The sequence below is a fragment of the Paradesulfitobacterium aromaticivorans genome (assembly GCF_054657415.1).
Genome location: NZ_BAAHYT010000008.1, coordinates 343,516 through 401,186 on the forward strand (window position 1 = coordinate 343,516; position 57,671 = coordinate 401,186).

61 protein-coding genes (2 of these 61 only partly in view) are annotated in these 57,671 nt (G+C 48.9%); 5 read left to right on the forward strand and 56 right to left on the reverse strand.

The window, feature by feature from the left end; genetic code table 11:
• The 30 genes from ACYQ2N_RS03850 to ACYQ2N_RS03995 all read right to left on the reverse strand — a co-directional run.
• Positions 1-403: the 5' portion of a methyltetrahydrofolate cobalamin methyltransferase gene (locus ACYQ2N_RS03850; protein ID WP_459997608.1), read on the reverse strand. Its footprint begins 395 nt before the window's first position; the window shows 403 of its 798 coding nt (coding positions 1-403); its start codon is at positions 401-403; its stop codon lies beyond the left edge, outside the window.
• Between the two features lie 41 nt (positions 404-444).
• Positions 445-1,080, reverse strand: coding sequence for a cobalamin B12-binding domain-containing protein (locus ACYQ2N_RS03855; protein WP_459997609.1), 636 nt, complete (start codon positions 1,078-1,080; stop codon positions 445-447).
• Positions 1,081-1,120: 40 nt separating this feature from the next.
• Positions 1,121-2,698: a histidine ammonia-lyase gene (gene hutH / locus ACYQ2N_RS03860; RefSeq protein WP_459997610.1), complete on the reverse strand. Its 1,578-nt coding sequence runs from the start codon at positions 2,696-2,698 to the stop codon at positions 1,121-1,123.
• 15 nt (positions 2,699-2,713) lie between these two features.
• Positions 2,714-4,171, reverse strand: coding sequence for a trimethylamine methyltransferase family protein (locus ACYQ2N_RS03865; protein ID WP_459997611.1), 1,458 nt, complete (start codon positions 4,169-4,171; stop codon positions 2,714-2,716).
• A 25-nt stretch (positions 4,172-4,196) separates the two neighbouring features.
• On the reverse strand, positions 4,197-5,648 hold the full coding sequence (locus ACYQ2N_RS03870; RefSeq protein WP_459997612.1) for a trimethylamine methyltransferase family protein: 1,452 nt from the start codon (positions 5,646-5,648) through the stop codon (positions 4,197-4,199).
• A gap of 250 nt (positions 5,649-5,898) precedes the next feature.
• Entirely contained in the window at positions 5,899-6,888 is a 990-nt protein-coding gene (locus tag ACYQ2N_RS03875) for a 4Fe-4S binding protein (RefSeq protein ID WP_459997613.1), read from the reverse strand.
• Positions 6,889-6,995: 107 nt separating this feature from the next.
• A complete protein-coding gene (locus ACYQ2N_RS03880) occupies positions 6,996-7,946 on the reverse strand; it encodes a glycine betaine ABC transporter substrate-binding protein (RefSeq protein WP_459997614.1) in 951 nt (316 codons plus the stop codon).
• Positions 7,947-8,157: 211 nt separating this feature from the next.
• Entirely contained in the window at positions 8,158-8,808 is a 651-nt protein-coding gene (locus ACYQ2N_RS03885; protein ID WP_459997615.1) for an ABC transporter permease, read from the reverse strand.
• A complete protein-coding gene (locus tag ACYQ2N_RS03890; RefSeq protein WP_459997616.1) occupies positions 8,809-9,930 on the reverse strand; it encodes an ABC transporter ATP-binding protein in 1,122 nt (373 codons plus the stop codon). It lies immediately after the preceding gene.
• 87 nt (positions 9,931-10,017) lie between these two features.
• Positions 10,018-10,671: an ABC transporter permease gene (locus ACYQ2N_RS03895; RefSeq protein WP_459997617.1), complete on the reverse strand. Its 654-nt coding sequence runs from the start codon at positions 10,669-10,671 to the stop codon at positions 10,018-10,020.
• A gap of 202 nt (positions 10,672-10,873) precedes the next feature.
• The gene (locus ACYQ2N_RS03900) at positions 10,874-12,289 is read right to left on the reverse strand and encodes a sigma-54 interaction domain-containing protein (protein ID WP_459997618.1); all 1,416 of its coding nucleotides are present in this window, start codon (positions 12,287-12,289) and stop codon (positions 10,874-10,876) included.
• A gap of 98 nt (positions 12,290-12,387) precedes the next feature.
• The gene (gene sucD, locus ACYQ2N_RS03905; RefSeq protein ID WP_459997619.1) at positions 12,388-13,254 is read right to left on the reverse strand and encodes a succinate--CoA ligase subunit alpha; all 867 of its coding nucleotides are present in this window, start codon (positions 13,252-13,254) and stop codon (positions 12,388-12,390) included.
• Positions 13,255-13,257: 3 nt separating this feature from the next.
• A complete protein-coding gene (sucC, locus tag ACYQ2N_RS03910; RefSeq protein WP_459997620.1) occupies positions 13,258-14,382 on the reverse strand; it encodes an ADP-forming succinate--CoA ligase subunit beta in 1,125 nt (374 codons plus the stop codon).
• Positions 14,383-14,403: 21 nt separating this feature from the next.
• Positions 14,404-15,135 (reverse strand): GntR family transcriptional regulator, encoded by a 732-nt coding sequence (locus ACYQ2N_RS03915; protein WP_459997621.1) that lies wholly within the window; start codon positions 15,133-15,135, stop codon positions 14,404-14,406.
• A gap of 3 nt (positions 15,136-15,138) precedes the next feature.
• A complete protein-coding gene (locus ACYQ2N_RS03920) occupies positions 15,139-15,741 on the reverse strand; it encodes a 2-oxoacid:acceptor oxidoreductase family protein (protein WP_459997622.1) in 603 nt (200 codons plus the stop codon).
• Positions 15,722-16,540, reverse strand: coding sequence for a 2-oxoacid:ferredoxin oxidoreductase subunit beta (locus ACYQ2N_RS03925; protein ID WP_459997623.1), 819 nt, complete (start codon positions 16,538-16,540; stop codon positions 15,722-15,724). The genes ACYQ2N_RS03920 and ACYQ2N_RS03925 overlap by 20 nt, the downstream gene beginning before the upstream one ends.
• On the reverse strand, positions 16,540-17,763 hold the full coding sequence (locus ACYQ2N_RS03930) for a 2-oxoacid:acceptor oxidoreductase subunit alpha (protein WP_459997624.1): 1,224 nt from the start codon (positions 17,761-17,763) through the stop codon (positions 16,540-16,542). The genes ACYQ2N_RS03925 and ACYQ2N_RS03930 overlap by 1 nt, the downstream gene beginning before the upstream one ends.
• The gene (locus tag ACYQ2N_RS03935; RefSeq protein WP_459997625.1) at positions 17,756-17,977 is read right to left on the reverse strand and encodes a 4Fe-4S binding protein; all 222 of its coding nucleotides are present in this window, start codon (positions 17,975-17,977) and stop codon (positions 17,756-17,758) included. The genes ACYQ2N_RS03930 and ACYQ2N_RS03935 overlap by 8 nt, the downstream gene beginning before the upstream one ends.
• Before the next feature lie 216 nt (positions 17,978-18,193).
• A complete protein-coding gene (locus ACYQ2N_RS03940) occupies positions 18,194-19,471 on the reverse strand; it encodes a nickel pincer cofactor-dependent isomerase, group 22 (protein ID WP_459997626.1) in 1,278 nt (425 codons plus the stop codon).
• A gap of 40 nt (positions 19,472-19,511) precedes the next feature.
• Positions 19,512-20,669, reverse strand: a complete 1,158-nt coding sequence (locus ACYQ2N_RS03945; protein ID WP_459997627.1) for a (Fe-S)-binding protein — start codon at positions 20,667-20,669, stop codon at positions 19,512-19,514.
• Between the two features lie 16 nt (positions 20,670-20,685).
• Positions 20,686-22,074: an FAD-binding oxidoreductase gene (locus ACYQ2N_RS03950; protein WP_459997628.1), complete on the reverse strand. Its 1,389-nt coding sequence runs from the start codon at positions 22,072-22,074 to the stop codon at positions 20,686-20,688.
• A gap of 262 nt (positions 22,075-22,336) precedes the next feature.
• Positions 22,337-23,068: a FadR/GntR family transcriptional regulator gene (locus tag ACYQ2N_RS03955; RefSeq protein WP_459997630.1), complete on the reverse strand. Its 732-nt coding sequence runs from the start codon at positions 23,066-23,068 to the stop codon at positions 22,337-22,339.
• 143 nt (positions 23,069-23,211) lie between these two features.
• Entirely contained in the window at positions 23,212-24,816 is a 1,605-nt protein-coding gene (locus tag ACYQ2N_RS03960; protein WP_459997631.1) for a putative ABC exporter domain-containing protein, read from the reverse strand.
• On the reverse strand, positions 24,809-25,537 hold the full coding sequence (locus ACYQ2N_RS03965; RefSeq protein ID WP_459997633.1) for an ABC transporter ATP-binding protein: 729 nt from the start codon (positions 25,535-25,537) through the stop codon (positions 24,809-24,811). Before ACYQ2N_RS03965 ends, ACYQ2N_RS03960 begins: the two co-directional genes overlap by 8 nt.
• 64 nt (positions 25,538-25,601) lie before the next feature.
• Positions 25,602-26,315: a gamma-glutamyl-gamma-aminobutyrate hydrolase family protein gene (locus ACYQ2N_RS03970; RefSeq protein ID WP_459997635.1), complete on the reverse strand. Its 714-nt coding sequence runs from the start codon at positions 26,313-26,315 to the stop codon at positions 25,602-25,604.
• 109 nt (positions 26,316-26,424) lie between these two features.
• Positions 26,425-26,814, reverse strand: a complete 390-nt coding sequence (locus ACYQ2N_RS03975) for a PaaI family thioesterase (RefSeq protein WP_459997636.1) — start codon at positions 26,812-26,814, stop codon at positions 26,425-26,427.
• An 86-nt stretch (positions 26,815-26,900) separates the two neighbouring features.
• Positions 26,901-27,251: a type II toxin-antitoxin system PemK/MazF family toxin gene (locus ACYQ2N_RS03980; RefSeq protein ID WP_459997638.1), complete on the reverse strand. Its 351-nt coding sequence runs from the start codon at positions 27,249-27,251 to the stop codon at positions 26,901-26,903.
• A complete protein-coding gene (locus ACYQ2N_RS03985; protein WP_459997639.1) occupies positions 27,251-27,526 on the reverse strand; it encodes a CopG family ribbon-helix-helix protein in 276 nt (91 codons plus the stop codon). Before ACYQ2N_RS03985 ends, ACYQ2N_RS03980 begins: the two co-directional genes overlap by 1 nt.
• A 283-nt stretch (positions 27,527-27,809) precedes the next feature.
• A complete protein-coding gene (locus ACYQ2N_RS03990; RefSeq protein WP_459997762.1) occupies positions 27,810-28,583 on the reverse strand; it encodes a type 1 glutamine amidotransferase in 774 nt (257 codons plus the stop codon).
• A gap of 11 nt (positions 28,584-28,594) precedes the next feature.
• Positions 28,595-29,989 carry a DUF1727 domain-containing protein gene (locus ACYQ2N_RS03995; protein WP_459997764.1) on the reverse strand — a complete coding sequence of 465 codons (1,395 nt, stop codon included), beginning with the start codon at positions 29,987-29,989 and terminating at the stop codon, positions 28,595-28,597.
• A 330-nt stretch (positions 29,990-30,319) separates the two neighbouring features.
• Between ACYQ2N_RS03995 and ACYQ2N_RS04000 the strand changes: the two genes are divergently transcribed.
• From ACYQ2N_RS04000 to ACYQ2N_RS04010, 3 genes are all read left to right on the forward strand, one after another.
• Entirely contained in the window at positions 30,320-30,859 is a 540-nt protein-coding gene (locus tag ACYQ2N_RS04000) for an RNA polymerase sigma factor (protein WP_459997641.1), read from the forward strand.
• 1 nt (position 30,860) lies between these two features.
• Positions 30,861-31,688, forward strand: a complete 828-nt coding sequence (locus tag ACYQ2N_RS04005; RefSeq protein WP_459997642.1) for an anti-sigma factor family protein — start codon at positions 30,861-30,863, stop codon at positions 31,686-31,688.
• Positions 31,689-31,998: 310 nt separating this feature from the next.
• Positions 31,999-32,523, forward strand: a complete 525-nt coding sequence (locus ACYQ2N_RS04010; protein WP_459997643.1) for a hypothetical protein — start codon at positions 31,999-32,001, stop codon at positions 32,521-32,523.
• 359 nt (positions 32,524-32,882) lie between these two features.
• On the opposite strand, the gene ACYQ2N_RS04015 is transcribed toward ACYQ2N_RS04010, so the two are convergent.
• From ACYQ2N_RS04015 to ACYQ2N_RS04075, 13 genes are all read right to left on the reverse strand, one after another.
• Positions 32,883-33,551 carry an ABC transporter substrate-binding protein gene (locus ACYQ2N_RS04015; protein WP_459997766.1) on the reverse strand — a complete coding sequence of 223 codons (669 nt, stop codon included), beginning with the start codon at positions 33,549-33,551 and terminating at the stop codon, positions 32,883-32,885.
• Positions 33,439-33,813 carry a TetR/AcrR family transcriptional regulator gene (locus ACYQ2N_RS04020; RefSeq protein ID WP_459997644.1) on the reverse strand — a complete coding sequence of 125 codons (375 nt, stop codon included), beginning with the start codon at positions 33,811-33,813 and terminating at the stop codon, positions 33,439-33,441. The genes ACYQ2N_RS04015 and ACYQ2N_RS04020 overlap by 113 nt, the downstream gene beginning before the upstream one ends.
• A gap of 56 nt (positions 33,814-33,869) precedes the next feature.
• The gene (locus ACYQ2N_RS04025; protein WP_459997645.1) at positions 33,870-34,133 is read right to left on the reverse strand and encodes a hypothetical protein; all 264 of its coding nucleotides are present in this window, start codon (positions 34,131-34,133) and stop codon (positions 33,870-33,872) included.
• Between the two features lie 460 nt (positions 34,134-34,593).
• Complete coding sequence (locus tag ACYQ2N_RS04030; RefSeq protein ID WP_459997768.1) at positions 34,594-34,698, reverse strand: type II toxin-antitoxin system RelE/ParE family toxin; 105 nt, start codon at positions 34,696-34,698, stop codon at positions 34,594-34,596.
• Between the two features lie 183 nt (positions 34,699-34,881).
• Complete coding sequence (locus tag ACYQ2N_RS04035) at positions 34,882-35,151, reverse strand: type II toxin-antitoxin system Phd/YefM family antitoxin (RefSeq protein WP_459997647.1); 270 nt, start codon at positions 35,149-35,151, stop codon at positions 34,882-34,884.
• A 40-nt stretch (positions 35,152-35,191) separates the two neighbouring features.
• On the reverse strand, positions 35,192-36,634 hold the full coding sequence (locus ACYQ2N_RS04040; RefSeq protein WP_459997648.1) for an AMP-binding protein: 1,443 nt from the start codon (positions 36,632-36,634) through the stop codon (positions 35,192-35,194).
• Between the two features lie 25 nt (positions 36,635-36,659).
• Entirely contained in the window at positions 36,660-36,965 is a 306-nt protein-coding gene (locus tag ACYQ2N_RS04045; protein ID WP_459997650.1) for an SDR family oxidoreductase, read from the reverse strand.
• Positions 36,943-37,401, reverse strand: a complete 459-nt coding sequence (locus ACYQ2N_RS04050; RefSeq protein WP_459997652.1) for an SDR family NAD(P)-dependent oxidoreductase — start codon at positions 37,399-37,401, stop codon at positions 36,943-36,945. The genes ACYQ2N_RS04045 and ACYQ2N_RS04050 overlap by 23 nt, the downstream gene beginning before the upstream one ends.
• Before the next feature lie 31 nt (positions 37,402-37,432).
• Positions 37,433-38,062 carry a branched-chain amino acid ABC transporter permease gene (locus ACYQ2N_RS04055; protein WP_459997653.1) on the reverse strand — a complete coding sequence of 210 codons (630 nt, stop codon included), beginning with the start codon at positions 38,060-38,062 and terminating at the stop codon, positions 37,433-37,435.
• 95 nt (positions 38,063-38,157) lie between these two features.
• Positions 38,158-39,216 carry an ATP-binding cassette domain-containing protein gene (locus ACYQ2N_RS04060; RefSeq protein WP_459997654.1) on the reverse strand — a complete coding sequence of 353 codons (1,059 nt, stop codon included), beginning with the start codon at positions 39,214-39,216 and terminating at the stop codon, positions 38,158-38,160.
• Positions 39,213-39,968, reverse strand: coding sequence for an ABC transporter ATP-binding protein (locus ACYQ2N_RS04065; protein WP_459997655.1), 756 nt, complete (start codon positions 39,966-39,968; stop codon positions 39,213-39,215). Before ACYQ2N_RS04065 ends, ACYQ2N_RS04060 begins: the two co-directional genes overlap by 4 nt.
• A 39-nt stretch (positions 39,969-40,007) precedes the next feature.
• Entirely contained in the window at positions 40,008-41,228 is a 1,221-nt protein-coding gene (locus ACYQ2N_RS04070; protein WP_459997657.1) for a substrate-binding domain-containing protein, read from the reverse strand.
• Between the two features lie 144 nt (positions 41,229-41,372).
• Complete coding sequence (locus tag ACYQ2N_RS04075) at positions 41,373-42,008, reverse strand: TetR/AcrR family transcriptional regulator (protein ID WP_459997658.1); 636 nt, start codon at positions 42,006-42,008, stop codon at positions 41,373-41,375.
• Positions 42,009-42,416: 408 nt separating this feature from the next.
• Here ACYQ2N_RS04075 and ACYQ2N_RS04080 point away from each other — a divergent pair, with 408 nt between their 5' ends.
• Complete coding sequence (locus ACYQ2N_RS04080) at positions 42,417-42,680, forward strand: type II toxin-antitoxin system prevent-host-death family antitoxin (protein WP_459997661.1); 264 nt, start codon at positions 42,417-42,419, stop codon at positions 42,678-42,680.
• The gene (locus tag ACYQ2N_RS04085; protein WP_459997662.1) at positions 42,677-42,991 is read left to right on the forward strand and encodes a type II toxin-antitoxin system RelE/ParE family toxin; all 315 of its coding nucleotides are present in this window, start codon (positions 42,677-42,679) and stop codon (positions 42,989-42,991) included. The genes ACYQ2N_RS04080 and ACYQ2N_RS04085 overlap by 4 nt, the downstream gene beginning before the upstream one ends.
• Positions 42,992-43,038: 47 nt before the next feature.
• On the opposite strand, the gene ACYQ2N_RS04090 is transcribed toward ACYQ2N_RS04085, so the two are convergent.
• The 13 genes from ACYQ2N_RS04090 to ACYQ2N_RS04150 all read right to left on the reverse strand — a co-directional run.
• Complete coding sequence (locus ACYQ2N_RS04090; protein WP_459997663.1) at positions 43,039-44,370, reverse strand: MFS transporter; 1,332 nt, start codon at positions 44,368-44,370, stop codon at positions 43,039-43,041.
• A 231-nt stretch (positions 44,371-44,601) separates the two neighbouring features.
• The gene (locus ACYQ2N_RS04095; protein ID WP_459997664.1) at positions 44,602-44,853 is read right to left on the reverse strand and encodes a hypothetical protein; all 252 of its coding nucleotides are present in this window, start codon (positions 44,851-44,853) and stop codon (positions 44,602-44,604) included.
• A gap of 59 nt (positions 44,854-44,912) precedes the next feature.
• On the reverse strand, positions 44,913-45,629 hold the full coding sequence (locus ACYQ2N_RS04100; RefSeq protein WP_459997665.1) for a DUF3784 domain-containing protein: 717 nt from the start codon (positions 45,627-45,629) through the stop codon (positions 44,913-44,915).
• A gap of 416 nt (positions 45,630-46,045) precedes the next feature.
• Positions 46,046-46,786 (reverse strand): GltB/FmdC/FwdC-like GXGXG domain-containing protein, encoded by a 741-nt coding sequence (locus ACYQ2N_RS04105; protein ID WP_459997666.1) that lies wholly within the window; start codon positions 46,784-46,786, stop codon positions 46,046-46,048.
• Positions 46,786-48,054: an NAD(P)/FAD-dependent oxidoreductase gene (locus tag ACYQ2N_RS04110; RefSeq protein ID WP_459997667.1), complete on the reverse strand. Its 1,269-nt coding sequence runs from the start codon at positions 48,052-48,054 to the stop codon at positions 46,786-46,788. The genes ACYQ2N_RS04105 and ACYQ2N_RS04110 overlap by 1 nt, the downstream gene beginning before the upstream one ends.
• Positions 48,051-48,518, reverse strand: coding sequence for a 4Fe-4S dicluster domain-containing protein (locus ACYQ2N_RS04115; RefSeq protein WP_459997669.1), 468 nt, complete (start codon positions 48,516-48,518; stop codon positions 48,051-48,053). Before ACYQ2N_RS04115 ends, ACYQ2N_RS04110 begins: the two co-directional genes overlap by 4 nt.
• Before the next feature lie 21 nt (positions 48,519-48,539).
• Complete coding sequence (locus ACYQ2N_RS04120; RefSeq protein WP_459997671.1) at positions 48,540-50,042, reverse strand: glutamate synthase-related protein; 1,503 nt, start codon at positions 50,040-50,042, stop codon at positions 48,540-48,542.
• Positions 50,027-51,133: a class II glutamine amidotransferase gene (locus ACYQ2N_RS04125; RefSeq protein ID WP_459997672.1), complete on the reverse strand. Its 1,107-nt coding sequence runs from the start codon at positions 51,131-51,133 to the stop codon at positions 50,027-50,029. Before ACYQ2N_RS04125 ends, ACYQ2N_RS04120 begins: the two co-directional genes overlap by 16 nt.
• 513 nt (positions 51,134-51,646) lie before the next feature.
• Complete coding sequence (locus tag ACYQ2N_RS04130; protein WP_459997674.1) at positions 51,647-52,474, reverse strand: methyl-accepting chemotaxis protein; 828 nt, start codon at positions 52,472-52,474, stop codon at positions 51,647-51,649.
• A gap of 129 nt (positions 52,475-52,603) precedes the next feature.
• Positions 52,604-53,968, reverse strand: a complete 1,365-nt coding sequence (locus ACYQ2N_RS04135; protein WP_459997676.1) for an MFS transporter — start codon at positions 53,966-53,968, stop codon at positions 52,604-52,606.
• A gap of 136 nt (positions 53,969-54,104) precedes the next feature.
• The gene (locus ACYQ2N_RS04140) at positions 54,105-55,454 is read right to left on the reverse strand and encodes an MFS transporter (protein ID WP_459997678.1); all 1,350 of its coding nucleotides are present in this window, start codon (positions 55,452-55,454) and stop codon (positions 54,105-54,107) included.
• 114 nt (positions 55,455-55,568) lie between these two features.
• Positions 55,569-56,588, reverse strand: a complete 1,020-nt coding sequence (locus ACYQ2N_RS04145) for a xanthine dehydrogenase family protein molybdopterin-binding subunit (protein ID WP_459997679.1) — start codon at positions 56,586-56,588, stop codon at positions 55,569-55,571.
• Positions 56,589-56,592: 4 nt separating this feature from the next.
• A protein-coding gene (locus ACYQ2N_RS04150; RefSeq protein ID WP_459997680.1) for a xanthine dehydrogenase family protein molybdopterin-binding subunit crosses the window boundary here: on the reverse strand, positions 56,593-57,671 show its 3' portion. 190 nt of this gene lie beyond the right edge of the window; 1,079 of the gene's 1,269 nt are visible here — the last part of the coding sequence; its start codon lies off the right edge, out of view; it ends in the stop codon at positions 56,593-56,595.

The following is a 57,671-nucleotide window of genomic DNA, read 5'->3' on the forward strand; positions in this document are numbered from 1 at the left end:
CCGCAGTCTCCGGCATCCCGGTATCATCCATGCAGAGGGCTACAACTTTGGCTTTATACTTTTGCACCAGCGGCAAGATTTGTCCGTAGCGCTCTTTTTCCGCCGTAATGGAGTTGATCATGGGCTGTCCGTACTTGGCTAAAGATAAGCCCTTTTCGATCGCTTTCGGATCAGGGCTGTCAATACACAAAGGAGCTTCCACAGCTTCTTGCACCAGGTTCACCAGCCATTCCATAATGTCTACTTCATCATACACCCTGGTGCCACAGTTCACATCAATGTAATTGGCTCCTGCCGCTAGCTGGGCTTTGGCAATCTGTTTAATGTACTCGCCGTCTTTGTTCTCGACCGCTTCTCTAATCGCCTTGCGGCTGGTGTTAATCAATTCACCGATAATTAACACTAAAGTTACCTCCCGTCAGTTTCAATACTCATACCTTATTACTATTTTGCGGAAAGTTGTTTGCACAGATCCGTGGCAGCAGCAGCATCAGGAGCATAGCCATCAGCCCCGATTTGCTCAGCAAAGGATTGAGTTACAGGAGCACCGCCGATGATAATTTTGACACTGTCGCGCAGTCCTTCTTCTTTAAGAGCGTCAATCGTATCTTTCATGGAAAGCATGGTAGTGGTCAGAAGAGCGGACATGCCGATAACCTGAGGCTTATGCTCTTTCACAGCTTCGACAAATTTTGCCGGAGCAATGTCAACTCCGAGGTCGACAATTTGGAAACCGGCGCTTTCGAGCATCATGTTAACTAATTTTTTGCCGATATCGTGCAAATCCCCTTTAACCGTACCAATCACCACTTTGCCGGCAGTTGGCATATTGCTCTCAGCGATCAGGGGCTTAACCAGTTCGATTCCGGCAGCCATAGCTTTAGCAGACATCATAACTTCCGGCACGAACATATCCCCGGCTTTGAAACGAGCACCCACCACGTTCATGCCTGGCATTAGACCGTCGTTAATAATGCTGATGGGATCAACATTATCATCAATCATTTTTTGGGTGAGGGTTTTGACACTTGCAAAATCCCCGGCAATAACCATTTCCGACATTTTATTGAATTCACTCATTTGTTTTATGCCTCCTATAATCAATAGTATTATTTGATACTCAAGCAATTTCTCCTACCGCATCTAGTAAAACATTTCCGCGGAGAATTTTGACAGCCAATTCAATGTCAAGATAGGCTACTCTGTCTTCCTGAAGCTTCGGAATGTGCTGCCTGAAGGCATTGTAGGCCTCCTGAGTGCCTTTGCCCGGAGTATTCCCGCGCAGGTCGATCCCCTGGGCGGCGCAGAGCAATTCAATCGCCAGCACATACTGCGCGTTTTCCAAAATGGTGCGGGCCTTGCGCGCGGCGATCGTCCCCATGCTGACATGGTCCTCCTGGTTGCCGGAGGTGGGAATGGAGTCAACACTGGCAGGATGGGCCAAAACCTTGTTCTCCGAGACCAAGGATGCGGCCGTGTACTGAGCGATCATGTACCCGGAGTTCAGCCCGCCTTTCTCTGTCAGAAAGGCCGGCAAGCCGCCACTTAATTGCGGATTAACCAAACGCTCGACCCGGCGCTCGGAAATATTAGCCAACTCAGCCAGCGCAATCCCGAGAAAATCCATAGCCAAGGCTAAGGGCTGGCCGTGGAAATTCCCGCCGGAAATGACCTCCCCTTCAGCCGGGAACAAGAGTGGGTTGTCAGTGACAGAGTTGATCTCCACTTCGACCACGCTTTGCACATAGTGGATAGCATCACGGGAAGCCCCGTGCACTTGCGGCATGCACCTTAAGGAATACCCATCCTGCACACGCCCATGTTTAGCTTCAGCCAAGATCTTGCTTTCCGCCACCAGCTTACGCAAATGAGCGGCACTTTCGCTTTGCCCGCGATGCGGCCGCACCTTTTGAATCTTCTCATCATAAGCGTCCGCTATCCCTTCCAAAGCTTCCACAGTCATGGCTCCGATGATATCAGCGCTGTCCGCCAGCTTTATGGCATCATAAGTTGCCAGGGAAGCAATCGCTGTCATGACCTGCGTGCCGTTAATGAGCGCCAGCCCTTCTTTGGCCTGGAGCTGCACGACCGGAATCCCCGCTTTTTCCAACGCAGTCTTGCCCAGCATCCTGGTGCCCTGATATTCTGCTTCTCCTAAGCCGATCATAACCAAAACCACGTGCGACAGGGGAGCCAAGTCACCGCTGGAGCCCACTGAGCCTTTTTCCGGCACAAGCGGGTGCACACCCTTGTTCAGCATCCCCAGTAAGACTTCTACAACTTCCGGACGGATACCGGAGTGTCCTTTGGTGAGCGCGTTGGCCCGGAGAAGCATAATCCCGCGCACCACTTCCGTAGGCAAGGGGTTGCCGACCCCGGTAGCATGGCTCATGATCAGATTTTTTTGCAGTTGCTCCGTCTGATCTTTATTAATGACAACATTACTGAACTTGCCAAATCCGGTCGTAATCCCGTAGACAACCTTTTTTTCTTCCAGGAGGGTTCGTACCATCTGATACGAAATCTCCATGTTAATGGCACCCTGGGAGCTTAACTCCACTTTGGCCCCCTGGCGGGCTACAGCCACCACATCCTCGATCGTCAGGCTGTTGCCATCGATGCACACGGTTTTTTTAGCCGGAGTCGGTTGTTTTATGGCTGCTTTTTGATTACCGAGGGTTTCTGTTACTTCTGCCATCTCTTTTCCCCCACTTTACTGCTTTGCACCCAGTCTAACCCGTGCCTGGGCCAAGACCTCGGCAATCTGGGTTCGGACTTCATCAGAGACAGTTTCAGGTTGATGATTGTCCATGATGGCCTTCAGCTTAGTACGCGCCCGTTCGACCATCGTCTTGCTGCCAGCGGCCGACCAGTTCTCATAACTGTTAAAATCAGAGAGGTCGGACTGCCAGTTCTCTTTGAAATGCTTGGCCGTATGAATATCCCCCAGGAAATTGCCGCCGGGGCCTACCCGTTTGATCGCTTCAACTGCCAGAGATTCGCGGTCAGTGGCGATACCGTCGAGCATTCTGCGCGCCCTGCCAATCACTTCATTATTAATAAGCAAAAGCTCAAGCGATCCAGTTAACCCAAACTCCATGTAAAACACATCATGCATAATATTGCAACCCTGCAACGCGCCCATTAAAGTAAACATGGTGGCTTCCACCACGGCCTGCTCATCCGTGACCTTGGAATTGCTGCAGCCCGCATAACCCCAGGACGGAAGTTTATAGAAATGCGCTAAATTAACGAGCCCCCCCTGGAACATGACCGCTTCCGGCGTGCCGTAAACCGCCTGCATGGTGCGCATGTCCATCGGAGAATTGCCATAGCCATAAATAAAAGGCGCTCCCGCAGCTTTAAGCTGATGAATAACCAAGCCACTCAAGGCTTCCGCATTGGCCTGAACCAAGGCTCCACCCACAGTAGTTGGTACGGAAGCCCCGGCTACCCCGCCGCAGGCGAAGTTAGTCGGCACTCCATGTTCAGCCGCAAGCAAAAGCTTGTCAATTGACTCACGCGGGTGTTGCAACGGGGAAGTAGGCTCAGTGTACAGCATAAACAAAGGCTTCTGCCTTAACTTCTCCTTGCCTCCCACCGCAGCTGCGGCCATGGCGATAATATCTTTGAGCGTGTCCCCATCTTCGGCGATCACGACCTGAGGCTTCGTGGTATTTTGAAGCATGAGCGCATATTGCTCGCGGTTGATCATTCTCTTGTCAACGTCTGACAAAAGCCCCATGGACATCACGAAATCAATGTGCGGCAAATAATCGACAACTCTGATAGCGTTCGCTACATCTTCCTGCCGCCAGTTCCGCCGTTCCTGCGTAAACGGGTCAAGATAGTTAAGCGTGTCTGACCCCGTGCCGAAGTGAACCTTAGAACCCTCTAAATACAGAGCCGGTTCACCTTTGCGATTGTACATGGACACGCGTGAAGGGGCTGAGGCCAAAGAGTTTTCAACCAAATACGTCGGGAAATAAACCCGGTTGCCGTTTTCCACATGCGCTCCGGCTGCCCGCAAAAGTTCCACTGCTGCTTCATGGTGAATCACCATACCGGTCTGCTCGAGAATTTCACAGCTAGCCTGATGAATACTCTGCACTTGTTCCTCACTAAGGGTGCGGAAAAACATGCCGTTGCCGTGTACGCTTCCTACTGCCATTATTAACCCCCCTCTCCCCGTTGCTTTAGTTCTTCTCGACCTCGACAATAATCTCGTTCATCCCTTTAAGGACATCTTCTGTGAGCGGCTCCGGAGTGTGCTTGGCCACAATCTCTTGGGCCAGTTCCTTGGCCTTGTCTTCCACGGTCTTGGAACCCTGGGCCTCCCAGTTCTGCCAGAACAGGCGGTTAAACGTCGCAGGGGACCATATTTCCGAGCGAAAATGATTAAAAGTATGGGGATGGGCCACATAATTGCCGCCAGGGCCTACTTCATCGATCACATCCACAGCCAGGGTCTCGTGATTAATCTTCGTTCCTGCTCCCATGTAACGGGCTGCATCCATAAAATCATTGCACATGGTGAGGAAAGTTAAGGAGCCGGTTTTCCCGCCTTCGAGATAACCCACATCGTGAACTAGATTCGCACCCATTAATTGAGCCATCAAAATCCCGGTTCCTGCTTCCATCCCCGCTTGGGCATCCGGCACCGGAGCATTGACACACCCGGCTTCTGTAAAGTTGGGAATCCCGTAGTACTGGGACAACTGGGTCATAATCGCGTAATTCATCATGGTCTCCGGAGATCCATACAGGGTTGCGGTACTCCTCATATCCATGGGAGTGGCACCGCCGCCAATAATGATGGGAGCACCCTTCTGTTTCAACTGGGCCATGACCACCCCGGCCAGAGCTTCAGCATTCATGAGCACAATCGTGCCTGCTTTGGTCACCGGTGTGGTGGCACCCGAGAGTATGCCCGGGGTATACACAACCGGCACGCCGTATTCAAAACAAGCAAACATTTTACCGACACCGTCATTGGTGTGGACCAAGGGCGAAATGGGCTCAGAGTACAAAATCAGGAACGGATTCTGTCTAAGTTCTTCTTTCCCACCGGCCACCACGGCTGCCATTTTCAATTGCGCCCGCATGTTGCGCTCGTCATGGGCTGTCACGATCATCGGCTTCACCGTATTGGCAACCATCGCCTGAAACTGATGCAAATCGCTCACTTTAGCGGTTTGATCAGAAGCAATGGCATAACTCATCACAAAATCATAGTTAGGCAGGTAATCCATCACGCGGGCCGCCAGTTCCACGTCTTTCTTGGTGGAGCGCCGGTATTCCCCGCTTTCAAGGTCTATGGTAAAAGGCAGGTCTGAGCCGGTACCGAAATAAGTGCGGTTTGTTTCCAGCGGCATCACGCGCTCTTTCTTGCGGTTGGCTACCACAATTTTGCGCGGAGCCATCCTGATCGCTTCCTCTACCAGCCAGCCAGGAATCCTGGCCCGGTTGCCGTTGACAATACAGCCCGCATCTTTAAGGAGCTTAAGCGCTTCCGGGTGATCAACCTGGACCCCGGTCCTTTCTAGAACTTCCAGAGTCGCCAAATGAATTTCTTCCAGCTGGTCTTCTGTCACCCAGCGCAGCAAAGGTGTAGCTTGGTGTGTTTGATTGGAGCGAAATCTAGTCATCTACTCCTGTGACCTCCTCGTGCTTTAATATATGGAACGTTTTAGTTTAAAGAGATGGAAGGAAGTTGAGCTTGTGTTGTTAAAACTTTTGCAATATTCATGCCAAACCCTCCAAACCCCTGAAATTAGCTCGCAGACAGGCCTTTCACTCTTGCCAAACCTCACTCACACGCCAAAAACTTATGCTCACCTTAGTTTGTCCCAAGGCTGGGCGCAAGATTTCTTTGGCGCATATTTTTTTGGCGTTGCATCAACTTTTTGCACTTAATTGTTGCATATTAATAGCTTTACTGGGACAGGCGTCAGCACAAAGGCCACACCCCCAGCATTTCTCAGGATCAAAGCCGACTTGCGTGCGTGCCTTACCCTTAATCTTAATTTCTTCATCGGTCCGGTGAAAAGCGGAGAATTGACATTTGAGAGTACAAATCCCACAATGAGTGCACTTATCCAGGTCGCGCTCCGCAACATATTGAATTACAGGAAATACCCCTTTGGTTCCCTGTTCTTGCGCCAAACGGGTTGGGTAGCAGCAGCAGGAACAGCAGTTGCACATCCAGGTCGGGCCGTTCGTACGCCAGTCGCTGTTGACCTGGTGCATGAGGCCGTTCTTATGCGCCATTTTCACAATTTCTTTGGCTTCTTCTTTTGTCAGCTCGCGCCCTTGGGTTCTGTCTGTGATCGTATCGTCAAAAGCGAGGCAAGTTCCGGTCGGCCGCTCGCAGTTCTCGGCCAGGCGCCGACAGTTGCAAGGAACGAGACGGATCTTGTGCACCGAGTCCATTAGCTCATCCAAATTGCTAAGAAGCTCAAAAGTCTCAGGAGCCCGCGCCACCGCTTCCCCACGCGTCAGTTGGGCAATATAGGGCTTCATCCCTTCTTTATATACGTCATAACACCACCTGTCCAAAGCATCCCTGATCTCTTTGTCCAGTTCGCGGTAGTTCTCTCCAAATTTGCACTGGTAATCGAGCTTGTCATAGAAATCAGCAGCAAAATAGCGCAGCTCTCCATCTTGTTCTTCGCGGTTGGCAAGGTTCTTCAGATAAGCTTCTTGCAGAAGTTCCACAGCCTGTTTAAGCTCAATTCCTAATTTAGCCGCTACTTCCGCGGCACTCAACTTACCTCCGTCCAAAGTTAAGACCAAGTCAATATCTTTTTCCGATACAAAGTAAGATAAATAAGGGATAACAAATTCCGGGACAGCAAATAATTCAACAAAGCGCTCTATTTTGGACATAAAAAAAGCCTTCCTTTCTGTACCAGACGAGGCGAGTGCTAAGCCTTGCGCCTTCCCGATAATAGGACGGGAAGGCGCAAGGCAATGTTGACTTATACCAAAACGAATTACTTAATGAGCCCTTTGCTCTTTAAGAACGCAGTGGAAACTTCTTCGATAGATTTCTTGTCCACATCTACTTGCTTGTTGAGATCAGTAATCGTGGCGGTGTCAATCACAGAACTTAAAGCCTTTAGATCTTTAGCGAGATCAGGATAGGCATCGAGAATTTCTTGTCTCACAACCGGAGCAGCATTGTATACCGGGAAGGCCTGTTTGTCGTCTTTAAGCGCAACCAGGTTATCAGTAAGGATACGCGGCTCAGTGGTGAAGGCCAAAGCCAGGTCGCCCTTTTTGTTTTTCAGGGTATCGTAGTTTAAGCCCATAGCTACGTCGACAATATCTCCTTTAGGCATTTTGAAATCATAGGTCTTTTCAAAAGCAGGGAGTCCGTCAGCCCTCTCGTCCCACTCCACAAAGCTTACAAACTTAAGGTGGGTGCCGCTCTTAAGCAGGTTGACATAGTCAGAAGTGGTTTTTAAGTTGTATTTGTCAGCCACTTCTTTAGGAGTGACGATAGCATAGGTGTCGTTCAAAGGAGCATAGTCAAGCCAAGCAATGCCATTCTTAGCATCCCAGTCTTTGATAGCTTTATAAGCCGCTTTTTCCTCAAAAATAGGATCGGCCTTCATGAGCGCCAAAATTCCGGTGCCGGTGTACTCCCAGTACATATCAATTTGCTTGGATACAAGCGCAGGACGGATAACTGCCAGCTCGCCCAGGCCCATTTTGTTCTCTACAGGATACCCTTTGCTTTGCAGGTACTGCAGGCTCATAGTCCCCAGAAGCTGAGCCTCGGTAAATGTTTTCGAAGAAATCTTAATGGTCGGGCCTTTCTTAGTCGCTCCTGTGTCTGCGGATTGAGTGCTGCCGCAGCCGGCCACGCCGCCAAGAGCGAGTGCGAGAACGAGCGCCGATACAACGCTGATTAGGGTTAACTTTTTCTTGAACAATTTCATTAAACAATTCTCCTTCCTAGTAGGTACATCCCTTTGACAAACTTTTCCCCTGCTCCCGAAACCCCTCCTTCCTGCTTAAGCCAGCAGGCTTTATCCGATGGCTAAGTACCACTAAGACTTCCACTTCTTAGTGGAAGATAAGTGGCACTAAGCCCCTGGATAAGTTCAACTAGACTTCAGATGGACTTAAACTCCGGCTGAAGCAAGTTTCTCAGTGAGCCCGTACGCCGGGTGGAGTGATTTTATATTCCAGGTAGCTCAGAGCCCGGTCAAAGAAGATGGACATGATCGCTCCGAGGCCCGCCCCGACGATCAGGTATTCGGGCATAAACAGTGCCAGTCCGCCAATAATCATGTTGCCTAGGCCCCCGGCTCCGATCAAGGCCGCCAGAGTACCCACACTTACAACATACACGGTCGAAGTTCTGATCCCGCTCAGGATAATCGGCATCGCCAAAGGCATCTCTACTTCCAGCATAATCTGTCTTTGGCTCATTCCCATACCTGCTGCCGCTTCCTTAACATCCGCGCTGACTTCCAGGAGGCCGGCGATGGTGTTGCGTACGATCGGCAACAAACTCTGAAAAAGCAGGGCCACGACTGCCGGTTTAAGCCCCAGCCCTAAAATCGGGAGGGCCAGAGCGATCACAGCCATACCCGGAATCGCATTCAGGATGTTTAAGATATTAAGAGCAAATACGCCGAACTTCCGGTATTTCGGCCTTGTCAAAAATACCCCTAAGGGCACAGAAATGATGATCGCTAAAGCCACCGTAATCAAAACTATCAAAAGATGAGTCAGCAAAGCTTCCGGTGCTTTCTCAAAAAGGGCGATCTGAAAGCGTTCCCATGTCAGCTTCATTTACTCACCCACTCTCCGGTAAACATGCCTGCGGATATCTTTAAATGACATCATCCCCCAGAGCTTGCCCTCATTCAGCACTCCTAGATAGTCACAGTCATATTCAAGCATCACGGACAAGGCATCAGGCAAGGGAGTCGCGGTTTGGACCAAAGCTTTGCTCCGCTGCGCTCCGAGCATCTGCAAGCCTTCAGCATCACGCGGAGCTTCTCCGTTTTCCATTTCCTCCCGGGTCAAATAACCGTAAGGCTTGTCCTCATCATCGAGGAGGAAGGCCACTTCCGCGTGTTCAGCCTGCATCTTGCTCAGGGCATTTTCCAGTTCGCTCGGACGCACCCCACAGACATCCCGGCGGGCCGCTTCCTCCACACGGTAAAGGAAAAGCTTTTTCACGATCCTATCATACCCAATGAAATTCTCCACAAATTCATTGGCCGGATTAGTCAGCACTTCTTCCGGGGTGCCAAACTGCACTAGTTTCCCTTCCCCGAAGATCGCAATTTTATCTCCCATTTTTATGGCTTCGTTTATATCGTGGGTCACGAACACAATCGTTTTCCGGATTTCCTTTTGCAAACGCAGAAACTCGTCCTGCAAATGCGTACGGGCTATGGGGTCGACCGCTCCAAAAGGCTCATCCATCAGCATAATCGGGGGGTCAACCGCCATCGCGCGCGCAACCCCGACCCTTTGCATCTGGCCGCCGCTGAGCTGGGACGGGTACTTGTTCTTGGTCTTTTCCGGGTCTAAGCCCATCATCATCAGAAGCTCATCCACCCGCTTCACGATCCTATCTTTAGGCCACTTATAGAGACGGGGTACAATTGCAATATTTTCCGCAATCGTGCGGTGAGGCAAAAGTCCGATTTGCTGAATCACATACCCGATGCCCATGCGCAGATGATCAGGATCATTATCCATCACACTCTTGCCTTCAATGGTAATGCTGCCGGCCGTAGGTTCGATCATACGGTTAATCATGCGTAGGGTCGTGCTTTTGCCACAGCCTGAGGGGCCGACAAGCACGCATATTTCCCCTTCGGGTACAGAAAGAGTAAGGTCAGCAACCGCCGGGTGGGGTTGACCTGTATATTGTTTAGTAACATTTTTAAGCTCAATCATTGGGCATCCCCCTCTAACGTGTGTTTAGCTAGCGCGTAGCAGGTCTAATTACCCTGCCTTTCTTCATCCGCTGGTGTTGCTGTAATTTTAGCGACGAACTTTCATTCCCTTGGGGATGACCATTTTCTCAACCGCACCCAGAATAGTATCCAAGGCAATGGCAATGATCGAGATGATAAGAGCGCCCATAATAATCATCGAAGTGTTCGATCTGACGAGCCCTTCCTGGATGAAGCGACCGAGGTTGCGTTCTCCGATATAAGTAGCAATCGCAGCGATCCCTGTAGTCATAACCACCGTAATCCGAAAACCGGCAAAAATAACGGGCATACCCAAGGGCAGTTGGATTTCCCGCATGATGCGGCCAGAACTCATGCCCATCCCCTGAGCTGCTTCGATGACATCGCGATCGACATTTTTCACCCCATCATAAACATTACGGATGAGAGGCATCATCGCATACAGCACCAGAGCCAAGAGAGCGGATTTCCTGCCCAAACCCAAAGCCGGAATTGTCACCATGATCGCAAACAAAGACAAGCTCGGTATGCAAAAAATCGTATTGGCTAAAGCCATTACCCGCGCCGCCCACTTATCATTTTTCGTGAGCAAAAGCCCAACCGGAACCCAGATAAGCAGTGAGATTACTACGGCTGACAATACCAGAGTGAAGTGATTTTCGGTATACTCCATGATTGTCTTGGTATTGCGCTGAAAAAAATCCACTAAGTTGATGTCCACAATCCCACCTCACTTTGAAAATAATTTTATGCAAAATCCGTACCAACTTTCAGACAATTGCAAAGGTTGCAGCTTAAGCACCCCAGAAAAACGCAGTGCATATTTTCTTTGCTCTTCAGACAAAAGAAAAACGGGCTAAGCCTTGAATTAGCCCGAATTCCTGCTGTGCTGCAAAATTTTCTGTCACTGCCAAAAAAATTTGCTATCCCATTTGTTCGATTCCCAATTTGCGAATGCGGTACTGCAAATTCTGGCGAGCAATTCCTAAAGACTCAGCAGCTTTGGTAATATTGCCCCCGTGGGCCCTCAAAGCTTCGGTCAGCACTTGTTTTTCAGCATCGCGGAGAATCTGGGCAAGTGTACCCTCTGCTTTAACAATATTCCCTCGTAAAGCAGCATCCTGACTGACAAACCTGGTTTTCAGATACGGGGGAAGGTGTTCTACCCTAATAATCTGACCCCCGTCGAGCATATTGACAGCACTCTCGATAACATGCTCAAGTTCGCGTACATTACCAGGCCACGAGTAGTGCAAGAAAGCTTCCTTTAGCTCTGAGGAGACCCGTACCTCTTTCCCACCGTAAATTCTTTGAAACTTATGCAGGAAATACGTTAGCAAAGCCCCAATATCTTCTTCCCGTTCCCGTAGCGGGGGAATATAAAGTGAAATCACCGCCAATCGGTAAAAAAGGTCTTTGCGTAAACTCCCGGTATTAATGGATTCCCACGGGTCCACATTGGTTGAACTGATAACCCTGCAGCGCACCGGGATCTCCGCGGTTCCTCCCACCCGGCGCACAGACTTCTCCTGCAGCACGCGTAGGAGTTTGGCCTGCAGACTTATACTCATGGAGTTTAATTCATCTAAAAAGAGAGTCCCTTTTCCGGCTTGTTCAAACAGGCCTTTGCCATCCACCGCTCCGGTAAAAGCTCCTTTGACCGTACCGAAAAGGATGCTCTCTAACAGGGTTTCCGGAATGGCGGCACAGTTGATGGCAACAAACGGCTCGTCTTTGCGGCTGCTGTAGTTATGAATTGCCTGCACTAACAGTTCTTTACCTGTACCTGTTTCTCCGAAAATGAGCAGGGAGCCGTCTGCTTCGGCCGCTTTTTTGGCAGAATTAATTAGGTTTTGCATCCCCGAGCTGGCAAAGATCATCGAGTCGAAAGAATAGCGGGTGCCATTGCTGCCCACATACTCCTGTTCCTGCCCGATCTGGTCCTGAAGCTGCATTGTTTTCGTCAGTAGCTCTTTAAATTTGGTAATATCCCGACAGACAGAATATGCTGCCACGACCTTGCCTTCATCATAAACCGGAAAGGTGCTGGCAACGATAGTGATTTCTTTGCCATTAGCTGTAAAATACGTTTTTCTCTTTTCCAGAACAGGCTGACCGCTCTGGATTACGCTCAGGTGTTCGCTCGTGTCAAAGGTGACAGCATCATAAACTTCTGTCAGGTGCTTCCCGATTACACTCGGCGGCTCAAGACCTTCTAACTTGCCCAACTCTGAGTTATAGAAAATAATTTTGCCCGTGTTATCAGTGACAATAATTCCCTCGTGGATGGATTCAAACACCGCTGATAAAACTTTAGCAAGCGGGACTTGGCTTAACATTTGTCCCTTCCCCCAGATCTAATGCGAACTTTTTAATGCGCATCGGAATTTTCGTGTAACATCTTTAGCTTCGCTAAATTTGAGCAAAATTCCTGCTTCTATTGAACAAATTCAGCTACAAGTTCGCTCACTTCCCACGGCAGGGCTGCCACTTGCGCTCCCGCGGCAGTAAGCGCTTCGACCTTGCTTTGGAAAGTCCCTTTCCCCCGTTCGATAATGGCCCCGGCATGTCCCATCCGTTTGCCGGGAGGTGCACTTTTGCCCGCGAGAAACGCGACCACCGGCTTGCTCATCTCTTTAATATACTCTGCGGCCGTTTCTTCTGCATTCCCGCCGATTTCCCCGACCAAGACTACCGCTTTGGTTTCAGGGTCAGCTTCAAATTTCTTAAGTATGTCCACAAAGGAAAACCCTACGATTCTGTCCCCACCTAAGCCTACGACGGTGGACTGCCCGATCCCTGCTTTGGAAAGCTGGGAAACTATTTCATAGCTTAAGGTGCCGCTGCGGGCGACGACTCCGACTTGTCCAGGCAAGAATATACTGTTGGGCATGATCCCGATCTTGGATTTCCCAGGGGAGATGACGCCGAAAGTGTTAGGCCCTACGATTTCCACCCCTTGTTTGTGGGCGAAGGCCATGATGTCCATGGCATCATGAAGCGGGACGTGCTCGGTGATGATGACCAGGGTTTTAATTCCTGCTTCCATGGCTTCAAAAGCCGCATCTTTGACAATTTTAGCTGGGATAAAGATGACGGATGCGTCTATGGGCTCATGTAATACTGCTTCTTCGACACTGTTATATACAGGCACCCCCTGAACGTCCTGCCCCCCTTTGCCGGGTGAGACCCCGGCGGCGATTTTACTCCCGTAGGCAAGCATTTGCAGAGTGTGAAACTGCCCTTGGTTGCCGGTCATTCCTTGAACCAGGATTTTGGTGTTTTCATTGAGGATGATGGCCATGGTTTAAGCCTCCTTTGCTCTTGAGTGAGCTAAAGCTACTACGCGTTCGACGGCTTCTCCGACTTCTTCGTATGAATTGATCCCGTGTTCGCGCAGGATGGCGACTCCGGCGGCTTGGTTGGTGCCGACTAAGCGGATGACGACCGGGATTTTTATGTCGAGGGCGTTTTTTACTTGGACATAAGCCTTCGCTACGTCATCACAGCGGGTAATACCGCCAAAGACGTTGATGAGTAAGGCTTTGGGCTTAGTGGAAAGGAGAATTTCCAAAGCATGGGCCATGGCTTCGGTGCTTGCGCCCCCGCCTGCATCCATGAAGTTGCGCGGGTCTCCGCCAAAATGCTTAATAATGTCCAGGGTGGCCATGGTGATCCCGGCACCGTTGGCCATGACCCCGATATCCCCTTCAAGTTCGACATAGGAAATGCCAAGCTCACGCGCTTTGACTTCCCGTTCTGTTCGTTCTTCGACTACGGGGACTTCCTGGGCATAGCGAAAAGCTGCTTCATCATCGAGCGTGATTTTGCCGTCAGCGGCTAAAACGCGCCCGTTTGACACGACCAAGGGATTGATTTCCACGAGCTCAGCGTCATACGTGCGAAAGATCTCATACATTTTAAGGATGATTTCACTAGCCTGATTGGCTTCCTCTCCGCTTAAACCTAAGCGGCGGGCAATCTCTTGGGCAGCGTAGGGTCTAAGCCCCACGGTAACGTCAATTAAGCGCTTGCTTAGTTTTTCGTCCGGCACTTCCTCGATTTCCATGCCTCCGGCAGCGGAAGCGAGCAGGAGCGGACGCTTGGCATTACTATCAACTGTGATAGCTACATAAATTTCTTTATCGATCTTAAGTTTTTCTTCAACGAGGATAGTTTCTACTTTTAAGCCCTTAATCTCTAAGTTTAAGAGTTCGCGGGCTCGTTCCACCGCATCTTCGGCCTTGTCTGCAAATTTAATTCCTCCGGCTTTGCCGCGCCCGCCGGAGAGCACTTGGGACTTAAGCGCCACGGGTGCAGTTTGGCTGACAAAGTCTGCTACAGCTTCCGCTTGGGTAAATACTGCCCCTTGGGGAACAGCGATCCCGTTGTGGCGGAAGATTTCTTTGGCCATGTATTCGTAAAGCTTCATCTGCTTAGATCCTTTCTTCTCTTACTGCTCTTCTGCAGAGCCAATGCGCTGCCCCCAGTATTCGAGCAGGTCTTTTAAGGCGCTTTCGAGGTGTTCCTCTATTCTGTCTTTGGCCTTAGCAGAGTTACGCTCCAAGAGAGCTTCGTAGATGGCTTTGTGCTCCTGGACCATGATCGGGGCGCGCAGGGTGAGAAAGCCGATGCTCGACTTTAAAAAGCCGTTCCAGAGGCGCACGATCATTTTGTAGAGGCGGGGAGATTTGGCAGCAGTGTAGATTGTTTCATGGAAGGTGACATTAAGCTTGGAAAGTTCAGTTAAGGCGTTGCTCTCAAGGCATTTATCCATACTAGTGCAGATTTGCTCCAGTTCTTTGAGCCCGTCTGCAGTTAAGTTATTGCATGCCAGTTGCACCGCGGCTCCTTCGAGGAGCGCGCGCATGAAGTAGATCTCCCTTAAGTCATCCAGGCTAAAGGAGGCTACGGAAAAACCTTTGTACGGGTGAAAGTCTACGAGGTTGTCTGCTTCCAGCCGCAGTAAAGCTTCTCTGACGACCATTCTGTTAACTGAGAGTTCGACTGATATTTCGTCTTGCAAGAGGCGGTGTCCAGGAGGCAGGATGCCGGAAAGGATGGCATCGCGCAGGTTTTCGAAGACCATTTGCTGGGCAGATGAGTGATTTTCTGCTTTTTCGAGAGGTATCGGTTTACTGGGCACGCCGAAGTTGCCGCGGTATTTCTCGAGCATTTCTTTCATGAGTTAATCCCTCCTTAGTTTAACTATATTCTTCCCTGCCTCCAGCGCCTTCTTATTAAGCTCGACGTAGGCTTTGGGAACCCTCTTTAAGACAGCTGCTTCCAGAGCTTCCGGGCTTACAAGGTTGGCGGCGCTGTTTAAGGCACCTAAGGCGACGATGTTGCCCACCATTTCTTTGCTCAGATCCTGCTTGGCTGTCTGGATGATCGGGAGGCTTAGGACGGTGGCCTTGGTCTCCGGGACATTTTCCACCAGGAGGGAGTCCACGATAACCAAAGCCTTCTTGGAAGCAAGCGGCAGGTACTTGTCACAGGCTTCCTGAGTTAGAGCAAGAAGGATGTCCGGTTGTTCCACATGCGGGTAATCTATAAGTTCCTTGGAGAGAATGACTTCCGCGCGTGAGGCTCCTCCTCTGGCTTCCGGGCCGTAGGCCTGAGTTTGGATGACGTTGAAGCCTTCGCTTAAGGCGGCGTCAGCGAGGATGATTCCGGCCAGGATCAAACCCTGCCCGCCTGAGCCTGAGAGCTGGATCTGGATAGGATCAGGCCAGGTTTGTTTATCGATGTCCAGCTTTAGCTGGGCGAGTTCACTCTTGTCCGCGGGCACGTTTGACCACCTCCATATATGCAGCGGTAAATTCAGGCGCATCGTGCCTGTGTAAGACACCGATGGTGAATTGTCCGTCTTTCACTTCCGCTTTCCCGGCGCGCACTTTATCGATCCAGACGGCGTTGTCTTTCTGCCAGCGGACCATGTCACTGGGAGATGCCATGCCATTGCGTCTGCCGTAGGATGTGGGGCAGTGGGTGACGGCTTCGATGAGGGAAAAGCCAGGGTTCTGGGCCCCTTCCATGATGAGCTGGGTGAGAAGCTGGTTGTGGTAAGTGGTAGCCCGGCCCACATAGGTGGCACCGGCTCCTTCGGCCAGGCGGCAGATGTCAAAGGATTGTTCGATCATGCCGTAAGGAGCAGTGGTTGCTTTTTTGTCCCGGGGAGTTAAAGGGGAAAACTGCCCGCCGGTCATGCCGTAGATGTTGTTGTTAAAGATGATGGCAGTTAAGTCGATGTTGCGCCGAGCAGCGTGGATAAGATGGTTGCCGCCAATGGCTGAGGAGTCCCCGTCTCCCATGATGACAAAGACTTTCAGGTTGGGGTTGGCGAGTTTGATGCCGGTGGCGAAGGGGAGGGCCCGGCCGTGGGTGGTGTGAACGGTGTCAAAGTTGAGATACCCGGCGGCCCGTGAGGAGCAGCCGATGCCGGATACGATGACGACTTCATCCCGGGGGTAGTTTAGTCTTTCTAAGGCCACGGCGAAGTCGCGCAGGATGATGCCGTTGCCGCAGCCGGGGCACCAGATGTGCGGGAGGGTTTCTTGGCGGAAGTAGTCCATAACATCGAATGACATTATTTCCCCTCCTTTGGCGTGTCAGCTTGATGAGACTGCACAGACTTATGAGGCTGAGGCTTAGCGGACTTAGGTGATACGACAGGCTTCAGCGCTCTAAGTGCTTCTAAGATTTCATCAGGGTTAAACAATTCACCGTCCACGCGGCCAAGGTGCTTGACCGCAGAGCGGCCTTTAGCGATTCTTTCTACTTCCAGGACCAATTGACCCAGGTTCATCTCTGGTACCAGAATCGGGATACCGCGCTCTGCCACTTCCTCGACAGCTTGTGCCGGGAAAGGCCAGATCGTGGTAGGTCTGATCATACCGACTTTAATCCCTTCCGCACGCGCCAGTTTGAGCGCACGCAGGGCGGTACGGGCCGTGCCGCCGTAAGCGAAGATGACGATCTCTGCATCTTCGGTTTGCGTTTGTTCGTATTCGATGATTTCTTCAGTATGGGCTGCTACTTTCCCGCTAAGCCTGCGAATAAGCTCGTCTGTTACTTTGGCGCTCCCGCTGGGGTGTCCGACTTCATCGTGCACGAGTCCGGTGACATTGCAGCGGTAACCCATGCCAAAGTCCGCTACGGCGGGGACTTGGTCTATGGCTCCGCCGAAAGGTTTATAACTCTCGCGGTCTCCTTGGGGACGCGGTCTTTCAACGAGCTTTAGCTGGCGCGGGTCAGGCATTCTGACTCCTTCGCGCAGATGGGCGACCACTTCGTCCATAAGCAGGATGACCGGGGTTCTGAACCGTTCGGATAAGTTGACTGCTTTAACGGTAAGGGTGTACGTTTCCTGAGCGGACCAGGGGGAAAGTACAATGGCCGGATGATCCCCATGCGTGCCCCAGCGCGCCTGCATGACATCCCCTTGGGCCGGTGCGGTGGGACGCCCGGTGCTTGGCCCTCCGCGCTGGACATTGACGATGACGCACGGAACTTCAGTCATGCAGGCATACCCGAGGTTTTCCTGCATGAGAGAAAAGCCGGGGCCGCTGGTAGCGGTCATGGCTTTGACGCCTGCAAGAGAGGCTCCGATGATGGAAGCGATGCTGGCGATCTCATCTTCCATTTGGATGAATTTTCCTCCTAAAGTAGGCAGCTTTTCAGCCATCCCTTCGGCAATTTCAGTTGAGGGAGTGATCGGGTAGCCGCCGAAGAAGCGAACCCCTGCGTCTAAGGCTGCCTGGACGCAGGCTTCATTTCCTTGCATTAACCGGACTTCTGCTAATTCACGCATCTTTTATCACCCTAATCGCAAAATCTGGACAGGTGCTCTCGCACAAGCCGCAACCTATGCATTTTTCAGCCTCCACAACTTGAATCTTGCCCAAAAAATCCAAGGCCAACACGGAGCGTGGACAGGCTCCAACACACAGATTACATCCTTTGCACCATTGCTTTTTGATTTCGAGCTTACAAGTCGGGGTTTTCGTTGTGTCTACCTGGACCAATTTCTCTTCCTCCTTACCCAACCAAATATATTCTTTTTTCCGAAAAGTTTTCTTCTTCTTTTTTGCACTTCCGCAAAATTACGTTGCGCAAAGCTTGTTGCACTTCCCGCTTTGTCTCCTCATGGCCAAGATGTGTTGCACTTTTGTGCCTATTACGGTGCAAGAAGTATGCCATTGACTTTGTCTGCAAACGAGCTCCTATGATGTCAGTCCCTTTCACCATGGTTCAAGCAAACTCCCATTCTCCGCAAAGTGCATCGGCCGAAGATCTCCCACGATCTCTATTCTGGAATCTAACCGTGCTTGAGCGAGGAGGTGTTCAGAAATAAAAATCTCATCCAACTTCAGGGTATTCTTAATCCTAACCATTTTGATCGTGTTGTAATCCACCTCACAACACGTCTGAATGGCCGCTTTAATCGCCAGCAGATCACTCGGCATAACCACCGGGATCTTCGAGGCTTCCGGCACTCTGGACGTCAAAGGGTTAGGATAAGTCTGATTAAAATCAAGCTTCTCAAACACCCTTCTGGTACACACATCAGCCAATCCCAGGCCATGAAAATTTCCATGTGTTTCCTCGGTTAAGTCTAAAACAACGATCCTTTGCACAGTAGGCTCACACTTCACTGCCGGGGTAGGAAATCGGTTGATAATGTTCGTATCCATACCCAGGCCGCTGATGTTCTTGCCTATCTCATCGACGATGAGGACATCATATTCTGAAAATAGGATGTGCGGTAAGTTGCCCCTGGCCTCCTGCAGGAGCCCCGGCTCTCTTGCTAAAATTTCTTCTCTGGGAAGCGCTACAATCTTGCTGGTCTCGTCATACGCATTCTCTAAAATGCCCACGCCAAAAATCACGTTTGATTGTTCAAGCGCCACCCGAGCGATGTCTTCTATTCTCCGGGACATCTGAGCTGGTCCTGCGGCATGGCAGATCTCGGCCCCTTTTTGTTTGCCCAACCCGATCGCGATCATCTTAGCCAAGCCACTCTCAAAAGACCCGTGGAAAGAAGTATGCGGTTTCACCCGACCAACCACCACGGTGGCATCTGCCTTGGTGGCGGCATACTTATCGAAGTATACCGGTATCCCGCCGGCGGACTCTCCAACTTGTACGACATCCATGCTGGCATGGATCGGAGCACCCACCGTCTTCTCGCTAATTCCTAAGCTGCGAAGTACTTCAACTTGTCCCTCAGCCGTCGCACCCCCATGACTCCCCATGGCCGGGATGATAAATGGTTCTGCTCCCACTGCCTTCAAATTCGCCACTACTTCCCGAAGGATCAGGGCTATGTTCGCGATGCCCCTGCTTCCGGCCGTGACAGCCACCCTATCCCCGCTTTTTATTCTTCCGAGAATTTGCGGACGTGCCAAGGTTTCCCTTAACGCCATAGGAATATCTGAAAGTGTGGGTCTGGGAAAACTCTGCCTTATTCTTGCCATTTTGGGAATTTCCATCGGGGCAAGTAACTGCTCTAAGCTCATCTGGCACCCTCCTCAAACCGATAAAGGAAACTCAACTTATTCATAAAACCTGACTAATGTGCATCACTTTGAAATGGCCGCTTTGCTGTTCTCCTTTTGCCAACTGCATTAAACAGGCGGGACACTCTGTCACAACGACATCGGCGTCCGTGCTTTCGATGTTCTTGACCTTTTCGGTTAAAATCTTTTGGGCAGCTTCCGGAAAATCAAGATAAAATGTCCCGGCCCCGCCGCAGCATTTGTCCGCCTGAGGCATTTCCACATACTCTGTGGCACGTTGCAAAAGGTCCCTCGGCTGTTTCTTTATTCCTTGTCCCCGCACAAGATGACAAGGATCATGATAAGTGACTTTCAAAGCGTTCTTACGGTTTGGCTGATAGCCGACTTCATAAAGATATTCGCTTAATCCCATTACCTTTTGGCTAAACTCCTGTGCTCTTTCTGCCCACAGAGGATCAGCGGCCAGACGATGCCCATACTCTTTCAGGGAACTGCCGCAACTGGCACAATCCGTAATGATCCGATCCACATTCGCAAAAGATTCAATATTTTTCTTGGCCAAAGCTTGAGCTTGATCCGCCATGCCATGGGCCAAATGGGGCATCCCGCAGCAGGCACTCTCAGGGGTGATGACCTCAGCCGTCTTATTCAGCAATTTGACTGTCGCCTGGGATGCCGCCGGGAAGAACATCTTCATCGCACACCCCTGGAAATAGGCGATTTTACCGTGAAGCGGCATTTCCGGACGTGTCATTTCCGGGAGAGGAGGAAAAGCAGCGGGACCCGCAGCCATTTCTTGAAAATGACTCTTTAACTTCAAAGTCCCGGCCGCCAGGCTGATGAGCGCATTGTTTCCAAGAAAGCCTGCAATAAGTTGGTGCTTAGCCCGGCGTCCCAACTTTTCAGCCGTATATTGCCTAGCCTCAATCATCGCCTCATCCGTTTTAACCTTGCTCGGGCAATTCTCCGTGCAAGCCTTGCACAACAGGCAAAATTCAAAGGCTGCAGCAATCCTGGAATCGGCGGTTAATCCGCCCTCGATCATGGCTCTAACCGTGGCGAGCTTGCCCCTGGCTACTGCCGTTTCCCGGTGAGTCACATCATACACCGGACAAACGGTCAAACAGGCTCCGCAGCGGTCACACTGATTAACGGTTGCTTGGATCTTATCAAGAGACATTATTTCATTCTTCTTCACAAGCATTCATCCATTCTCAGAAGATCTTCCCCGGGTTAAGTATCCCTGTCGGATCCAGGGCCTTCTTGATGCTCCGGATCGTCGCCATGCCCGTTTCCCCCAAAGCATCAGCAATATAGTCTTTTTTGGTAATTCCGATCCCATGTTCGCCGGACAGCGTTCCACCCACAGCCAAGGCTGCTTTAAATATTTCGCCAACTGCTTTGTCCACTTTTTCCTTTTCCCCCGGAAGGCTCAGGTCTGCGAGGAGGGAAGGGTGTAAGTTTCCGTCCCCGGCGTGACCAAAAACCGCCAATTGCATGTCATATCTGGCAGCAATTTCCCGCAAGCGTTTGACAATTTCCGGCAAAGCATCACGAGGTACGGAAATATCTTCGGCTATTCTATTCGGAGCAAGCGCCGCAACTGCAGAACTCATACCTCTCCTCAAACTCCAGAGTTCATCTTCTTCCTCTTGGGTCTTGGCAATCCGAAATTGTACAGAGCCACACGCTGCACATATTCTCTGAGCTTCCCCGGTTTGTCCCTCTAAACTTGTCTCGTTGTCCCCATCGAACTCAAAGATGATTCCAGCCTTGACGTTGGGATCCAGTTCAAACTTCCTGAATTTAGCAACGGCCTGAATACTGATCTGATCCATAAGTTCCGCTGCCGCCGGAATGGCACCCGACTTAATCGACCGGCTCACCGCTGCACAGGCTCCTTCCAAGGAGTCAAACAAAGCCTGGGCCGTTCGCCGCATTTTGGGCATAGGGATCAGCTTCAAAGTTGCCTGGGTGATAATTCCCAAGGTGCCTTCCGAGCCCACAAACAACCGGGTCAAATCATACCCTGTCACATTCTTAATCGTCTTACCCCCGGTTTGGAGCACACTCCCGTCAGCCAGAACGACCTCAAGCCCCATCACATAATCCCCGGTCACCCCGTATTTGACAGCCCTCGGCCCCCCGGCATTTTCCGCGATATTTCCTCCAATCGTGGAATGTTTCAAGCTCGAAGGATCAGGAGGATAAAACAGGCCCTGTTGTGCACAGTACTGATAGATATCCTGAGTCTTAACCCCAGGTTCAACCGTAATCATCAGGTTTTTGTCATCGAACTCAAGAATCTTATTCATTTCATCAAGGCACAATACGAGGCCACCTTCGACCGGAACGCTTCCGCCGGTACGCCCACTGCCCAGACCCCTGGCCACAACCGGTATCCCGTACTTATTTGCCAGTTTCATGATTCTGGCGACTTCTTGCGTCGATTGAGGTTTAATCACCAAGTCTGGTTTGGCCGCCGGAATCAGCGGTAAGAACGAAGCATCGTAAGAGTAAGTAAATAAGTCTAGGTTTTCGCGCAAAATGTCTTCTGATCCCACGATTCGGGAAAACTCGTCCATAACTTTCTTGTCAATCATATTTTCCCCCCTTGTGCTCTCCAAAAATTTGAGATGGAATGAAAGTGCGTTCAATTTTGACAGAAAAATCAAGAATCCAAGAGTATGTATGTTGTATGACAACTACAGTCTAACACCGCACATCCCTTTTTGACAATACTATATTCCACGCGGATGCGTTCGCACGCAAAAAAACAGAAAGAACGGTGAATAATCCCCGTTCTGTATTTCTATCCAAGATCCTTGTACAATTCCTATCGCTTTGTCCCTGTGCCAACCCAAATTATTCATTCGGCAGATGTACCTTGTTTTCAGTTGCTGAACCGAAGGAACCGGTGATCTTTTCCCAAACTTTTTCCAGGTGGACTTGGCTTTGCACCTTGGCCAAATCCGAGTGTTTCTCTTTAATAGCCTCAAATATGGCAACATGTTCTTTGTAAACTTGCTGACGCTTGCGCTGCCGCCCTACATTTTGAGCTAAAGTCAGAGCAAGGCTTCGATGGTAGTGTTTAGAAATATAATCCACAATATCCAACATGATTGGATTCCGGGCAGCGACGACGACTGCCCTGTGGAAAGCGAAATCTTCTTCATCCCCAATGGCTTTTTCGTCACCGCTCACAGTCTCAAACCGGATTAAAGCCTTTTCGAGATGCTCCAAATCTCGTTCGTCCCTGCGTTGAGCGGCCAGGGCTGCAGCTTCCGGCTCAATCATCTGTCGCATTTCCAAGAGATAAAGTGTATCTTTGACATCCATTACCTTATCAACAAGCGGCTGTAGAACCGGAACCTCGAAAGCAGCTTTTACGTAGCTTCCTCCACCCTGACGTGACTCAATCATGCCCGACGCCGTCAGGACACTCAGGGCTTCACGCACAGGGGAACGGCTTACCCCAAACATCTTGGCCAATTCGTTTTCCGAGGGCAGACGATCCCCATAGGCATAATGACCATACTGAATCATTCTCATTAATTCTTCAACAATCTGTTCCGATGCTTTACGTCTGGATATCATATGCATCTCACCTTTTTACGCGAAACTTCTTCAATTTCCCAAACTCGTTCTTTCTTCTTGGCCTTAAACGAACAACATAATTTCACTGTTATGTTATTCTCCCTAATTGAAGTAATTCCTTCCCCGCCGCACCAACCATCTCCTTAGTCCGTAAACTCCCGCATCTCAACGTACGCATAGATCTTGTCAGACAAAAGCAGAATCAGGGTTCCGACGATTACTTCCGCGAGAATTATCCCTACCTCAATCATACGGTCTCCACCCCCAAGAAAGTACCCTGCTGCACCACCTGCCGCGGCAGTTAAGGCCGTAAGTAAAAGCTGGAGAAAAACCAGCAGCGGATAAAATATTTTACGGTCAAGCGAACTCGGCAAGATGGCATACGCCAGCGATGTAAGGTTAGTCAGTTCATAATAAACAGACACCGTCAGCAAGGAGAGGGAGGCTGCATTCAGCCAGATCCGTTCCCCAGAGGCAACCACTAGGAAAAGATTCAAAAGAAAAATGTTGAGGGCGAAGCGCATTATAGGAAGAACATTGATCGCCAGCATCTTACACAGAAATGAGCCGGGGAGGGTATAAATATAAGGCAGGGCCAGCTCCGAATTAACCGGAGAAATAGTGGTGCGCAAAATGAGGATATACAAAATAACTCCGTTAACCATAAACAGCAAGCCCTGGACATCAACATTGCGCCAATTGGCAAAGCCGCCAATGGCCAGACCGGCTAAGGCTGCTGCCAAGCTTATATATCCAAGGTATTCATTAAAACCGTAGCGCCGTTGCGAGACCACCTGTTTGAACCAAAAGGCACCGCTTCCCAGATACCGCGGTTTAAGCGCGACTTCGCGGCCTCGCCGCGAGAAACGGGAAAAATCCCAAGCCTGCCACGCCCCGCCTTTCCTTTTTGTTGCCCGTGCTTTTTCCATCTTGGCGCTGAATTCGATGACATCTTCATAGTAATCCTGGGCCAAACGAAAAACCAAATAATCAACTAAAACGATAGTTAACAACAGGAGCATTAGAGAAGGATAAGTTCCCCCTGCCTGGCCTGTTAAAGCGACTTTCACCGGCTCAACAATCCAGCTAATGACCGGAAAATAGCGGATGCCTGGAACTTGGTAGCCGAAGGCAAGGTGGGAAAGATTAAAGGTTGGCCACAGCACACTCAGCCAACTCCCTACAACCCACACCAGGCTCAATCCTAATAACCCTTCTATCCCCTTAATGCGACCATAGCGTTTAGCTCCTAAGAAAATCAGGAAAGAAAGTGAAGGTAACAAGAGCGCGATCGCAGCCACTGATAAGTAAACAAAAAAAAGGTTTATCCCCCACACCCCAAAGTTAATCAGACTCGGGGTAACAAAAAGCAGTAGAAGCGCACTCTTGGCCAGAGTGGCCGGAATCTTTTTTAACATATTCCAGAATAAAATGCGGTTCGGTGCCAGCGGGGAAGGAAAAAGCAGGTTCACATCCCCCATGTTAAAAGAAAAAGCCGGACGCTTCAAAGCGGAAAATCCAGCCCAAAAAACCAACCCGATCACGGCTAGCGCATATCCTGCCACGATCAAATCCTTCCCTTGAGTAAAAACAGTGCGCCTGTTGCCGAAAGCTGGGAAAACCACCAACACAACCCACAACGCAAACAAACCATATGTAATAAGCTTTTTAGGATTACGGCGAATTTCTACGATATAATTCTTGGCCTGATTCAAATCCAGGCGCAGCATTAACAAGTAATCACGCATTGGCTGTGACCTCCAGGAAAAGTTCCTCCAGGGAAGCGTTTTCTCCCCCCAAGCGAGTGCGCAACTCTTCCAAGCTCCCGTCGGCGATTATTTTTCCCTTTTTCAGGACAATCACCCGGCTGCAGATGTTTTCGATCGGATCTAATAAATGCGTGCTGATAAACAAAGTTCTCCCTGCTTCCTTAAGCTTCAGGGCCAACTCCTTGAAGGTCCGGATGGCTTTGGGATCAAGTCCGATCATGGGCTCATCGAAAAAGAGAATTTGCGCTTCAGAGATCACCCCGCAGCAGAGGGAAAGCTTTTGTCTCATCCCTTTAGAAAGAGCTTTGCTGAATTCCTGCTTTTGGTCCAAGATTTCAAATTCCTGCAACAGTTCTTCCGCCCTCTCCTCCCACCCCCGAACCTCGTAGGCGGCCGCGATAAACTGCAAGTGTTCCCAAACGGTAAGCATCCCGTAAAGCTGAGGGATCTCCGGCACATAAGCACTAATGCGTTTAGCTTCCCGGGAACCCCTCGGATACCCGTTAATAAAGATTCGTCCGGAAGTCGGCCTTAAGAGCCCGATGATCGACTTAATCAACGTACTTTTGCCTGCCCCGTTCGGCCCTAGCAAACCAATGACTTCACCCGGCTCTAACGCAAAGCTCACATCGGATAGAGCTGTCTTAGACCCAAATGTCTTACTCAGGTTTTCTACTTGGAGAATTTGTTCTAGCGGCATGTCTTAACACTCCGTTTTCTATTTAGAGGTTGTCGGCTGCACAGCACCCTGCAACCTTTTTAGCCTAATTATTATCACTAATACCGGCCTGAATTAAACCCTTAAACAGCATCCTGCTATGTCCTGCTCCACTCATGCTTTCCGGATGCCACTGTACTCCGACACAAAACTTAGCCCCGGATTTTTCAATGCCCTCGATTACTCCGTCAGGAGCAAGCGCATTAAGCATAAATCCCGGCGGAATTACCGACACTGCCTGGTGATGAAGGCTGTTGACTGCAATCCGCTTTTCCCCCAAGATTCGGGCCAAGGCCGAATCCTTGACCTCAACTTCATGCCAGGGAAATTGGCGCGGTGCTGTTTGACTGTGAAGCATCGCTCCCTGATGCTGGGAAGAAATATCCTGATATATTTTACCCCCGGCAGCGACGGCCAGCACCTGGATTCCCCGGCAAATTCCCAGGAGCGGAAGGTCACGCTCCAAAGCGGCTTTGCTTAACAGCAGTTCACCGAAATCACGCTCCGGCTGGCATTCCCCAATTCCCCGGCGTGGGTCTTCCCCTAAGTAGTACGGGGAAATATCCCCTCCTCCCGTTAGTACCAAACCATCGAGCAAATCCAGAACCTCCTGGGCTTCGTTCAAAGACTCTACCGGCGGCAGCAACAGTGGGAGCCCTCCGGCTTCTTTGACACTCGTGACATAGTACACACGGGGAAAAGTTTTAAGTTCCTCTTGGCCGTGGGCCACCGTGATCCCAATCACAGGTTTTTTGCTCATATCTCCCCACTCCTTTCTCTGCGCTTCCGTCTTCACTTCCAGTTTCACTCTATGGCTTAATATCCTTTCTTTTGTTATCTATGTTCGCATCTTAGGCCTTGAAATCCTCTCAAACCGTGCGTCTCACGAAAACCCCGGTCCCTTCCGCAGCCACTGTGCCGTCTTCCAGGCTAACGCTGCCAACGGTGCGAAATATTTTACCCCCACCTTTAGCTATTTCCCCGCGCAGGTACAACATACTTTCCGTGGGCGCAGGGTTGCGAAAGCGCACCTCCAAGTTGGCAGTAACACTCCAAACACCCGTCTGCTCAATGGCCTTGGCCATAATCTCATCCAAAAGCGCGGTCACAATCCCTCCATGCACAACGCCGGGATAACCCGCATACTGCCCCGGAATCTTCACTTCAGCCAACGCAACCCCATCCTCGTAGCGACACTGTAGATGGAGTCCATATGGATTCTTGGCCCCACAGACAAAACACTCATTGTACTCTTCCATACCCCAATTCCTTTCATCCGGATGCAAATAAAAACAGCGTTGGCTTTGGTGAGTCCAGTACGCTGTTCATTCCGCAAACCCTATTTTCAAACATCTATTAGCCCCAAGCTAACTTCAATGGCCTGGTCTACCCTCAGCATGACTTCTTCATCAAGAACCGCTACTTTTTCCTTAAGACGACTTTTATCAATCGTTCGGATCTGCTCCGTCAAAATAACCGAATCTCTTTCTAACCCGCTTCTTTTAGCACGAACCTCAACATGTGTAGGAAGTTTAGCTTTGGCGATCTGAGAAGTGATGGCTGCGATAATGGTCGTCGGACTAAACTGGTTCCCGATATCATTTTGAATGACCAAAACAGGTCTTGTTCCTCCCTGTTCTGATCCGACGACGGGGTTTAGTTCAGCGTAGTATATCTCCCCGCGCTTAATGATCATTACCGACACTCCACGTTCTTTTCATCATAGTATTGTATAACTTCTTGTTCAGTAGAAAATAACTCCTTTGCCATGGCCAAATTAAGCTGAGCCATCTCTTGATAGCCCTTACGCATTTGCTCGCGGATACCTTTTCTCCGGCGTTCATGTAAGATACTATTGATGGCTTCACGAATGAATTCGCTCCGATTCCTTTTTTCGAGCGTAACAATCCCATCAACTTCGGCAAGTAAACTCTCCGGTAAGCTTATCATGATCCGCTTACTCTCAGCCACATTAGCACCCCCAAATCAATTAGCCAAAGCTATACTCTATTATAGACGTCTGAAAGAAAAAGTGTCAACGAATAGAGTGTCTGAAACAAGCTAATTACCTAGATAATTGGAGTTTTCGGCCTTGTAAATACTGGAATATGCTCTCAAAGCCCGTAAAGACAGCATTTTGTTTACGTAAGTTCTACTTGTCTTAATTTCTATATCTAGTATTTGAGTATAGCATGCTTGATATACATTTGCCTAACCAAAGATTATAATTTGTTATTGCATTATTGATTCAAGCTTATTTTTTCCCTGCCCCAACCAATCTTTCAAAAATCGTTCGGTGAGCCAAAATCTCAAGCTTATCATCAAGCACAGGCAAAGGGAGTGCATACTCCCGACGCTCACAAGCAAGCTCCAATAACAAGTCTGCCAGATGCGGATTTTTAGGAAGCAGAGGCCCATGCAAATAAGTACCGAATATATTGTGCCAACGTACTCCTTCAGTCAAGTCTTCCCCGTTGTTGCCGTGTCCGGAAAGAACGCGGCCCAGCGGCGAAACTCCTTGTCCCAAATAGCTCTTGCCGGAATGATTTTCAAACCCGACCAGTGTGCTCAAAAATGCCTGTTTCTTTTCCTGCTTTCCTGACTCCATAACCCCAGGATTTAGTTCGACTGCAACGTTTCCGATCAGCCGCTGAGTTCCGGCCACTGTCCGAACATCGATAATTCCCAGACCCGGTATCTTCTCGCCCCCGCCTGTTTGATAATACTCTCCTAAAAGTTGATAGCCCCCGCAAATAGCCAAGACCACCAAGCCATCGGCAATCGCCGCCTTAAGTTCATCCTGGCGTCTCATTAAATCTTCGACCAGCAGGCCTTGTTCCCGGTCAGACCCGCCCCCGATAAAAAGGATGTCCATCGCACGAAAATTAAGCTCATCCCCCAACGAAGCACGTTCAACCTCCACTGCGAACCCGCGCCAACGGCAGCGGGTTGCCAGGGCCAGAATATTGCCCCGGTCGCCGTAAAGATCAAGCAAATCCGGGTACAGGTGGCAAATATTTATTTTCAGATCCCCTTCCCTCATGCGCTGGCCTCCTCAGGGTGCCTCTCAGCCACAGCAGTCGCATCCCCACTCTGCCTAGCCAGGATTTCCCGCAGGGGGAACAGAGCTGTGTAGGTCGGGAGCGCAAACACACTGTCCTCCGGCCGGCGGCCCTGCTGTAATAGTGCAACTGCCTGATCCAGAGAGTGTTCAAGCATAAGCTTCTCCATTCCGATCCCGGCGTATTTCAAACGTAAGGCCATGTCTTCCGCCCGCAGACCGGAGCACACTACTTGCCTAATCCGGCTCTGCTCAGCTCCTAATATCTCAAAGTCTACATCCCACAGCCAGGAAATATCCCTGCCGTCAGCCGCCAGATCATTAATCACAATCATAAGACCTATATCTTTATCCGAACCAAGAACAGTTCGTAAGACTTGGTTAAACCCTGTAGGGTTTTTAACCAAAGTTAAGGTCACTCTGCCCTGGGGCAGGAGAAACCTCTCCATCCGGCCTGCCTGTGGCACAAACTCCCTCAGCCCCCGCTCGATCTCGCGCTCATTTACCCCCAGTATGCGGGCAGCCGCCAGGGCCGCCAGGGCATTGTAAAGATTGTAGTATCCCTCAAAACTTAGAGAATAGGAAGTAACCCCTACCCGAAAAAGCATGTTCCCGTCTTCCATATGCACTTCCTGAGCCAAAACCTGCGTCTGCGGGCGGGCGAAAGCACATTCCGGACAGTGATAAATTCCTAATTGCCCGTAATGAAACAGAGAATACCTCAAAGTGCTGCCACAGACCGGGCAAAAGCGCGCTTCCCGCGTCTCCCGACTCTCAGCCTGGCTTTCCGGGGTTCGCTCCACCCCGTAGTAAACAGCTTGTTCATGTTTAAGGCCGAACTGGGCCACCAGTGGATCATCAGCATTTATAATAAGAAGGGATTTCTCAGGTATGGCCTCCTGCACTAGGCGAATCGTCGTGTCAAGTTCTCCGTAACGGTCCAACTGGTCGCGAAAGAAATTCGTAATAATCGCTGCTTTGGGAGCAAGCTGGCGGCAAAGCTTGGGCACAGTTGCCTCATCCACTTCCAGCAGAGCAATTTTAGCCCGGGGCGAACCGCTCCAACCGGCCTGCTCCAGCAAAGCACCGGCGATGCCACTTACCAGATTAGCCCCAGCCTGATTAAAGGCAAAGTCAAGTCCGGCTGTCCGCAGCACATTGGCCAGGAGATTGGCCGTCGTGGTCTTGCCATTGGTCCCGGTCACGATTATAGTACCATCAGTGTAGCCCCGTCCTAAATGCCCGATAATTTCAGGGTCTAAGCGGTTAGCCACCACCCCCGGAAAAGTCGTCCCCTTCTTTCCGAGCAGCCTTAACGTCAACACCGCCAATTTGCCCACCCACAGAGCTGCCCAGAAGCGCCAAGTTCTCATACTTCTAATTTGAGGTTTTGAGCCCCCAGCCTCTTGCGCCTTACCCGCCTCTTGCATGTGATTATGATTAACTATATGCTTATTAACATCCTGTTTTTCAGTCATTTAGACTCCTAATATTTTTCTATTACGTACTGATTGTACAACCCCTTTCCTCTATTATCAACCAAAAAGCGCTCACATCAAACAACTGCGAGTGTAATAAACCGGTTTATTTTCGAACGGTTAACCTTTTGTACTTATAAAAATCTAAAAAAGTTTAGCGAATCTCAGCCGTTTCCGACAGGAAAAACGTCTTTTATAATGAAACAGTATAGTGGGGGTGATTAAGTGGCTAGTCTGCCAGTCGCCGATCCACAGTTGGTGGCCAGAGCCAAAGCAGGAAATCATTTAGCATTTATGGAGCTTATCGAAAAATACCAGCAAGCCCTTTACTGTACTGCTTTAAGCATCGTGGGATCAAGTTGGGACGCTTATGACGCCCTCCAGGAAACCATGCTTCAAGCCTATCTGTCTTTACCGAATCTTAAAGACAACCGGACTTTTAAGTTTTGGCTAACCCGCATCCTTGTCAATAAATGCCACGACCTGCAGCGCAAGCAAAAACGCGTCATACCCTTGGCCCACGCAGGAGAACAGCCCTATGAACTAACCGGACATGAAGAAAATCTCGATTTGCTTAATGCCTTAGAAAAAATTGATTCCAAATACCGTTTAGTGTTAAGCTTAAGGTATTTTCAGGACTTGCAGATTAAAGACATTGCCGCCCTGCTTAAGTGCTCGGAAGCAACCGTCAAATCCCGCTTGAACCAGGGCTTGCAAGAACTCAAAATAATCCTTGGTTCCAGGAACGATGGGGAGGTGCTCTAACATGAACTGTCAGGAAGTACTGGACAACCTGGAACTTTATATTTCCGGCGAACTTGAACCCGAAGTGGCCGACCCGCTCTCACGCCATCTGAAGTCCTGCCCGCATTGCCACCGGGAGTATATCCGGTCCCAAGAACTCATCAACAGCCTGCACCAGCTTCCACAGCAAATTCGCCTAAAGGATGTGTTAAAAGTGCAAATGCAAAATGAAATAAACAAAAACGCAACCTCAAAAAAATTCAAGCATAGATCAGGTTTTGCCATAGGCGCGGCCGCCGTCTTTTTCGTCCTGTTTACCTTATCCAGCACCCTGTTGGCATTCCCTGCCCTCGCCGAAAAATACACTCCTTCTTTGCCGATCGTCCAGAATCTAAGTCATCTCAAAACGGAAACCGCCGCCCTCAAAGACCAGACCGTAGCCCTGCAAAGCGAAGCCGATGCTCTTAAGGTCCAGATGAAGCAAATTGACGGCACCAGCCTAAAGGTCGTGGAAACCAGGGCGGCCCTAGACAGCGCCGACAACGCTCAAGTCCAAACCTTAGCCTTAAGTTTCATCAAAGCCCAATATAAAGGGGATATGCAGAAAATCCAAAGCATCACCACCCCCGAGTTCTATCAGAAAATCCAGACCCGCCAGAGCCAGTATATCTGGACTGACAACGGAGCCGTCATCTTTGGCAGCATCACCAATGTCGCCAAAGAAAAAGACTCCTACCTCGTCTACGTCCGCATCAGCGACAGCCGCGATGACTCTGAATTCCAGGAAAACTTTATATTAGTTAACGACAATGGCACGTATAAGATTAAGGAAGTGGAGTTGGATAAATAGACTTTCCCAGTCTGCCATCAGTTCATCTTGATGGATTTCTATTCAGGCCTAATTATTGCAAAACAGCCCCACAAGCTGGACATACAAAATCCCCTTTTGAAATCCCCGGCTACCTCCCTATCTTGTTTACTCGGTGTGGAAACCGAGGTCAGTGTACCCTCTTGACGTCCCTGAGTAACGAGCCGCAAAGCGGACAGGTTTCCACATCCCGTTCAACTCCTTCTTGCCCTAATCAGTTTAAGTTCATCCAGTAAATCTTCCTCTGAACTTAATGCTCGTTCCCTTCGCTTATTATAGAAGCATGATGGAAATGACGATTCAAGGACGACTTCTCACTAAAAAAGATATCGAATGGATTCGTGAACTCATTGACAGGAATCCACATTGGCATCGGACCCGGTTGTCTCAGGAAATCTGTACGGTTTGGAAATGGGTTAATGCCACTGGCCAGTTAAAAGATATGGCTTGCCGCACCATGCTACTTAAATTAGAACAGCGTGGTTATCTAAACTTACCAGCACGTAGAAGTGCTGCCGGTGGGAATTCAGCTAAATATTGTGTGCCCGTCGAGCATTCTAAGGCCAGCATTGAATGTAACTTACAGGCTCTAACACCATTAACCATTGATGTCGTGCAAAGTCCTCAAACACTAAGATTAGGCGAACATCTGCTCAAGAATTTCCCGAAAGTAAAACCGTTTGTGAACGTGGCGTTTTCGGAAAATACCCATAAGGCCGTGTTATTAACGTGGACCTGGGATGAGGACCCGCCAAAAACGTTACGACGGCGTTTTCGCTTTTCTCACGAATCATTCCAAGGAAGAAGTCTCCGCTAATGAAATACTCTGCCGCTATCGTGACCACAACCAGATCGAGATGAATTTCCGTGATCTGAAGGGTCTGCTTGATTTAGAGCGCATCTTCATGCAAATTCCCGAGCGGATTGATGCCTATTTGTTTATCAAAGTTCTGGCATACTTCGTGCTGGCCTTTCTCCGTTGGTTTGCACAAGAACATGGTTACGGCAAAATGACCGAGTCAAGGATTCAGGACCAACTGAGTGAGATGGGCATTAGCCGGATTAGCATCGAGCCTTTGGGAATCGACAAATGGTCAGTGGCTAACGACAATCCTTTAACGATATTTTTCCGTTCATCCCTTGGACTTCCTGATCCTCATGAAGCGATTAACATACTCAACGCTTTGACAGATGCCAAACGACAGATCGCATTATGGCTCCAGGCGTGGGAGCAGACACATAGGACATTCCTTTCTCAGGTAATTTTATATCGGAAATTTGTTGCCAAGGGGCATTGGCAACGGCCCAGATAACAAACAGATAATCGGGTTTAGCCGTAATAATCTTCTGCAGGTTGGCCGTAAAATCCGGAGTATTGGTTGCCTGAAATTCCTCCAAAACAATCTTGGCACCCAACTTCTCAACCGCTGGTTTAAAAGCCTTAACTCCATCACGTCCATAAGCACTGTCAGGTGCCAAAATGGCAATCTTGACCCCGGGTTTGGCAATCGCAGCGGCTGCTGCAATTGCATCCTGGGAGGAATTCCGTCCCGTGCGGAAAATGTAGCGGTTCCATTGCGAACCAGTAATCGCATCGGCTACGGCCGGTTCAACCACCATAACTTTTTTATACTCCTGCGCCAGAGGCAAAATAGCCAAGGCGTCCGTTGAGCTGGCTGATCCTACCAAAATGTCCACTTTGTCACTTTCCAGCAATTTAATCGCTTTTTGCTTAGCGACATCCGGCTTGGTCTCCGTGTCGGCGATGACCACTTGAATGGAATGCCCTGCTACCTCTTTGGTTCCCTTGGTGGCATAATCGATGCCCAGTTCGAAACCGCGTATACGCGCTTTTATGGCTTAACTCCTTGACGAGTTCCTCAAATATGTCCTTCTTCCCCGGAAAATAAACATAGAATGTTCCCTGAGCCACTCCGGCCTTAATGGTAATATCAACCACCGAAGTACGAAAGTAGCCTTTCGTCCCAAAAATTTCTTCTGCTGCCGCCAGCAGTTTTTGCCGCGTCGCTTCCCCTCTGCTCGTCTTCGCCTGAAATGACTTGCTTGAACTGTTCTCTGCCTCAAGACCCCAATTCTTGCTTGACACTGCGCTCACTCCATTTGCAATGTTATTAGCCTGCTTGGCCTTCAAAGTAAACTTTCCTATACTACTTGCTTTCCGGAAAAAAAGAGGCGTTTATTGGATACCGGTTCAGTGACTACCGCCAGATGAATTAAGCCTAAATCAACTCCAATGTTTGTTTGGGTTTCAGGTTCAATCTTAAGCTCACACGAGACTTCAAACGGGATAGCCAGGAACCATTTCCGGTTCTTGCGCAAGAGTTTGGCGGTGCCCAAGGGATTTAACTTACCGGATCTAACCCCAAGGGAATAGAACCAAGAGCCTTCCCGTTCAACAATAGGCAAATAGAGTTTTCCTTGGTTTGTAGTGAATCCTATGTACCAATGATCCTTCTCAAACTTGAAGTCCCAATTTTGATTGTTGATGCTTACGGGCATGGAGGGTTTGAACTTAGGTAGACTCTTAGCCCGGCCTTCCTTAAAGTCAGACAAAGCTTTCTTCGCTTGACGGATTGCTTCATTTTTGAGAGCCGATTTCAGCTCGAAGGGTACATCTTTACTTGAAAGTTTGGTTCGGCCTTGCTGGAGTTCGCTTAAAACCCAAGTGCATGCTTCGGAGTATGTTTTTTGCAGGGCTAGCCAGTGGCGATGTTTAGATTTGGATGGCTTATAAAGTTCAACTAACTTAGTTATCGTTGCGATTGGATGTCACCTCCTCTCGCAACAATTATAGCATATTCAGAACATATGTTCTAGGTATTTGGTCATTCATCTCGGCATTAAAATACCGAGCTTTCTGGCCAAGTTATAGTAAATCGGGACAATCTCGCATTCCATGCAACACTCTGTACACTACGACCTCATTACCAATCACTTTATAAAAAGCAATGTAGCTCTCGATAATCAGCATACGGTATTCCCGTTTCGCCAACTCATTATCCGGTACGATTTTTGCCGATAAGCGGAGACTCTGCAAGTGTATCGATTTTGTCAGCAATCTTGCCGGTCATTGCAAGCGCCGATATTGGACTGTCTGCCGCGATATAAAAGTATTTCAACAATGTCCTCACGAGCAATTTGTAATATCGTAATTTTATGCTTGCTCATTGTGCAGACCCCTGAGATATTCCCTCACGTCATCTGTCGTGTAACTTGGCGCTCCGCTAAGGCGCTGCTGCTCCGCTTCCAACAGTTTAGCTCTCAGGTTTAGCATCGCTTCTCTTCGCTCATACGCAGCAATGCTCATGACAACCAGTTCACCCTCGCCGTTTTTGGTTAAATAAACAGGCTCAGACTTTTCTTTGCATATTCTTGTTATTTCACCCAGCTCTGTTCTCAGAGCGCTAGTGGGTTTAATCATCATTTTAAACACTCCAATGCATTATTCTGATTTAATTATGCTCTTATTGTGCGTTAAGTTCAACCCACATACTCAAGGAGATGTAGGCATCAGCTGACTGGACATGCCCAAAATTTTTCAGGATAAAGGACTGCTCAGGCGTCATATTAAATTGGCTGAGGACATGGTGTAAAATGGAATTCTTCATGAAGATGGGGGCTAAGAATTGTATGCTCTGGGCACTATAGCCACTCTTCTCAGCCGCACCCCGGATCACCTTAACAAAGTTCTCCAGGGAAACTGCATCAAGGCGTTCTTTCATAGAGGCGGGATCTATGACATCTAAACCATAGTAGAAAACCTGTTCTCCCTGTGCTTTGGCTTTTTCGGCTTCGTTGAAATCCTGCTCGAGCCTGAAATTCTGGGGATAATTAACGTTTCCTATGCCATGTACCGCTACATCCGTAGCGAAGCTCCCGTCCGTAATCATCTCGGTTTCCAGCACTTCATTGCATTCATAGCCTCTTTGAAGGAGGCAGGCCGCCGCCCCATCAGCAAAATTGAACATAAACCTGGCCCGTTCATTTTTGTAATCTATGAGATCGGATTCCCTTAAAGTCTTCCTCGTTTCTTCTTCATTGCGCCAATATCCGGAGAAAACCTGGGGTCCGCTAAAGATGAGTTCGCCTGCTTCCCCTGTTCCCACTTCATTCCCTTTTTCATCAACAATCTTCGCTAGGGTAAAGTAAAAAGGTTTTCCCACCGAAGCATGTTTCAGTTTTAGCTCTTCAAAGTTCATAAACTTAACCGGCGCACACAGATTGGTAGGGCCTCCCTCGGTTAAACCATAACCAAGGCACATTTTTATCCCTTTGTGCCAGAACTTCTCCATCAGCTGCACCGGTGTGGAAGCAGCCTGGTTATAGAGCACAGCCCTATGGGAAATCATGGCCCCTTTGGGGAGTCCTGTGGTGCCACCGGTGTGCACCAGCAAATAGATGTCTTCCAATTCCAATCCCCGGCAGTTTCTGGGCTTAGTATTGGGATAGTTCATAATTCCAGCGTAGGCAATGTTTCCATCTTCGCTTGTCTCTGCCAATACTGCGTAATGTTTCAGCCACGGAAGGCTCTCTCTTAATTCTTGCACGAGCGGGCTAAACACATCTTCATAAAACAAGACTTTGGGCTCTTCGTTTTCCATAAGCCTGGTCAATTCGCCAGGCGTAAGCCGGATGTTGTAGGGAACAAAAATGGCTCCTAATTTGCCGCACGCGAATAGGGCATCAAACATTTCCACCCGGTTCCTGGAAATGAAGGCTACTCTGTCCCCTTTCTGAATCCCCAATTGTTCTGCTAAATAATTGGCCAAGCGGTTGGCCCGCTCGTTTAAGTCGCTGTAAGTATAGTGGATACCGCTGTCCAAATCGATCAGTGCTTCACGCTTAGGACTTAGCTCCGCCATACGGCCAATCAGGTCCCCAAGCCATTCCCAATCCTGATGTATCACTGGATATCCTCCTTTCTCCTAAGCCTTACACGACTAAACCCCCATCGACACTTAATACCGCCCCGTTAATATAACCTGCTTCCTCAGACGCCAGAAAGAGATAAGCATAAGCAACATCACAGGCCTGACCCAAACGCCCGACAGGAGTTTTTTCTTCCATTAACTTAAGCACCTTTTCCGGAATTTTTGCCGTCATATCTGTCAAGATAAAACCAGGTGCCACCGCATTGACGGTAATCCCCTTTTTCCCGAGTTCTTTAGCCCATGACTTTGTGAGACCAATAACCCCAGCTTTGGTTGCAGCGTAGTTAGTCTGGCCGATGTTCCCCATACAGCCCCACTACCGATGAGGCATTGATGATACGCCCATATCCCTGAGCCATCATCACCGGCACCAGGGCTTTCGTACAATTGAATACACCCGTAAGGTTAACCGCGATTACCTTTTCCCATTGTTCACTGCTAATTTTAGTTAGTAAGGCGTCACTCGTAATCCCGGCATTGTTAATCAGGATATCCGCCCGGCCAAACCTTTCAACGACACTGTCTGCCATGTCCTGGGTTTGCTTTTCATCCGTCACATCCACAGGGTAGAAAAAGCATTCCCCGCCTCTTGCCTGCATTTCTTGTACCAGCGCCTCGCCCGTAGTCCGCTCAGTATCTGCAACAACCACCCTTGCCCCTTCGTTAAGGAAAAGCCACGCCGTTTCTTTGCCAATTCCTTTGGCCCCGCCGGTAATTATCGCAACTCTGTCCTTAAGACGCATTAATTCTCTCCTCTCTTGTTCTCAAAATATCTCAGTCGCGTGCACCGGTCGTTACCGGAGGTTCCTTTTTGCCCCTCAAGATGCGACCGAGTGTCCCCAATATCCCTCCCGGAAAGAAGAGCACAATGAAGATGTAGAGCAGCCCGAAAATGATGTACCACCGTTCAAAAATGGGATGAACTTTCGCCAAGTCGGACAACCAGTTTTTGGCCGCGTTGGTTATGCCGGAGCCGAGCACAGCGCCGTAAAGGGTTCCGGTACCTCCAATAGTAGTCATGAGTAAAGCGTCGATCGTCTTGTCTACGGCCATAACCCCGGTGCTGACAAACCGCTGTTGCAAAGCCCAGGCTACCCCGGCCAAGCTCGCAACCACTCCGGCGATTACGTTTGAGATTAGTTTGAACTTTAAGACATCATACCCCAGAAATTCCGCCCGTTTCTCGTTTTCCCTAATCGCTTGTAAGACCTTCCCTGTAGGGGATTCAATAAAACGCCTCAGGCAAACCACAATTAGTGTGAGCAACGCTAAACTGACATAATAGTAGACTACCCGGTCCTGAAGAACGGCAGGAACGCGGAAGCTGAAACCATCTGCTCCATTGGTGACACTGCGCCAAGAGGTTAAGCGTACTACGTGACGGTGTAATGAGTGGAACAGCAACCAAGATAAGCAGCAAAAGGGCCAGAACTGACTGGGTTGAGCGCGGAAGAGACATTACGCTGCGCAATCTATCCACCCTTGTCGGCAACGGAACATCAGGCATTGTGCCCACCCCCCATACCGAAAAGCCCATTAGGTTTTAGCAAAAGCACAATAGCCATAAGGATTACATTTACCGCCAGCGAAGCTTCTGGAAAAACCCAGGCAGTATACGCTCCCGCCAAACCAACCAAGACACTTCCCAAAGCTGAACCTATAAAACTTCCCATCCCGCCGATCACGACCACGATAAACGCCAACATCTGATTCTCAAGACCCATATTGGGATTGACAGCCCCGAGAGCCGGGGCCATCATAACCCCTCCTAAGGCAGCCAATGCCGCCCCGCTTACAAAGACCAGGCTAAAAGTACGGCGAATGTTGATTGCAAGTACCTGTACCATTTCTTGGTTCTGCACTCCGGCGCGCACGATCATCCCGATGCGTGTGCGGGTCAGGATTAAATGGCCCGCGACCGCCACCACCAAACCTATAATGATCGTAAAGATCCGGTACTTGACAATAATAATACCGCCTATATCCCAACTTCCAGCTAACAGCGGCGGGACAGACACAGCAATTATATTGGGACCGAAAATTGCTTTTAGGACTACAATCGGTGCCAATCCTTTGCTCGGTTCGTCAACTAGCAGTAATTGGTTGTCATTAAGCAAAGCTCTGCCGATTGCCAGCATTTGTTTTTGTCCCCCGCTTAAACTGCCGCTTTTTTGCTTGAGTTTCTCTTTAAGATCAGGAAAGAAATCCATTACCATGTTCCAACGGAATTTAGTCACCCCGTCCTTTTTGCGCATAGCCAGACGTAGGTTTTCCTCTACTGTTAGATCAGTAAATATCCCCTGATCTTCCGGAATCAAGCCAATCCCTTTGCGGGCTATAGCATAAGGAGGCAACCCATTAATGATTTCTCCTTGATAATTAATGCGGCCCTGGGAAGGAGGAGTCAGCCCCATAATGGTCCTTAGTGTAGTAGTTTTGCCTGCCCCGTTGCGTCCCAGAATAACCGTAACTCCACCTTCGGGTACTTCCAGGTTAATATCCTGCAAGATATGGAATTGCCCGATAAATGTCTCAACCGCAGCTAAAGATAATATCATGGGGCGATCCCTCCCAGATATGCAGCCTGGACCTGTTCGTTCTCCATAATTTGCACTGGCTCCCCCTGGGCAAGCAGCCTTCCGTTGGCCAGAACCACCAGCGTATCTGAGAGGGACATGACCATATCGATCTTATGTTCAACCAGTAGAATCGTCCGTTTGTCCGCTTTCAAGCGCGCCAGCAGTTCCAGGATTGCAGGCACCTCCTCCACCGCCATGCCGGCAGTCGGTTCATCCAGGAGCAGAACCTCGGGCTCCAAAGCAAGTATTAGAGCCAATTCTAATTTGCGCTTTTCTCCGTGAGCAAGGTAACGGGAAGGTTGGGCGGCTTTACCGTTTAGGTTGACAGATTCCAGAAAAGCCATGGCCTGCTCCGAAAATCGCTTGTACTTTCGATGATGGCGCAAAACTTGGTAATGTATTCCTGCCCGGGCCTGGACAGCCAAACGGACATTCTCCAGTACTGTTAAATCGGGAAAAATGTTGCTAATTTGAAAGCTGCGCCCCATTCCAAGTCTTGTCCTCAGGTGAGCTGGAATATTAGTTACGTCATGCCCCTTAAAGATAATCCTCCCGGAGGTCGGGAAAAACTGTCCGCTCAGCATGTTAAAGAAAGTGGTTTTGCCCGCCCCGTTCGGCCCGATAATCGAAACAAATGTGTTAGGCATGATATCAAGACTAACATGGTCAACTGCCGTATGCCCTCCAAACATGATAGTTAAATCCTGAGTGCGGATAATCGGCTCAGCCATGGCTTTCCTCCTTTGAGACGAAAATCGCTTTTTAATTTATTATCTCTTATTAAGAATGGGCGGCGCAGTTTCTTCCGGAGTCATTTCCCGCAGGAGCACCGGCACCGGCCACGCCACACCTTCTTTTTTCTCGAGGCGGATGGCATATAGAGCTTGCAAAGCCTGATGGTCCTCTTGCCGGAAAGTCATATTACCTTTAGGAGTGTCAAAGGACATCCCTTCCATGGTAGCAATTAGTTTTTCAGGGTCGGCATCGCCACCGGTTTTCTCCAAAGCTTGCACGATAGCCATGGCCGCAGTCATACCCCCAGCGGTAAAGAGATCAGGTGGATCGTTGTATTTTTTCTGATGTTCTTGCACAAGCCAATCGTTAATCGGATTTTTGGGCAACTCATAATAGTAAATGCCAAAGCCCTCCATCCCGACAATACTCCACATCGTCTTCAAGGCCGCAATATCAGGGCCTGCCGTCGAAACCTTGATCCCTTTCTCAGGCACTTTCATATCCGCAATCTGTTGCCAGGGTGCATTGGCACCAGCCCAGATAACAAACATATAATCTGGTTTAGCCGCAATAATCTTCTGCAGATTCGCTGTAAAATCGGGATTATTCATTGCCTGGAACTCTTCCAGGATAATCTTAGCCCCTAATTTGTCAGCCACAGGTTTGAAAGCCTTGACACCATCACGCCCATAAGCACTGTCGGGTGCCAAAATTGCAATCTTGACCCCGGGTTTGGCAATAGCCGCTGCTCCGGCTACCGCATCCTGAGAAGAATTCCGTCCCGTCCGGAAAATATAGCGGTTCCATTGGGAACCGGTAATCGCATCGGCCACCGCCGGTTCTACCACCATAACCTTTTTGTACTCCTGCGCCAGGGGCACAACGGCCAAAGCATCGGTCGAACTGGCACTGCCCACTAACAGATCTACCTTGTCTTCTTCCAAAAGCTTGATTGCTTTTTGTTTAGCTACTTCCGGTTTGGTTTGGGTATCTTCAACAACTACTTGAATAGGATGTCCACTAACTTGCTTAGTCCCCTTGGTTGCATACTCCAGGCCTAGTTCAAACCCGCGAATGGTCTGTTTGCCATAGCCCTCCAAAGCGCCCGTCTGAGATGTCACAATCCCAATCTTTATGGGGGTTTTCTCTGTTCCCCCTTGCCCACCGGAGTTGGCAGTCGGCTGCGATCCACAACCGGATAGAAGCAGGGTAAGCCCAAGTACGCTTACAATGCTCCAGAGATTATTAGGTTTCATCCAATAGCCCTCCCATATTCATAATATTCTGAATATTATATTTTTTTAGAAAACCTTAATCCTATGTAAAACCCACCTCCCTTACCTACTTGTACTCAATTGTTTTACTATGGCGGCCTTACTACAGTTGCGATGCCACCCCCGTTACACACGCGGTAGCAATCCCTGCATTACCATAGTCAACGCAGCCTCCAAGACCTCTGGCGGCATTTCCCTTTCTTCCCATAACACCCAGCGTCTTCCTAAGAACTCTGCCATCCCGATAAGTGCATAAGCAACAGTTTCTGGGTCTAAATAACGAAATTCTCCTGATGTCATGGCCCCTTCCAACCCTTTAAGATACCCTTGAGCAAAGCGGCGGTAGTACCACTTATATAATTCCTCGTCCACAAACTGAGCCTCTTGTACAATCCGGTAAAGGTTGCGATGCTCCTTGATAAAGACAAAAAATGCGGCTAATCCCCGTTCTTCTGCTTCCATCCGGTTTTTCACACCTGTTACAGCCCGACTTATTTCTTGGCGTAAATTATGGCTTAACTCCTTGACAAGTTCCTCAAATATGTCCTTCTTCCCAGGAAAATAAACATAGAATGTTCCCTGAGCCACCCCGGCCTTAAGGGTAATATCAACCACAGAAGTGCGAAAGTAGCCTTTCGTCCCAAAGATTTCTTCTGCTGCCGCCAGCAGTTTTTGCCGCGTTGCTTCCCCTCTGCTCGTCTTCGCCTGAAATGACTTACTTGAAATATTCTCTGCCTCAAGACCCCAATTCTTGCTTGACACTGTGCTCACTCCATTTGCATTGTATTAGCCTACTTGGCCTTCAAAGTAAAATTTTGTATTTACGGACAAAGATTTGCAATTTTGTCTTTCCTAGTCTAAAACTTGTAACATGAATCACCTCTCAACTTCAATATACTGGTAATCAAAATGGAAGTCTATATTTTGAATCTCAACGGTTGGAATTTACACTTAAAATGACATTTTTGCTGCTTTAACAGAAACTTCTGATCAAATATGTTTCTTAGCTAAAGCTATATCCATGTAATCCATAGTAGCAAAAAGGAACAGAAACGCGCAGGAGTTCTGTTCCTTGAAATAAAATCTTTACGAGAGGTGCATAATGACAAACTTGATATCACTATCGTTATTTTGATATAATTTGCATATAATAAGGTGGAGGTGAGCATTATGCCGTCTATTAGACCGAGCTCCGATCTTAGAAACAAATATAACGAGATTTCAAACTTTTGCCATGAACATTCTGAGCCTGTATATATCACCAAAAATGGTCAGGGTGATCTAGCAGTCATGAGCATTGAAACCTTTGAACGCCTTGTTGGTAAATTTGAACTGTCTAAGCTGCTTGACGAGGGTATGGAGGCAATGAAAGCAAATAAGGTAAGGCCCTTTCGCGAAGCATTAACTGATATTCAGAAAGGGTTAAGTGAGTGAAAAGTTACAATATAGTTATAACCGAGCCAGCCGAGGCGGATTTGCAAGAAATCGCTAACTATATTGCCAAAGAACTCAAGGTGCCCAGACTTGCGGAAGAATTGGTTGCAAACATTGGTGAAGCAATTTTCGATTTGGAGAAATTTCCGATGCGACATGCCTTAGTTGCTGATGAGAATCTAGCCATGCAAGGGGTACGAAAGCTATTGGTAGACAACTACATGGTTTTTTACGTTGTCCATGAAACCGATAAGGTCGTTACTGTTCTGAGAATTCTTTACGGCAGGCGTGATTGGATTAATCTACTGTAGCACCGCAAACCCCGGACGCGCCTTTCGCATCAAAGTCAGCACTTCACTTAGCCGCCTGTGGCATCCAAAGATTTCCCTTTAGTCTCGATGCCGAGGAGCAAAACCGCCACAGCCACCACCGCAAAGACTGCGGTCAGCATCCCAAACACATAGCTGTAACCCGTTACTTTGCCATACGTCTGATAGATCACCCCTACAGCATAAGGCGCGGCAATCATCCCGATCCTTCCTATAGCAGCCGCCCACCCGGCACCGCTCCCGCGGGCTGCCGTCGGGTACATTTCCGGAGTATACGCATAGACTGCGCCCCAGGCCCCCAGGCTAAAGAAATAAAGGAGTGAACCATAAATAAGGATGTGATTCACTGAAGCACTCTGTCCAAAAAGGTAAGCAGCTACAGCAGTCCCAGCCAGATAAATAACCAGTACACCCTTGCGGCCAATCTTTTCGATCAGGTATGCTGCGCTATAGTAGCCCGGCAGTTGGGCAAGGCTCATAATCAAGGTGAACTGCAAGCTCTTAATCAGCAAAAAGCCTTTACCTATCATGAGCGTGGGAATCCAAAGCACAAATCCATAATACCCGAAATTAATCCCAAGCCACAGTATCCAAAGCACTAAAGTCCGGCGCCAGTAAACAGGAGACCACAATTCGAGTAGGGAAAGACGGCTAAATCCAGGAGGGGCAGGACTCTTTTCATGCTCTTTAAGAGGAGCAAGTCCTGCTTGACTCTCCATTTTGCTAACTATTTCATCTGCCGCACCGCTATTCCCGCTCTGCTCCAGATACCGGGGAGATTCCGGAACCCCTCTCCTGAGATAAGCAGCATATAAGGCCGGAACCGCTCCTAAGAAAAATGCCACCCGCCAGCCATATACGGGGATAACTAAATATGCAATCAGAGCAGCCAAAATCCAGCCCCAGGCCCAAAAGCTTTCCAGAAGCACCACCATCCGTCCGCGCGCCTTGGCCGGGGAAAACTCACTGACTAAGGTTGAAGCCGCAGGGAGTTCTCCTCCCAAGCCCAAACCGGTAAAAAAGCGAAACACCAATAGCATCCCGAATCCCTGTGCCAATCCCGAAAGCCCGCTGGCAATACCATATAAGACCAATGTGAAAAGAATTACTGCCCTCCGGCCCCACTTGTCAGAGGCCATCCCGGCAACCGCAGCTCCTAAGGCCATACCTACTGCTCCGGCGCTTCCAAGCAGTCCTAGCTGTGACGGCTGCAGCTGCCACTCCTTGCCGATCGCAGCCATAACCCCTGCGACCATGCCTTGATCCATAGCATCGAACAACCAGCCAATCCCAGTCAGCATTAAGACCTGCCACAGCATGCCGGTAACCGGCAGCCGGTCAATACGTTGAGATATGTTCACTTGCCTCTCCCCCAATTTAACCCTCGTTAATTCAACCTTTATGTTATGTGCAATTTATGTATATTCTACCCTTAATTGCCTTTCAACTCAACATTATGCTTAAAGTTAATCTAATTTACTTTTCTGTTTAATGAGATTTGATTAATACCGGCGCGAATGGATTAGTATCAAAATAAACGTATTAAAGGCCCTCCTCACGGAGAGCCAAATACATTTGAGACAATTCATATGTCAAAACGTTCTAAACCCGTCAATACTTCGATTTACCAAGAGATCCAAGAGCGGGCCGATAGCATAACTCAAAAAAATGCGAAAACCCTCGGCCAAAACCAAGGTTACGCCGAGACGGAGAAGGAGACGGCCCCAACGAGACGTCGAACGGCGTAAAATCCCATCATAGTCCAGAACAGCAGCCGCATTCCAACCTAGGACCAGACATATAACGAAAAACCCGTAAGTTAGCCAAGTCGTAAGACCGAGCACGCCCCCTCCCCCCTCTCAAGAATATCTTATGAGGATAGAAGAGGTTTTAGGACTATTTATTACTGATGCCAAAACAGCAGGATATTTTGGTAAAGATCTTTCGTCCTTTGCTCCTCGGCAAAGTTTAACAGATAATACTGACCTCCACGAGTATAAATGAGAACGCACTTGTTCTGCTTAAGGTTTAGAAAAAGCTTAACCCTGCCATACTCCAGCGTTTCAAAATTTCCCTTCAAGATATTGCCGTTATCCAAGCCATTGGTCTTGCGCAGGACTTTGGGGATCCCTTCTTTTAGGCTCACATCTTTAATCTCGTTTAAGGGAATTTGCGTGCCGTACATTCCTGTAACCTTAATATTTTCCGCGCTCACAATTACGCTCTGCTCCCGACTGCCCCAAATTAGCAGGCTGATGATGATGACAAAAATAACGCTCGACAAACTGACTGCAATCAAAACAGCTTTGCGTCCCTGGCTCTCCGGGCTATATTTTTGCCCCTTGAGCACCCCGAAGATGGCAGCCGGGAAAACTAACATAATAACCGTGAAAGAAGCAGTGCGGTAACCCATAAAGCTAAGTACAGCGCTAATGATAAAGATTCCGGCAAGTGCAAACAGCAGATTGCCGGTAAAGTTCCCCAATCCTTCGGCGTCTACCTTCTCTTTTTCGGCCGCGGGTAATGTATTGTAACCCGAAATTAGCCAATACCACTTTAAATACTTGACTAAAATACCAAGCATAATCAGGAGAACGGCAACACCCAGAACCACATACATGACTCTCTCTCCTCTAACAGAAAATCTAAATTTTGTCTATTCGTTATTTTAACACAACAAATCCAACTCTGACCAGGTATTTCCATGATCTCGCGTAATCATATTAATCGAATATTTTTGTATGAAACTGGATAGAATGTAGAATAATTCTCAAATTTTGCCACCCAAGCTATTGATTTTACAAGAAAGTTCCCTTGGTTTGTGCCGTCTGTAAGAGACATTCAAATGCTCCGAATTGAAGAACACAGCAATTTGTTCCCGGCTATACTTGAAGCCAATGATTAAGTAAATGCAGAATCTTACACAAAATTTGCCCCATAAAAATGAAAGCCATCCAAATAGTTTTTTGAACTATTTGGATGGCTTCTTCTATTCCCATGTTTCCTACTTACTTTTCTCAACACGTCCGACTTCCTCTACCACGCGCAGTACAAATTCCCGTACGGCCTTTTATTATACGGAATAAGCTTGAGGAAAGGCTTAGCCATAATCTCCTCGACACTGCCGCCGAAATAACGGACGTATTCCCCCACGTAGTGGCGGATTTTTTGTTCGTCTTCAGGAGCAAGCTCCACACTCTTTACTTCTTTGCCGAGCTTATACTCCGACACTTCCCCGCGGATATACATGACCCCGCCGTGCATCCCGGTGCCACAGTAATCTCCGACGATTTCCTCCCCATCTTCCAAGCCAAGTCCGAGCAGCATCAAAATCCCTCCGGCCATATACTCCCCAAAGAAGTCTCCGGCTTTTCCACCGATCACGATGGCCGGTATCTTGTTCAGATACTCTTTCATGTGGATGCCGACACGGTACCCGACCCGGTCGCGCACAAAAATCTCCCCGCCGCGCATGGCATAACCCACCGTATCCCCGGCATGCCCGTGTACTACAATTTTGCCGTCGTTCATGGTGTTGCCCATGGCATCCTGACCATTACCTTCGACAATAATCTCCAGCCCATCCATATACGCAGCCATGTCGTTGCCGGGAGTTCCTTCAAGAACCAGGCGCTGTGAGCCGCTAAGCCCATCCCCGATATAGCGCTGTCCGTTTACGTTTTTGAGACGGACCTCATTTTCACCGGAAGCGAAGACTGTACGAACCTGTTCATTTAGCTGTTTATAATAAATCCCCTTGGCCTCAAGCACTGTCATTAGCCTAACACCCCCTTATGCAATTCTTGGCGGCGGTATTCAGCCGGGAAATGGACATAGCCGAAGTCGTCCTGCAGGAGGTGTTCCTGGAACGAACTCACATCAACTTCTTTTTCCATAAGACCGGTAAGAATCCCGGCCCGGTCAACGCGGTTAAGGGCTATAAAACCAACTATCCGGCCATCGCGCAGGACAATCTTCTTATAGCTTTTGGCGGCCGGATCCACTTCGACCAGCTCGCTGAACTCTGCTCCCTCAGGCTTGACAATTCCGGCGGTAATCATGGGCAAGCCCAAGAACCCGATGGAATTCATGGCAAACCCGCCTTTATAATCTGCACCCTGTCCAGCCATATTAAGCCCGGCAGTATACCCTTGTTTATACGCATTAGGCAGAATCGGCAGCACCCGGCGCTGTTTGTACAAAATATCGTATCCTTCGGCCACATCCCCGGCAGCGTAGACGTCCGGGACATTAGTAGCCATACGGGAGTCGACCAGAATTCCCCTGTTTACTTCGATCTCTGTCCCCCGGGCTAAGTCTGTGTTAGGACTGACTCCGATGGCAATAACAACCAAGTCGCACTCAAGCTCCGTCCCGTCCTGCAGCCGGACTCCTGTAACTTTGCCTTCACTGCCCACGATTTCACTGACAGTATTCTCTAAATGAAATTCGACCCTTTGTGCTTCCAGGCTGCCCTGAACCATGGCAGCAGCCGTTTCATCAAGAATCGCGCTTAAAACGCGGTTGGCTAATTCCACTACTGTGACCTCAGCCCGCCGCTTAATTAAAGCCTCGGCAGCTTTCAACCCGATCAGGCCCGCTCCGATCACCAGCGTTTTGATTCCCGGATACAGCACTTGCTCTAAGGCCTTGACATCATCCCATTTAAGAAAAGTGTACACTCCCTGCAGTTCTTTTCCGGGCAAAGGCGGAACAATCGGCTTCCCTCCGGTTGCCAGGACCAGGCTGTCATATGCCACTTTGCCCCCGGAAGCGAGCACAATCGATTTTTCACCCGGCACCAGTGCTTGCACCCGTTCGCCCAGATGAGCCTCAACCCCCATGCGCTCGTAAAAATCGAACGGCCTGTAATACATCTTGTCGGCACTAACTTTGCCGAATAAGTAGTAAGAAATGAGCGGGCGGGAATAGGTGTGATGGGGTTCATCGGCAAAGAGCTTGATCGTTGCGTTTTGATCAACGCTGCGGATTCCTTCAATCGCTCCGATGCCGGCAGCTGAGTTTCCGATAACGACGTATTTCATCTTCCCTGCCTCCCCCACGGCTCATCCGTAAATATTAAAGCTTCATTGGGGCAATGTTCGACGCACGCAGGAGTTCCCCCGCTCTCGCTGCACAAATCGCACTTTGAAGCCACCTTGTGCCCGCTTTCATCCCGTTTGATCGCCCCAAATGGACAGACCAGGATACAAGTCCAACAGCCCACGCAGCGGTCTTCCTGATTCACGACCACCCCTGTCAGCGAGTCCTTGTGCATGGCCCCGGTGATACAGGCCTTCGTGCACGGAGCGTCATCACAGTGGCGGCACTGGAGGGCAAAACTGATAGGTCGGTTTTCCTCCACCAAAATCCGTGCCAAAGGCTTGATCTTTTGCTTCAAAAAAGCTTTTACTATATCATGCGGGTATTCCGAATGGGCCACCGCGCAGTGAACTTCACACAGCTTGCATCCGGCGCACACTTCCTCACGGGCATACACACGCTTCATCCTACAATCCCCTCTCAATTGTTATTCTCCGGCAGGCAAAACGCCCAAAATCTTAAGCTCACGGTCGCTCAGGCCGATTCCTCTCAGCATCAGGCGGTTGCCGCGCAAGCTTTCGATGGCATTTATTCCCATCCCGCCAAGCAGCTCTTTAATCTCGTGCTCCCAGGCTGCCAGAAGGTTAGCTGCCCGCTCTGCTCCGATGTCCGGATTCAGGCGTTTGGTAAGTTCAGGGGTTTGCGTGGCAATGCCCCAGTTGCACTTGCCGGTGTAACATTTTTGACAAAGGTGACAACCCAGGGAAAGCAGCGCGGAAGTAGCAATATAAACCGCATCCGCTCCTAAAGCGATCGCCTTCACTACATCAGCACTGTTGCGGACGCTTCCGCCTACCACCAGGGAAACCTGGTTGCGGATTCCTTCTTCACGCAGGCGGCTATCCACGGCGGCTAATGCCAGTTCCACCGGGATACCCACGTTGTCCCGGGTGCGCAAAGGAGCAGCCCCGGTCCCGCCCCGGAAACCGTCAATCGCGATAATGTCCGCTCCGGCGCGGGCGATCCCGGAAGCAATCGCAGCCACGTTGTGCACGGCAGCAATCTTCACCGATACCGGCTTCTCGTAATTCGTTGCTTCTTTCAAAGAGAAGATAAGCTGGGTCAAGTCTTCGATTGAGTAAATATCATGGTGCGGAGCGGGAGAAATAGCATCAGTACCTTCCGGAATCATCCTCGTGCGGGACACTTCCACTCCTACTTTTTCTCCGGGCAAGTGTCCACCGATTCCAGGCTTGGCACCCTGACCAATCTTAATTTCAATCGCGGCCCCAGCCTGCAAATATTCCGAGTGCACTCCAAAACGACCGGAGGCCACCTGGACAATCGTGTTTTTACCGTATTGATAAAGATCCCTGTGCAAGCCACCTTCCCCAGTATTATAATAAGTCCCCATTCTTTCAGCGGCCATGGCCAGAGACTTAATCGCATTCAGGCTAATCGAACCGAAAGACATCGCGGAAAACATGATTGGCAGTTCCAGCTCTATTTGAGGCGGCAAAGACTCAGCCAATTTTCCGTCCACAATTTTGAGAGAATCGGGCTTACGGCCCAGGAAAGTCCTTAACTCCATCGGCTCTCTTAAAGGGTCAATCGAAGGGTTGGTCACCTGGCTGGCATTGAGCAGGAGGTGGTCCCAAAAAATCGGATAAGGGCGGTCAGTCCCCATCCCGGTCAAGAGGATTCCTCCGCTTTCAGCCTGTTTATAGACCGCGCGGATCGTGTTTCCTGTCCAGTTCGCGTTCTCGTGGAATTCCAACGGGAATTTGCGGATTGTGAGCGCGTGAGTCGGACAGAAAGTGACGCAGCGGTGACAATTTACACATTTAGAATCGTCAGAAATGACACGCTGTTCTTCCTCATCCCAAATGTGAGCTTCATTGGCGCACTGGCGGACGCAAACCTGGCAGTTAATACAGCGGTCACGGTTGCGTTCAATCAAGTATTCAGGCGTGATCATGCTAAGTGCCATTGTCTGTTCCCCCTTTCTTCCAAGAGCCCGATCACAGGTTCTCCCCCGCGCGGTGCCCATACTTTGTCCGGATCGGGGCAAATCTCTCTGATCGCAGATTCTTCAGAGGCCACATAGAGAAAATCCCCCTTAGTAGCTGCTACCATCGAGCGCAGTTTGAGCCGGTCATTAAGGGCAATGAGCCCTTGGCGTGTGCCCAGAATAATCGAGAAGGGGCCATTGAGCAGCAGATTGCCGTAAACTGCCCGGACAGCTTTGTAAAGCTCCTGCTTTTCCGGGCTCATCCGTTCGATTTCATTCCAAAACGGAGCAGCCAAAGTAGCGATCGCTACATCCATGGGAATCTTATGCTTGCGCACCAAAAAGTCAAAAGCATAGGTGATGGCTTCCGTATCCGTTTGCATCGTCAGCTTATACCCGTACATTTCGAGATAGCGTTTATTGGCACCATAGGAGGAAATCTCCCCGTTGTGCACGATTGACCAGTCCAAAAGGGTAAAAGGGTGAGCCCCGCCCCACCAGCCCGGGGTGTTGGTCGGGAAGCGGCCATGGGCGGTCCAACTGTACCCCTTGTAGTCATCAAGCCGGAAAAATTCTCCGATGTCTTCCGGGTAGCCCACGCCTTTAAAAGCCCCCATGTTCTTGCCGCTCGAAACCACAAAAGCCCCGGTAAACTCGGAGTTAATATGCATTACGGACCGAGCAGCAAACTCGTCTTCAGTTTCGTTTTCATGCAAACAATACGGTCTGACCTTTACAAAATAGCGCCAGGCTATGGGCGCGTTGGTAATCGAAGCGACGCGGCGCACCGGAATCTTGTGGCTTTCCGCCACATGGTAAAGGCCGTTTAAGTAAGTCTCAGTGCGTTCCTTAACTTCGGCCAGTTCATAATAAATGTGGAAAGCATAATGATCAGGATATTCCGGATAGATGCCGTAAGCAGCAAAACCTCCGCCCAAACCGTTTGAGCGGTCGTGCATAAGGGCAATGGATTTAAGGATATCCTGGCCTGAAAAGACTTCCCCACTCTTATTGATGATCCCGCTGATGGCACAACCAGACGGAATCCTGATTTCTCCTTCTCTTAACACTCTCTTCCCCCTCCTCTATTTGCAAGCTCTTGTTTAATAGAGCCCTTTTTTTGAGCATCCCTGAATTTTGCGCACAAGAATATAGCAGTTTTCGACAAAAATATATGGCTCCTTGTGCGTATCGACCCTTTTTTTCGAGCCATAATACGAACAGAGGCGTCCACATTGCGAACGCTTAGGATAATTTAGCCTAATATGTCGTTAATTTTAGCACACTTATTGCCAGATGATAACCGGAATTTGTAAAGTATTTTGTATTTTTTTGCAGGGATGCAGTTGCGTTAATGCATTAGTATACTGGGCAAAAATTCGACAGGGAATATGCTCTTGAGCATAACCAGTTAATATAATTTTCTGTTTTCAGATTTTTAACTATTTTGCCTGGGATAAAAGATTACAGAATGAAAAAAAAGCTCCCAATTTGGAGAGCTAGGAAAAGACTATAATAATTTGATCTTAACTAGTCAGATCATGGATAAGTGTCCTACTTATTAGGTATAAATTCTTAACCGTTTACACTAATTTATCGGCCAATTCTAATAACGTTTTGGACATACTGCTGATTTGTTGGGTTGAGGAAGCAATCTCCTGCGTCTCGTCTGCCTGGTTTTGGAAAAGGGCTGACAACTCCTCAATGTTTGCATATACATCGGTAAGCATTGTCTGTACATCTTTTAACGTAGCAGCTATGTCCTGAGTAGAATCCTTTGTATTTGTTGCCAGTTTGCGGATTTCCTCAGCGACAACGGCAAAGCCTTTCCCTTTTTCTCCGGCTCTAGCTGCCTCGATAGTCGCGTTCAAGCCAAGGATATTTGTACGATCGGCAATCCCTTTTATCATTTTCACAATATCATCTAAACGCTGAACCTCGTTTTCAATGGTTTTTGTTTGTTCTGTTACTTGTTCCGTGGTTACCGCGAGATTTTGTGAATTGCCAACGAGATTTTCCGTGGCTCCGGAGATCTGCTCGGAAGCAGCCGCTAAGCTCTCTGCCATTTCCCGGACATTTTCCTGGTCGTCTATGGGAGTACCCGTCACTATTAGCCCAACAATTTGGTTCTTTTCATCTTTTAACGGGACCCCCACTCCAATGAATGGCACCCCGAAAACTTCTTTGGGAATTAACTTAACCTGTCTGGTACCCTTACGTAAAGCGATATCAGCAATGCTTCCAGGCTTAATAGGATCCCCGGGATTTATGCCTAAGTTAAGCCTCTCGCTACGAATATTAAATACATACTTTTGCGTATCAGCTATTGATATGGTCATTTCTTTGCTGCCAATTAAAGCAAGATAAGTAATTAAGTTAACTGCAGACTCTACAAGCGGATGATATTCCATAGCCTTTTCACTCCAATGCTACTTCAAATTCAATAATCAGGGGCGGGTATTAATCCGCCCCCAAACCAGTAATTTGACTAAATTACCCCTCCAATGTAGCTGAGCAAAAATACAACGGGAAATATAGGATCACGCCCCGAAGTTAATATCTTTCAATACAGTTCCTTTAGTTTCTATCCCTAACACTAGCACCAGAATACTAGCAAGAACAAAGGCTCCAGCAATGATCGCAAATACCCCGGTTATTCCTAGCGAGGAGAGTCCAAATCCTATAACCATAGGGGCTAACATAGAGCCAACTCTCGACATTGCTGCTGCGCTTCCTGTACCCGATGCTCTTATACTAGTGGGATAGAGTTCAGGAGTATAGGTATATGTGATTCCCCATATAGCTGAAACAAAGAAAGACGTAATTACTCCTAAGACAATCACTTGAGCGGTAGCAACATTATGGCCTAAAGCCCAGCCGTAGGCTACTGTTGCAACCCCAGCTAACAAAAGGTTTGCAACCAGTAATTTCTTCCTTCCTACTTTATCCATAAGCAGGGCTGCTAGAATTTGGTTGGGTACATAAGCGATTTGCATAATTACAACATATAAAAATGACCTAACCATAGAATGCCCTGCCTTTACAAAAAGGGACGGTAACCAGGAGAACAGGCCATAGTACCCGAACATAGCTAGGAACCACAATCCCCAGAGCATTATAGTACGTCTAAAATACTGTTCAGAAAAAAGCAAACTTATAGTAACTTTTTGAGTTGAAGACACGCTACCGGAAGAAGTATTATCTACTTCAACAGGCGGCAACGGGGTGGTTTTTTCAATTTCTTTCTCAATATTAGCAACAATTTTTTCAGCTTCATCAAGCCTACCTTTTGATATCAACCATCTCGGAGATTCGGGCAAATGTCTTCGAACCATAAAGATGTAGAAAGCGGGCAGAGCCCCTGCCACAAAGGCCCAACGCCAACCAACAGTGGGAATAATAAAATATGATATTACTGCCGCAGCGAGCCAACCAGCAGCCCAGAAAGTATTTAACATCCCTTGCAATTTTCCACGACTCTTAGCAGGAACAAACTCGCTTAAAAGAGACGTTACTACCGGGGTTTCACCTCCGAGGCCAACTCCTACAAGAAAACGGAAAATTAATAGCGTATTAAAATTTGGAGCAAGGGCACAGGCGATTGAGAATATAGAAAAAATCAACATTGTTACCTGAAAAACAGTTTTTCTACCCCAACGATCCGACACATAACCCGAGACAACTGCTCCTACAAACATCCCCACCAAGCCTATACTTAGCAGTAGCCCTACTTGCCCTGTTGTAAGCTGCCATGCTTTGGTCAGGGCGGTTACAACAAATGTAACTAAACCCACATCAAAAGCATCAAACGCCCAAGCTGCACCATTAATCCCTAACATTCGATAATGAAAAGATCCTAACGGTATCCTTTCCATTCTCGCTACAATTAAATTTGAATTTGCCATTACGTTCCCCTCCTAAATAGCATGATCTCCCGATGCCTATTTAACTTGAGAAGGAATATTACATCAAACAATAGTTGCGAAAAAGGCCTATCCTGTACTCATTTATTTAGAGAGTATTTAAGGAGCATCTTCGGGCTTACAGTGTAGAGGACTTCACAACGGCAATTTCGTCTAAGGTCTTGCCTTTCGTCTCAATCCCCAGCACCAAAACGACCAGAGCGACAACCGCAAAGACTGCGGTCAGCATTCCAAAAACATACGTATAACCGACAGCTTTGCCGTAAGTTTGATAGATTACTCCAACCACATAAGGGGCTGCAATCATCCCAATTCTTCCGACAGCCGCCGCCCAACCAGCGCCACTCCCGCGGGCAGAGGTAGGATACATTTCCGGAGTATAAGCGTAAACTGCACCCCATGCTCCTAAGCTAAAGAAGTAAAGCATGGATCCGAACGTCAGAATGTGGGTTACGGATGAGCTTTGCCCGAACAAGTAAGCGGCCAGTGCTGTACCGCCGAGATAGATAACCAATACCGCTTTCCTACCAATCTTTTCAATGAGGTAGGCTGCACTATAATATCCTGGTAATTGCGCGATGCTCATGATCAAGGTAAACTGCAAGCTCTTTATCAGGACAAATCCTTTCCCTACCATTAAAGTCGGTATCCAGAGCACAAAACCATAATACCCAAAGTTAATACCGAGCCAAAGAATCCATAAAACCAAGGTGCGGCGCCAGTACGTACTGGACCATAATTCCAGAAGCGAAATCTTGCCGCTTCTAGCCGGAGGTGCGCTTTTTTCAGAATCCTTAAGTGGGGCCAAACCCGCTTCTCTTTCCATTTTAGATACAATTGCTTCAGCCTCTTGAGTTTTCCCGGCTTGCTCAAGGTAACGGGGTGATTCAGGGATACCCCTTCTAAGATAAGCTGAGTAAAGTGCAGGAACAGCACCCAGAAAGAAAGCAATGCGCCAGCCATAGACAGGGATGAGCAGGTAGGCAATCAGTGCTGCCAAGATCCAACCCCAGGCCCAAAAACTTTCCAACAATACCACCATGCGCCCACGTGCTTTAGCCGGCGAAAACTCGCTGACAAGAGTGGAGGCAGCTGGCAGTTCCCCGCCCAGCCCCAGACCTGTAAAAAATCGGAATACCAATAACATAGTAAAACCCGTTGCAAATCCTGAAATGCCACTTGCTACTCCGTATAAAATAAGGGTAAACAGAATGACGGTCCGGCGTCCCCATCTGTCCGCTGACATACCGGCGACTGCCGCGCCCAAGGCCATCCCTACAGCACCGGCACTCCCCAGCAACCCTAGCTGGGATGGCAAGAGATGCCATTCTTTGCCGATGGCAGCCATAACCCCTGCGACCATACCTTGATCCATAGCGTCGAAAAGCCAGCCGAGTCCTGTCAGCAGCAGCACCTGCCACAAGGTACGCGTAACCGGCAAACGGTCAATGCGCTGAGAAATATTCATATACTCTCTCCTCTCAAACGGCGATTCATTAATAAGTTCTTACCCACTCCTCTTGTTTTATCCCTTTTCCACCTTTTCTGCGGAGGATTCACTCCTCCCTTTTTCGCGGGTGACTTAATCTCTATACGTTCTGGCATCACCTCCGATCATGCTCCCATTTTCTTTGAGCTTCTCAAGGACTTTTTCAGGGGTCAGCGGGAGTTCAGTAAACCTGATACCGATGGCGTCATAAACCGCGTTAGCTATCGCCGCCGCTGTCGGTATCAGTGCGGGTTCGCCTACACCCTTAGCCCCATAAGGCCCTGAATCCACAGGTTCCTCAACGATTAATGGATAAACATTTGGGATATCTTTCACTGTCGGAATTAGGTAGGTTGAAAAAGAAGGTGTTTTAATACGACCTTCATCAGTGATCATTTCTTCAAACAATCCATAACCAATCCCCATGATGCTGCCGCCTTCAATCTGAGCCTGAACCTGTCTCGGATTTACAGCACGACCCACATCATGGGCTGCAAAAATATTTAGAACTTCTATTTGGCCGGTGGTGGTATCCACCTCTACTTCTACGACTTGAGTAGCAAATGCATAAGCCCCATAAGGATTACCTTGGCCAGTTTCTAGGTCAAGCTCAGTCGTATCGGGATTGTGGCACCCGTGTCCGACAGTCAAGATTCCCTTTTGACGGCAGTTCCTTATCACCTCCTCAACACTCTGGCAATCCTGTTCTTGCCCTCTGACATAGATTTGACGATTCTTACAAACAACCTGTTCCTTTCCTACCCCCAGTAATTCAGCAGCTTCTTGCACCACCAGAACCTTGACTTCTTGCGCCGCCTGTAGTACAGCGTTTCCTGATATATATGTTTGACGGCTTGCTGAGGTTGCTCCTCCATCCGGAGTTGTTCCTGTGTCAGCTGAGATTACGTTAATATCCTCGTAAGCGACTCCAAGTTCTTCAGCAGCTATTTGGGCCAATACGGTATCCGAGCCTTGCCCGATATCTGCTGCACCTACAAATAGATTTACTGTACCGTCATTGAGCCAATCGATAAAGGCACCCGCCGGATTGGGTAAACCCGTGTTACCGATCCCGTACCACATGCATCCGATGCCAAGACCCCGCTTCTTCATGCTCCTAGCCCTCCCGCCCGCTTAAAACCTGCTGAGCCTTGGCATAGGCTTGTTTAAGAGTCTCACTAATTCCTATCCCACTCTTTAAAACTTGACCGGTAGCAGTTTGAGAACCAAACTTCAGCGCATTAAGCATCCGTATTTCAAACGGACTGATACCTGCGCGTTCCGCCAATAGATCCATTTGTTGTTCATGAGCAAAAGCGACTTGCGGGACTCCAAAGCCTCTCATCGCCCCAGCGGTAGGATTATTGGTGTATACTGTATAAGCGTCAATCTTAACATTCGGTACTTCATAGGGGCCGGTGACATGTACTGCCGACCTGGTAATGGTTCCTGGTCCATAAGAAGCATAGGCGCCAGTGTCTCCAATAATAGTGGTCTCGATACCTAATAATTTTCCGTTTTTATCTGCTGCAGTCTTATAATAGATAGTAATGGGATGGCGCTTCGTGGAAGAGATGATAGATTCTTTCCTAGAGTAAACTAAGCGTACAGGCTGCTTTGTTTTTAATGCCGCTAGGGCAACCAATACTTGGACGGACACATCTAACTTCCCACCAAACCCCCCGCCTGTCGGAGCTTGGATTACTCTGACTCTATTAAGAGGAAACGCGAGATTTCGAGCAACCTCTGTGCGGTCAAAATGAGGATTTTGCGTGGAGGCATGAATAACAACTCCATCGCCATCGATATAAGCAAAACCGGCTTCCGGTTCGATATAGGCATGTTCTGTCATCTGTGTACAGTATTTATTCTCTACCACAATATCAGCTTGTCTAAAAGCCTCCTCTACATCCCCTTTACGAATCTTTCTTAGCCCTAAAATATTCCCGTTGGGATAAATTGCCACAGCATCGGGCTTCATTGCTATTTCCGGGTCAAAGACGGCTGGAAGCAGCTCTAATTCTAATTTTATGGCTTCCAAGGCTTGGTTGGCACTTTCCTCTGTCTCCGCAATCACCATAGCAAGTGGATCACCAATTTTCCGTATCTTATCCTTTACCAGAACCGGTTCATCTTTAATAATAATGCCGTGGCTGTTGCTCGCAGGAATATCCTCATCAGTTAAAACTGCGACAA

Excerpts from the sequence above, each read along its gene's own strand:
- ACYQ2N_RS03855 (WP_459997609.1), bottom strand. The coding sequence starts at position 1,080 with ATGAGTGAATTCAATAAAATGTCGGAAATGGTTATTGCCGGGGATTTT.
- hutH (WP_459997610.1), bottom strand. The coding sequence starts at position 2,698 with ATGGCAGAAGTAACAGAAACCCTCGGTAATCAAAAAGCAGCCATAAAA.
- ACYQ2N_RS03865 (WP_459997611.1), bottom strand. The coding sequence starts at position 4,171 with ATGGCAGTAGGAAGCGTACACGGCAACGGCATGTTTTTCCGCACCCTT.
- ACYQ2N_RS03870 (WP_459997612.1), bottom strand. The coding sequence starts at position 5,648 with ATGACTAGATTTCGCTCCAATCAAACACACCAAGCTACACCTTTGCTG.
- ACYQ2N_RS03875 (WP_459997613.1), bottom strand. The coding sequence starts at position 6,888 with ATGTCCAAAATAGAGCGCTTTGTTGAATTATTTGCTGTCCCGGAATTT.
- ACYQ2N_RS03880 (WP_459997614.1), bottom strand. The coding sequence starts at position 7,946 with ATGAAATTGTTCAAGAAAAAGTTAACCCTAATCAGCGTTGTATCGGCG.
- ACYQ2N_RS03885 (WP_459997615.1), bottom strand. The coding sequence starts at position 8,808 with ATGAAGCTGACATGGGAACGCTTTCAGATCGCCCTTTTTGAGAAAGCA.
- ACYQ2N_RS03890 (WP_459997616.1), bottom strand. The coding sequence starts at position 9,930 with ATGATTGAGCTTAAAAATGTTACTAAACAATATACAGGTCAACCCCAC.
- ACYQ2N_RS03900 (WP_459997618.1), bottom strand. The coding sequence starts at position 12,289 with ATGTTAAGCCAAGTCCCGCTTGCTAAAGTTTTATCAGCGGTGTTTGAA.
- sucD (WP_459997619.1), bottom strand. The coding sequence starts at position 13,254 with ATGGCCATCATCCTCAATGAAAACACCAAAATCCTGGTTCAAGGAATG.
- sucC (WP_459997620.1), bottom strand. The coding sequence starts at position 14,382 with ATGAAGCTTTACGAATACATGGCCAAAGAAATCTTCCGCCACAACGGG.
- ACYQ2N_RS03915 (WP_459997621.1), bottom strand. The coding sequence starts at position 15,135 with ATGAAAGAAATGCTCGAGAAATACCGCGGCAACTTCGGCGTGCCCAGT.
- ACYQ2N_RS03925 (WP_459997623.1), bottom strand. The coding sequence starts at position 16,540 with ATGTCATTCGATGTTATGGACTACTTCCGCCAAGAAACCCTCCCGCAC.
- ACYQ2N_RS03930 (WP_459997624.1), bottom strand. The coding sequence starts at position 17,763 with ATGCGTGAATTAGCAGAAGTCCGGTTAATGCAAGGAAATGAAGCCTGC.
- ACYQ2N_RS03940 (WP_459997626.1), bottom strand. The coding sequence starts at position 19,471 with ATGAGCTTAGAGCAGTTACTTGCCCCGATGGAAATTCCCAAAATGGCA.
- ACYQ2N_RS03950 (WP_459997628.1), bottom strand. The coding sequence starts at position 22,074 with ATGATTGACAAGAAAGTTATGGACGAGTTTTCCCGAATCGTGGGATCA.
- ACYQ2N_RS03955 (WP_459997630.1), bottom strand. The coding sequence starts at position 23,068 with ATGATATCCAGACGTAAAGCATCGGAACAGATTGTTGAAGAATTAATG.
- ACYQ2N_RS03960 (WP_459997631.1), bottom strand. The coding sequence starts at position 24,816 with ATGCGTGATTACTTGTTAATGCTGCGCCTGGATTTGAATCAGGCCAAG.
- ACYQ2N_RS03965 (WP_459997633.1), bottom strand. The coding sequence starts at position 25,537 with ATGCCGCTAGAACAAATTCTCCAAGTAGAAAACCTGAGTAAGACATTT.
- ACYQ2N_RS03970 (WP_459997635.1), bottom strand. The coding sequence starts at position 26,315 with ATGAGCAAAAAACCTGTGATTGGGATCACGGTGGCCCACGGCCAAGAG.
- ACYQ2N_RS03975 (WP_459997636.1), bottom strand. The coding sequence starts at position 26,814 with ATGGAAGAGTACAATGAGTGTTTTGTCTGTGGGGCCAAGAATCCATAT.
- ACYQ2N_RS03980 (WP_459997638.1), bottom strand. The coding sequence starts at position 27,251 with ATGATCATTAAGCGCGGGGAGATATACTACGCTGAACTAAACCCCGTC.
- ACYQ2N_RS03995 (WP_459997764.1), bottom strand. The coding sequence starts at position 29,989 with ATGAGAACTTGGCGCTTCTGGGCAGCTCTGTGGGTGGGCAAATTGGCG.
- ACYQ2N_RS04005 (WP_459997642.1), top strand. The coding sequence starts at position 30,861 with ATGAACTGTCAGGAAGTACTGGACAACCTGGAACTTTATATTTCCGGC.
- ACYQ2N_RS04010 (WP_459997643.1), top strand. The coding sequence starts at position 31,999 with ATGACGATTCAAGGACGACTTCTCACTAAAAAAGATATCGAATGGATT.
- ACYQ2N_RS04030 (WP_459997768.1), bottom strand. The coding sequence starts at position 34,698 with ATGCTGATTATCGAGAGCTACATTGCTTTTTATAAAGTGATTGGTAAT.
- ACYQ2N_RS04035 (WP_459997647.1), bottom strand. The coding sequence starts at position 35,151 with ATGATGATTAAACCCACTAGCGCTCTGAGAACAGAGCTGGGTGAAATA.
- ACYQ2N_RS04045 (WP_459997650.1), bottom strand. The coding sequence starts at position 36,965 with ATGGGGAACATCGGCCAGACTAACTACGCTGCAACCAAAGCTGGGGTT.
- ACYQ2N_RS04050 (WP_459997652.1), bottom strand. The coding sequence starts at position 37,401 with ATGCGTCTTAAGGACAGAGTTGCGATAATTACCGGCGGGGCCAAAGGA.
- ACYQ2N_RS04060 (WP_459997654.1), bottom strand. The coding sequence starts at position 39,216 with ATGATATTATCTTTAGCTGCGGTTGAGACATTTATCGGGCAATTCCAT.
- ACYQ2N_RS04065 (WP_459997655.1), bottom strand. The coding sequence starts at position 39,968 with ATGGCTGAGCCGATTATCCGCACTCAGGATTTAACTATCATGTTTGGA.
- ACYQ2N_RS04070 (WP_459997657.1), bottom strand. The coding sequence starts at position 41,228 with ATGAAACCTAATAATCTCTGGAGCATTGTAAGCGTACTTGGGCTTACC.
- ACYQ2N_RS04080 (WP_459997661.1), top strand. The coding sequence starts at position 42,417 with ATGCCGTCTATTAGACCGAGCTCCGATCTTAGAAACAAATATAACGAG.
- ACYQ2N_RS04100 (WP_459997665.1), bottom strand. The coding sequence starts at position 45,629 with ATGTATGTGGTTCTGGGTGTTGCCGTTCTCCTGATTATGCTTGGTATT.
- ACYQ2N_RS04105 (WP_459997666.1), bottom strand. The coding sequence starts at position 46,786 with ATGACAGTGCTTGAGGCCAAGGGGATTTATTATAAACAGCTAAATGAA.
- ACYQ2N_RS04110 (WP_459997667.1), bottom strand. The coding sequence starts at position 48,054 with ATGAAATACGTCGTTATCGGAAACTCAGCTGCCGGCATCGGAGCGATT.
- ACYQ2N_RS04115 (WP_459997669.1), bottom strand. The coding sequence starts at position 48,518 with ATGAAGCGTGTGTATGCCCGTGAGGAAGTGTGCGCCGGATGCAAGCTG.
- ACYQ2N_RS04120 (WP_459997671.1), bottom strand. The coding sequence starts at position 50,042 with ATGGCACTTAGCATGATCACGCCTGAATACTTGATTGAACGCAACCGT.
- ACYQ2N_RS04130 (WP_459997674.1), bottom strand. The coding sequence starts at position 52,474 with ATGGAATATCATCCGCTTGTAGAGTCTGCAGTTAACTTAATTACTTAT.
- ACYQ2N_RS04135 (WP_459997676.1), bottom strand. The coding sequence starts at position 53,968 with ATGGCAAATTCAAATTTAATTGTAGCGAGAATGGAAAGGATACCGTTA.
- ACYQ2N_RS04140 (WP_459997678.1), bottom strand. The coding sequence starts at position 55,454 with ATGAATATTTCTCAGCGCATTGACCGTTTGCCGGTTACGCGTACCTTG.
- ACYQ2N_RS04145 (WP_459997679.1), bottom strand. The coding sequence starts at position 56,588 with ATGAAGAAGCGGGGTCTTGGCATCGGATGCATGTGGTACGGGATCGGT.